The organism is Streptomyces sp. NPDC020379, assembly GCF_044387105.1.
In the GTDB taxonomy this organism is placed as follows: Bacteria; Actinomycetota; Actinomycetes; order Streptomycetales; family Streptomycetaceae; genus Streptomyces.
In genome coordinates, this window is the sequence record NZ_JBIRVR010000005.1 from 230,420 (window position 1) to 288,090 (window position 57,671).

Consider the following 57,671-nt stretch of genomic DNA (forward strand, 5'->3'; position numbering starts at 1 on the left):
GCTCACGGCACCCGCGCGCTCCAGCGGACCGTCACCCAGGGCCAGTGGACCCACCCCGACGGGCTCTTCTACGGCGGCACCGCCCCCACCTGGTCGCACCGGGTGCTGCGCGACGTCGTCACCTCCTGCACGGCCGGTGCCGAGGCCGTCGCCTACGTCGACCTGCACACCGGGCTCGGCGCCCGGGCCCGGATCGAACCGATCTTCCGCGGCGGCCGTGACGCGGGCGCCCTGGACCGCGCCCGCGCCTGGTACGGCCCCGCGCTCACCGTCTCCGAGGACGGCACCTCCAGCTCCACCCCCATCACCGGCAACACCGCAGGGCTGGTCGCCGACGTCCTCGGCGACGGCCCGGTGCTCACCGCGATCACCCTGGAGATGGGGACGACCGCGGGCCTCGAGGTGCTCACCGCGCTGCGGGCCGACAACTGGCTGTGGCTGCACCCCGAACACCGGCCCGCCCTCTCGACGAGCATCGGGCGGCGGATGAGCGCGGCGTTCTACCCGGACGACCCCGGTTGGCGCGACGCTGTACTGAGAGCCGGGACCGGTGTCCTCCACGCGGCGCTCGCCGGGCTTGCCCCCGAGGCGCGGCCACGGCCCGCATGACCCCTTTCGCCGGAGTATCGCTGGAATTTTGCTGGAGTTTCGCCGCGATCCGCCGCGATCCGCCGCAGCCGGCGCGCACAGAACGGACTGCACACGACATGTCGATCGGCTCGATGCCCCGGCCGCAGGCCGCCGGGCTGGACACGCTGCTGCGCGACCGGGCGCGGCGGACCCCCGAAGCACTCGCCTTCCGTTTCGTCCTCGACTCCCGCGACCCGGACGCCCCCGGCAACACCCTCGCGGTGACCCGCGCGGCGCTCGACACCCGCGCCCGCGCCCTCGCCGCCGCCCTGCGCTCCCGGGCGCGGCCCGGCGACCGCGTCCTGCTGCTCCACCCGCACGGGCCCGAGTACGTCGCGGCGTTCCTCGCCTGCCTGTACGCGGGCGTCGTGGCCGTGCCCGCGAACCCGCCGGACACCCCCGCGGGCGCCGCCCGCGTGGCCGCGATCGTCCGCGACGCGCGGCCCGCGCTCTTCGCCACCGACGCCGCGCACCTGGCCGGCCACCAAAGCGCCCCCGGCCTGCGCGGCCTTCCCGGCCTCGCCACCGACACCATCGACGACAGCGTAGACGACGGCGCCGCGACCGTCCCCATCCGTCCGGCGGCGGCCGGTGACATCGCGTTCCTCCAGTACACCTCCGGCTCCACCGGCGACCCGCGCGGCGTCGTCGTCACCCACGCCGGACTGCTCGCCAACATGGCCGCGATGGCCGACCGCTTCCGCCTCACCCCCGACGACCGCCTCGTGTCCTGGCTGCCGCCCTACCACGACATGGGCCTGATCCTCGGCATCCTGCTGCCCCTCTGCTCGGGCACCGACGCCGTCCTCTCCTCGCCGTTCGAGTTCATGGTCGACCCGCTGAGCTGGCTGGAGAACCTCACCCGCTTCGGCGGCACCTTCAGCGCCGCGCCCAACTTCGCGTACGACCTGTGCGTCCGCAAGGCCACCCCCGAACGCGCCGCCGCCCTGGACCTGTCCGCCTGGCGGCTCGCCGTCAACGGCGCCGAGCCGGTGCGCCGCGCGACCATCGAGCGCTTCGCCGAACGCTTCGCCCCCTCCGGCTTCTCCGCCGAGCGGATCGCCCCGGGATACGGGCTCGCCGAGGCCACCCTCATGGTCTCGGGCCCCGACCCCGGCACCCGGGCCCGCGTCACCCCCCTGCCCGCGCACGCCGGTTCCCACGTCGTCGGGGTCGGCCGCGCCGTCGCCGGGACCGAGGTGCGCGTCGTCGACCCCGCCACCCTGCGCACCCGCGCGGACGGCACCGAGGGCGAGATCTGGGTGCGCGGCCCCGGGGTGGCGGCCGGATACTGGCAGCGCCCGGACGCCACCGCCGCCACCTTCGCCGCCCGCCCGGCCGACGCGCCGGACACCGGTCCGTACCTCCGCACCGGTGACCTCGGCCTGCTGCGCGACGGCGAGCTCTACGTCACCGGGCGCATCAAGGACGTCATCATCGTCCACGGCCGCAACCACTACCCCCAGGACATAGAGGAAGCCGTCTGGTCCGCCGACCCCCGGCTGCGGCCCGGCTGCGTCGCCGCCTTCGACGCCGCCTTCGACACGGAGGGCGCGGCGGGCAGCCGGCTGGTCGCCGTCGCCGAGTACGACGGCACGCCCGACGGCGCCACCGCCGTCGGAGCCGCCGCGGGCCGGGCCGTCGTGCGCGCGTGCGGCCTGCGCCTGGCCGAACTCGTCCTGATCCGGCGCCGCACCGTGCCCAAGACCAGCGCGGGCAAGATCCGCCGGAGCACGGCCAGGGACGCCTATCTGCACGGCGGGCTCGACGAGATCGCCCGCGTCCCGGCCCCGTTCGGGGCGGTCCGCCGATGACCGCCACCACGGGGGAGCACCCCGCCGGGCAGCCGCGCACCGGCCTGGAGAAGACCCTCGGCGACGTCTGGACGCGCGTCCTGGGGACCCCGGTCGGCATGGACGACAATTTCTTCGACCTCGGCGGCGACTCCCTGCTCGCCGCCGAACTCGTCGCCAGCGTCGAGAGCGACCTGCGGGTGCGGCTGCCCCGGCGCGGCGCCGCCGAGTTCGCGACCGTGCGCCGCATGGCCCACTGGATCACCACCAGCACCCCCGAGGACGCCGCCGAACGCACCCTGGTCCGCTTCGCGCCGCCCGGCAGCCGGCAGCCCGCGCTGTTCTGCGTGCACGGCATGGGCGGCCACGTCCTGGTGCTGGGGCAGCTCGCCCGCCGCCTCGAACACCGCGTCCGTCTGTACGGCTTCGAGTCCGTCGGCCGCAGCGACGCGGCCCGCGCCGATCGCACCGTCCCCGCCATGGCCGCCCGCTACATCCGCCACATGCGCCGCGTCCAGCCGCACGGCCCGTACCTCCTCGGCGGCTACTCCATGGGCGGGGCCGTGGCACTGGAGATGGCGGCCGTCCTCACCGCCGAGGGCGAACGGGTCGGCCATGTGCTGCTCCTGGACTGCGACCTGCGCCCGCCCGACATGCCGGCGATCCGCGCCCGGGCCGTGGAGTTCGTCTCCCGCGCCCTGGGCCAGGACCCGCCGGTCACCGCGCCCTACGAGGAGGTGGACGCCGCGGCCGCCGAGATCTGCCGCCGCGCCGGCGGCGAGCGCTCCGGCCTCACCCCGCGGCAGGTGCGCCGCTTCGCCGCCGTCTATCCGGAGAACGCCCGCGCCATGTCCGGCTACGAACCCCCGCCGTACGCCGGTGACATGACGCTCGTCCACACCCGCGAGGGAACCCACGGCCCGGGCGGCACCGGCCCGGAGGTGTACGGGTGGGGCCCCTACGCGGCCGGCGGCCGGTTCCGCGCCGTCGAGGTGCCGGGCGACCACTGGACGCTCTTCTCCACCCACGTGTCCGAACTGGCGGCGGTGTGCGAGGCCGCCCTCGACACGGCAGCAGGTCCGACAGAGCCAGGCCCGAAAGAACAGGGAGATCGTGATGACCACAGTTGAGCACTCCGGCCGGCCCGCAGGCGCGCCCGACCCCGGCCTGCGCGAACGCGAGCTGCTGGACACCGCTCAGCGGTACAGCTTCCGCGGCCGCATCGACACGAGCGCCTTCTCCGGGCCCGTCTTCGCCTCCGCGCGCGGCTCCGTCGTCACCGACCTCCACGGCAACGACTACCTCGACTTCAACTCCGGCCAGATGTGCGCCGCGCTGGGTCACAACCACCCGCGCATCCTCGCCGCCGTCCAGGAGGCGTGCGAGACGATGCTGCACGCCCACAGCAGTCACTTCAACGTCAAGGAGATCGAACTCGCGGCGAAACTCGGCCAGTTGCTGCCCGACCCGCTCACCCGCAGCCTCTTCGGCGAGTCCGGCGCCGACGCCAACGAACTGGCCCTGCTGCTCGCCCGGATCTACACCGGCGGCCGCGAGGTCTTCAGCCCGCACGTGAGCTACCACGGGCTGTCCGCGAGCGCCCGGTCGGTCACCTTCGCGGGCTGGCGGCGCGGCCACGGCCCGCTCTCCGGCGACTCGTACGCCCTTCTCGCCCCGTACTGCTACCGCTGTCCGCTCGCCAAGTCCTTCCCCTCCTGTGGCTTCGCCTGCCTGGACGCGAGCTTCGAGCTCGTCGACGCCCAGGCCACCGACCAGCCGGCCGCCGTCATCACCGAACCCCTCTTCAGCGCGGGCGGCGTCATCGACCCGCCGAAGGGCTGGCTGGCGCGGCTGCGGGAGCTGTGCCACGAACGCGGCATGCTGCTGGTCGTCGACGACGAGCAGACGGGCCTGGGCAAGCTCGGCACGATGTTCGGCTTCACCGACGAGGAGATCGTCCCCGACATCGTCACCCTCGCCAAACACCTCGGCGGCGGCGTCGGCATCAGCTCGGTCACCACGACCGACGCGATCGAGGACAAGGTCGTCGAAACCGGACTGACCGTCACCCGCTCGCACAGCAACGACCCGCTGCTGTGCGCGGCCGGGTCCGCGAGCATCGACATCGTCGTCGAGGAGGACGTCCCCGCCAAGGCCCGCGCGCTGGGCGCCCGGCTGCGCGAGCACCTGACCGCGCTCATGGAGCGGTACGAGATCATCGGCGACCTGCGCGGGCGCGGCATGCTCGTCGGCGTCGAACTCGTCGAGGACCGCGACACCAAGGAACCCGCCTTCGAGGCGGGCAACGAGATCGGCCGCCGGTGCTTCGAGGCCGGACTCATCTTCAGCGTGCGCCGCGGCGGCAGCGTCCTGCGCTTCGTGCCTCCGGCCAGCACCACGCTCGCCCAGGTCGACCAGGCCATGGAGACCCTCGCCAAGGTGCTGGAGGAGGTGAGCGCGGCCTCATGACGCAGCCGCCGCCGACCCGCCGCCTCGGCACCCTGGAGGTCTCCGCGCTGGGCCTCGGGTGCATGGGCATGACCGACTTCTACGGCGCCGCCGACCCCGATGACGCCGTCCGCACCATCCGCGAGGCCGTCGGCCTCGGCGTGACCCTCCTCGACACGGCCGACGTCTACGGCCCGCACACCGGTGAGGAACTCCTCGGCAAGGCCGTCGCCGGGCTCCGCGAACAGGTCACCGTCGCCACCAAGTTCGGGCTGCGGCGCGGCCCCGGCAACACCTGGCTCGGCATCGACGGCAGCCCGGAGTACGCCAGGAAGTGCTGCGACGCCTCGCTGCGCAGACTCGGCGTCGACCGCATCGATCTCTACTACCTGCACCGCGTCGACCCCGCCGTGCCGATCGAGGAGACCGTCGGGGTGCTCGGCGAACTCGTCGCCGCCGGGAAGATCGGCCACATCGGCCTGTCCGAGGCGTCCGCCGCGACGGTCCGCCGGGCCCACGCCACCTGTCCGGTGACCGCCGTCCAGACCGAATACTCCCTGTGGTCCCGCGACCCGGAGAACGGCCTCCTGGCCACCTTGCGCGAACTCGGCATCGGCTTCGTCGCGTACAGCCCACTCGGACGCGGCTTCCTCACGGGGACGCTGACCTCACCTGATGTGTTCGCCGAAGGCGATTACCGGCGCACGAGCCCTCGTTTCCAGGGGGAGAACTTCACTTCCAACCTGCGTGTGGTCGCGCCTTTGCGCGATATCGCCCGTCGGCATGGGTTCACCGTGGCCCAGCTGGCGCTGGCGTGGGTGCTGTCGAGAGGCGACGACATCGTGCCGATTCCTGGGACGAGGAGGTCGCGTCACCTTCGGGAGAATGTGGGGGCGGTGGGGCTTTCCTTGACGGAGGAGGAATGGGGGGTGGTGGGGGAAGTGGTGACTCCGTCGAAGGCGGCGGGGTTCAGGTATCCGGTGCAGCGGATGTCTGAGCTTGATGGGTGACGGGGTGTGTGGTTGCGGTTCGGGTGGCCTCAAGCGCCGGCCGGGCTTGGGTGGTGGTGGGTGCCGGGGGTGGGTCTTCCGGGCTGGGGAACTGGAACGCGGTGCGGGCACCGTTTCTCGTATTGAGTGCCGTGACGACGCACCCCGCGTTCCAGAACCCCACCCTCCAGCCCCACCCCCTCCCACCGGAGGGCGAGTGCGGGACGGTGGGGTGCGCCATTCTTTTCAGCCCGGCCGGGGTGCTCGTTGGTGTCAGGGCGCGCCCGTCTTTTTCTTTCAGCCCGTTGGGGGCACCTCTGGGGGAGGTAGCCGGGGGAATTTGAGGACAACGCGGCGAAGCCGTGTTGCGGGGTCTGGGGCGCAGCCCCAGTTCCGGGGTGCGCAACGCTGTGGGGGGTCTGGGGGGCTTGCCCCCCAGTTTCGGGAAGGGGCGGGTAGGGGAAGAAGCCCGCCGCAGGCGCCCACCCACCCGCAGCCGGGGGCCCGGGGCGCGAGCCCCCACGCGGCGGAGCCGCACACCGAGACGCAGCCGGGAAGGGGCGGGGCTGGGGAAAAAGACCACTGGTCACAACAGGAGGCACCGTGCAAACCACCCGCACCCACGAGACCGTCATCACCTGGCAAGCCCCGCCCATCCGCTACGGCCTCCACGCCACACAGGAAATCGGCCACGAGATCCAGCAATTAGGAGCCCGCTCCGCCCTCATCGTCACCGACCCCAACCTCACCCGCCTGGAACTGCCGCAGCGAGTCCGCGCACTCATGGAGCAGGAAGGCGTGGAAACGGCAATCTTCGACGAAGCCGAGATCGAACCCACCGACAGAGGGTGCGAAGAAGCCGCAGCCTCCCTCGGGAAGAGGGATTACGACTGCTATATCGGCCTCGGCGGCGGCAGTTCCATGGACACCGCGAAGATGATCAACCTGCTGCGGAGCTGTCCGGGCAGCGGGCTCCGGCGCTATCTCAACCGGCCGATCGGCGACGGCGCGCCCGTGCCCCGGCCCCTCAAGCCGTTGATCACCGTGCCGACCACGGCCGGCAGCGGCAGCGAGTGCACCTGCATGGTCGCGCTCGGTGTCGTCTCCGAACGCGTCAAGACCGGCATATCCGATCCGCGGCTGCGCCCCACCGCCGCCGTCGTCGACCCGTGGAACACGGTCACGATGCCGCCCGCCGTGACCGCGGCCTCCGGCTACGACGTCCTGACGCACGCCTGCGAGTCGTACACCGCGCGCCCCTACGACCGGCGGCCCCCGTACGCCTCGCCGGGTGTCCGCCCCGTCTACGTCGGCGCGAACCCGGTCAGCGACGTCTGGGCGGAGCAGGCCCTCACACTGGTCGGGCGCTATCTGCGCAGGGCTGTGCTCAATCCGTACGACATCGAGGCGCGGTCCGGGATGAGCCGGGCCGCGCTGTTCGCGGGCATGGGCTTCGGCAACGCCGGTACGCACATCCCGCACGCCTGCGCCTACCCGGTGGCGGGCCTGGTCACGGACTACCGCCCCCGCGACTACCGGGTCGACCACCCGCTGGTGCCGCACGGGGAGTCCGTCATCGTCACGGCTCCGGAGGCGTTCGCCTTCACCTACGCGACATCCCCGGAACGGCACCTGCGCGCCGCCGAGCTCCTCGGCGCGAGTCTGGACGGGACCACCGTGCGCAACGGCGTCGACCTGCTGCCGCAGACCCTCCTCGACATCGTCGCCGACACCGGAGGGCCCCGCGGGCTCTCCGACTTCGGCTACACCGCCCGCGACATCCCCGCCCTCACCGAGGGTGCGGCCCGCCAGGAGCGGCTGCTGGCCTGCTGCCCGCGCGACGTCGACCGCTCGCACCTCTCCGGCATCCTCGCCAGATCGCTCGACCACGGAACGGCGGCAGTGATATGACGCAGCGTCAATTACCGTTGGCCGAGGCGTTCATCGAGGGACAGCGGATCCCGGCCCGGGACACCTTCGCCGACCTCGACCCGTCCACTGGCCGGCCCTGCGCCCGGGTGAGCCGCTGCGGACCCGCCGAGATCGACCGGGCGGTGACAGCCGCGCGTACCGCCTTCGAGAAGACCTGGCGCCGCACCACGGCCGCCACCCGCGCCGCGGCCTGCCGGGCCGTCGCCGGCACCCTGCGCGCCCACCGCCGCGAGCTCGCCGAACTGGAGTGCCTGGACACCGGCAAGCCGATCAGCCAGGCGTACACCGACGCGGACGTCGCGGCGCGCTACTTCGATTTCTACGCCGGGAGCGTCGAGGCGCTCCACGGGCGCACGCTGCTCGACCACCCCGATCTGCTCGCCTACACCCTCCAGGAACCGCACGGCGTGTGCGGGCACATCATCCCCTGGAACTACCCGATGCAGATCACCGCCCGCACCCTCGCCCCGGCGCTGGCGGCGGGCAACACCTGTGTCCTCAAGCCTGCCGAGGACGCTCCCCTGACGCCGTTGCGCATCGCCGAACTCGCCACCGAGGCGGGCCTCCCGGCGGGCGTGCTCAACGCCGTCCCCGGCACGGGCCCGGAGGCGGGGGCCGCCCTGGCCGCGCACCCCGGCCTCGACCACCTGGCCTTCACCGGTTCCCGCCGGACCGGACGGTCCGTCATGACGGCGGCCGCCCGCGGCATCGTCCCGGTCACCCTCGAACTCGGCGGCAAATCACCGCACCTCGTCTTCCCCGACCACGACCCGGCCGCGACCGTGCCGCGGATCGTCACCTCCGTCATCGAACACGCCGGTCAGAACTGCTCCGCGGGCACCCGCGTCCTGGTCCACGAGGGCGTCCACGCACAGGTGAGCACGGCCCTCGCCGAGGCGTTCACGGGGCTGCGCATCGGGCCGGGCGCCGAGGACCCCGACCTGGGGCCCCTGATCTCCGCCCGCCAGCGCGGCACCGTGCTCGACCACATCGACGCCGGCCGCAAGGCCGCCAGGCTCGTCGTCGGCGGGGGAGTGCCGGACGTCGCGGCGGGGGGCTTCTTCGTCGAACCGACGCTCTTCGACGACGTCCCGCCCGACGCGGCCATCGCGCAGGAGGAGATCTTCGGCCCGGTCCTGTGCGTCACGCCGTTCGGCGACGCGGCCGAGGCCGTCGCTTTGGCCGACGCGACGACGTATGGCCTGAGCGCCGGCGTCTGGACCCGCGACATCGGCCTGGCCCACGCGGTGGCCCGGGCGCTGCGGGTCAGCCAGGTCTTCGTCAACACGTACAGCGCGGCCGGCGGGGTCGAACTCCCCTTCGGTGGCTACCGGCAGTCGGGCTTCGGGCGGGAGAAGGGGTTTGCGGCGCTGCTGGAATATACGAGAGTGAAGGCGGTGGCGATCCAGGTGGACCCGCTTTGAGGTGATCGGCGCGTGGGGGAAACGGGGGTGCGTGCCCCAGGCTTCCGCTGCGGGTTACGTCGCCGCCTGCGGCGGGAGCGGGCCTGCGGCCGCGTCCTCAAACTCCTCCAGACTCCGTCCGGGGGCGCCCCCACGGGCCGGTTTATTCCCCAGCCCCGCCCCTTCCCGACTGCGTCTGATATGCGGCTCCGCCGCGTGGGGGCTGCGCCCCAGACCCCGCAACACGCTTCGCGCGCTGTCCTCAAGCTCCCCCAGCTAACGCTGGGAGGTGCCCCCAACGGGCTGAAGGCGTACCCCGAAGCGGACACGTCCCGCACGTGCCCTCCGGTGGGAGGGGGTGGGGCTGGAAGGTGGGGTTCTGGAACGCCGTGCGTCATCACGGCACCCAATGCGCATGACCCGCACCGCACCGCGTTCCAGGTCCCCAGCCCGGAAGACCCACCCCCGGCACCCACCACAAACCCAGCCCGGCCGGCGCTTGAGGCCACGCCCGAAGGGCGCCCCGCCGCAGGCGGCAACGAACCCGCACCCAGCAGCGGCGCACACAACCCGCACCCGGCAGCGGCCCCGCACCCGCAGAACAACAGCTACCCCCGATCACGCCCCCGCCCCACCACACAAGGCACACGCCCCCCACCCCGCGCAGCTGAAACGCACGCCAAGCGATACCGCGCATGCGACACCGTCGCCTCCTGCCCCAGCAGCGCCGCGCACCGCGCGATCCGCCGCCAGGTCCGCTCGGCGTCGTCGAGCAGACCGTGCTGCTGTTGCCAGGCGAACTGGCGGTCCGCCAGCCGGGCCGCGGCGCCCGGCCGGGCGGGGCACTCGCGGTCGATGACGTGCCGCAGGTTCGCGTACTCGGCCGCGAACCACGCCGAGGCGTCCACCGTGATCCGGGTGGCCACCCGCGCGGGTATCACGGCGGCGACGGCGCCGGCCCGGCCGGGCCGCTCCACCCGGGCATCCTCCGCGGGCCGCGGGCCGGGCAGGCGGGGCGGGCGCCCAAGCCCGCGATCGGCGGCGCGGGCCAGCAACAGCCAGGCGTCCAGCAGACGTTCCCGTACGGCATCGGCCCCCTCAAGAGACCCACCCCCCTCCTCGCCCGCCCCCGCGTACAGCCGCAACAGCTCCGGCAGCCGGTACCGCGGCTCGCCCGTCGCGTCGACGCCGACCGGGGTGAGCAGGCAGTGGTCGACCAGGGTGCCGACCACGGTGTCGGCGTACGGCCCGCCGAGCAGGACCCCGACGACCCAGGACGCGAAGTCGTCGAGCTCGCCGTGGGCGAGGAGCCGCATCGCGCGCCGGGCGCGCGGGTCCAGCGCGGCGCAGCTCGGGGCGAGCCGGGCCCGTACGCCCACGTCGTCCGCCTCCAGCACGTCGAGGCGGCCGTGCCGGTCGCCGATGATCTCCGCGAAGGTGCTCAGCGGCCAGTTGGGCCGCGCGGCCAGCCGCATCCCGGCGATCCGCAGGGCGAGCGGGAGCTCCGCGCAGGCGGCCGCCACCCGTGCCGCCGCGTCGGGTTCGGAGGTGACCCGCCGTCGGCCGATCATGCGCTCCAGCATCAGCAGGGAGTCTGCGGGGGAGAGCGGTGCGAGGTCGATCAGGGTCGCGCCCGGCGGCGCGGCGAGCCGCCTCCGGCTCGTCAGCAGGAGCGCGGAGCCCGCCATGCCGGGCAGCAGCGCCTGCGTGGGGCCGGCCGCGTCGTCGGCGACGATCAGGACGCGGCGGCCCGACAGGCGCGTACGGAGCAGCGCCGCCCGCTCGTCGGTGGAGTCGGGCACGGCCCCGCAGGCGACGCCGAGTGAGCGCAGCAGCTCGCCGAGCGCGTCGTGGACGCCTTTCGGGCTGTCGGAGGTGGCCCCGAGCCGCACATGGAGCTGGCCGTCGGGGAAGCGGTGGCGCAGCTGGTGGGCGGCGTGCACGGCCAGGGCCGTCTTGCCCACGCCGGGCTGGCCGCACACCAGGACGACGGGTGGCGCGGTGGCCGTCCCGGCCGCTTCGAGGAGCATGACCAGCCGGGCCGTCTCGGCCTCACGGCCCGTGAAGTCGGGGATGTCCGGCGGCAGTTGATGGGGGGCCGGGGCCGGCTCGCTCACCCGGGGGCGCTCCGGCTCGGCCGGTTCGGGGCCGTGATGGCTCAGGGTGTCGTCCTCGTCGAGGATCCGCTGATGGAGCCGGCGCAGCTCGGGCCCGGGGTCGACCCCGCACTCGTCGGCGAGCAGCGTACGGACCTGGGTATAGGTCATCAGGGCGTCCGCCTGGCGGCCGCTGCGGTAGAGCGCGAGCATCAGCTGGGCCCAGGCGTGTTCGTCCAAGGGGTCGGCCACGGCCATGGCCCGCAGCCGGGGCACGATCTCGTGGTGCCGTCCGAGGGCCAGCTCCGCCCACACCAGCGAGCGTTCGGCGAGCCGCCGGCGGTCCATCAGGTGAATGGCCTCGGCCTCCATCGCGGCCGTGGGGGGCAGGTCGCCGAGTACGGGCTCCTGCCACAGGGACAGGGCCTGCTGGAGGAGGAGCGACGCGGTGTGCGGATCGTCCTCGAGCAGTTGCTCGCCGACGTCGACGAGGCGGCGGAAGTCGTGCAGATCGAGCTCGCCCGGCTCCACGTGGAGCGCGTAGCCGCTGGGGTGGGTCCGCAGCCTGCCCGGGTCGTCGAAGAGGGTCCGTGCCTTCCACAGATACGTACGCAGCATGCCGCAGGCCGATGCGGGGGGACCGGGCCCCCAGATCAGGTCGGTCAGCCGGTGCTTGGGCACGGGGCGGTTGGCGTGCAGCAGCAGGATGCTGAGCAGGGCACGCTGCTGGGGCTGTGTGATATCGAGAACCTGATCGTCGGCGGTGCGGATCTCCAGATATCCCAAGATTCGAAATTTCACGGTTCCCCCGGGATGCAGATGTTGACGCGGGACGGCAGCGGGCCACCGATGGATCTGCCGCCTCCGGGCGACGCTTCGGTCGCGCGGATTGTAGTCAGTTCGAGGGCACTCCGGATGAGGCGGGGAACCGGCTATTTGGCGATCAAGCAGGGACTCGCACGGGAGCAGGCTCGGGGGTCACCGCGCATCGGGGAGCGCTGACGTGAGGGTAGCAACTCCCTGACCGGCGCGACAGGTGTACCGGTCCGCGCCCGGCGGACGCCCCGTAGACGTCGCGTAGACGGTGCACTCCTAGAGTCGACTGGGTCCAGTGGTCATGGACCATCGGTGTCAACGGGGGGATCGGCCATGCGCGTTCCGGGCCGTAAGGGGCAGTCGCCCGGAGCGTACGGCGGAAATGTGAATTCCGAATTCCATACGCTGGCCGATCGTCTTGCCGAATATCCCCGGCGTGAATTGTGGTGCTACCGGGGGCGGGAAATCGTCCGCCACTCCTACGCCCGGGTCCACGACGATGTCCTCGCCGCCTGCGCCGCGCTGGAGCGCGCGGGTGTCGTCGCCGGAACGCACGTCGGCATCCTCGGTGCGAACAGCTACGAGTGGATCGTCGCCGACCTCGCGCTGATCCGGCTGCGGGCCGTCTCCGTCGCCCTGCCCGTCGAGACCCACCGCGACACCCCGCCGGAGGAACTCCGCGCCGCGTACGGCCTCGGGCTGCTGCTGATGTCGCGGAGCGAATACACCCGGCGCGCTCCCGGCCCGCCCTGGACCGCCGCGCTGGACGACCTGGGCACGGCCGTCGTCGCACCCGGCCGCGCCCCTCAGGTGCCCGGCCCGGACGTCTTCACGCTGGTGTTCTCCTCCGGGTCCAGCGGCCGGCCCAAGTGCGTCATGATGAGCGCGCCCGGCACCGTCGCGACCCTGGAGGAGTACGCCGTCCAGCTGCGCCTGGGCGCCGGCGACGCGATCTTCGTGGTCCTGCCGCTCACCGCCTTCCCGCAGCGGCTCATGGTCTACCTCGCCGTCTGGCACGGCTTCGACATCCGGCTCGCCGACGTGCCACGGCTGCACCCGGCGCTCAAGGCGATGGCACCCACCGTCGTCGTCGGCCCCCCGGCCTTCTTCGAGACCGTGGAGAACCGCCACCTGGCCCTGCCGCCCGCCGACCGCCGCCGGGCCGACCGGCTGCGGCGGCTGACCGGGCTGATCCCCCTGCGCGCCGTCCGGCAGCGTGTGCGCCGACGGCTCTTCGCCGACGCGCACGCCCAGTTGGGCGGCCGGGCGCGGCTGCTGCTCACCGGCTCGGCACCCGCGCGGGTGGCCACCTTGCGGCTCATGGAACAACTCGGCTTCGCCCTGCACGAGTTCTACGGAATGACCGAGGTGGGCGTCATCTCCTGGAACCTGCCGGGCCGCACCCGGCACGGCTCCGTGGGCCGCCCGCTGCTCCCCGGCACCGTCAGGACCGCCGAGGACGGGGAGATACTCGTCCGCTTCGACCCGCCCCGCAGTGTGGGCTATTACGGCGAGCACGGCGATGACGACGTCTACCGCCCCGACGGCTGGACCGGCACGGGCGACCTCGGCCACTTCGACGGGCCGTACCTGCACCTCACCGGGCGCAAGAAGGCCGTCATCATCACGCGGTCCGGCTACAAGCTCCAGCCCGAACCGGCCGAGCGCGCCCTCGCCGGGCTGCCGGGGGTCGCGCACGCCGTACTGCTGGGCGGCGAGCACGCGCATGTGGTGACCGCGGTCGTCTCCCTGTCGGGTCCGGCCGACGACAGTGTGCGCACCCGGCTCGACCGCGCCGTCGAGGACCTCAACCGCGGTCTGCCCGAACCGGCCCGGATCACCCGTCTGTTCTGCACGGAAGAGGCGTTCACCGCCGTCAACGGGCTGCTGACCCGCACCCTCAAGCCGGACCGGGCCGCGATCGCCGAGCGCTTCAGCAACGGCCTGTTCGCCCCGGCTCACCTCCCCGCGACGACACCCGCACCCAGCACCGGAGAGGCGCCATGACCCGGCGGACACCCCAGGACGACCCCGGAGCACGGGCCGTCGCCCTGATCAGCGAGACCCTGCCGCCCTGGGCGGACCGCACCGCCCTCGTGCCCTCGGCCCGCCTGCGCGAAGACCTGGGCCTCGACTCGCTGGCCAGGGTCGCGCTCGCGGCCCGGATCAGCGAGGACATCGACGAGGCGGGGGACGGCCACGCCGCCCTGGAGTTCACCGCCCTCCTCACCGTCGGCGACGTCCAGGACCTCTACCGCAGGCTGAGCGCGGCACCGCCCGCGGACACCCTCGGTCGGCTCGTCCACCTGCTCGCCCGCGTCGGCCCGGAGCCGCTCGACACCTCGCGCCTCGACCCGTCCGCGCCCCTGCGCGACCTCGGGCTCCCCTCCATGGTCCTGGTGGACTTCTTCGTCCGCATCGAGACCGAGTTCGCGTTCACCTGGGACGAGGACACCTCTCCCCAGACCTTCGCCACCCTCACGGCGCTCGCCCGCCACATCGACGACCGCACCGCACCACCGGCCACCGGCCGGCCCGCCGCCCACAGGGAGCCCGCTCCATGACGCCGTCCGGCGCACCGCCCGCCCTCGTCACCGGCGTCACCGGCCTCGTCGGCGGCGCGATCGTCCTCGAACTGCTGCGCCGCACCGACGCCGACATCCTGTGCCTGGCCCGCGACAGCCGGCACGAACCCGCCGCCCGCCGGGTCCCCCGGCTGCTCGCCCGCATGGCCGCCGACTACGGCATGGACGACGTCGCCGGGCGGATCGCCACCCGCTGCCGGGTGCTGTCCGGCGACGTGACCGCCCCCGGCTGCGGCATACCCGACGCCCTGCTGCCCCCGGCGGTGGGCGAGGTGTGGCACGCCGCCGCCTCCCTGAAGTTCCGGGACCGCGACCGCGCGGAGATCGACCTGCACAACGTGACGGGCACCCGCAACGTCGCCGAGCTGGCCGTACGCCTCGGCGCCCACACCTTCGACCTGGTGAGCACCGCCTATGTGGTGGGCGACCGCACCGGGCTGCTGACCGAGGAGCCCGTCCCCGCCGGCTGCCGCGCCAACAACGCGTACGAGAGCTCCAAGATGGCCGCCGAGGCCCTGGTGTCCGAGGTGCCGGTCGAGACCGTGCGGATCCTGCGCCCCGGCATCGTCATCGGCCACAGCGGGACCCTCGCCGCGCCCACCACCTTCGGCCTCTACAGCTTCGTCGACGAACTGACCGCGTTCCGCGCCCTGATCGAGCCCCGGCTCGGCAACTACCTCGACCACTACCCCGTGGCGATCCTCGGCGACCCGGCCACCCGCGGCAACCTCGTGCCCGTCGACGCCGTGGCCGCGGCGGCGGTGCGCCTGGGCGCCGTGCGGGCGCCCGGCGGGGTCTACCACCTGACCAACAGCGAACCCACCCGCCTCGGCGAGGCTCTGACCGCCCTGACCGGCGCCCTCGGTATCCGCGCGCCGCGCTGGGTCGGCGACCGGGCCGAACTGAACTCCATCGACGAGGCGTTCAACAAGGGCCTCGACTTCCAGGGCGCCTACATGCTTCAGGACAAGGTCTTCGACGCGTCCAGGGCCCGGCGGTACTGCGCGGATCTCCTCACCGTCCCGCTCGGCCCCGCCCGCATCGGCGAATTCATCACCCGCTATCTCAAGGACGGCGCCGCCGAACAGGTCCGCGCCCTGCGGAAGGCGGCCGCCCGTGTTTGACTTCGCCGACCCCGCGACCCTCGACCTGCGCTACCGCGGCCAGGGCCGCTGCCCCACCGCCACCGGCGCCGAGCTCTACTACGAGAGCGTCGGCAGCGGGCCGCCCGTCGTCTGCCTCAACAACTTCTTCATCGTCGCCCCCGCCTGGCGGAACTTCACCTCACGCCTCGTCCGCGACCACACCGTCGTCACCTACGACCTGCGCAACCAGGGCGTCTCCAGCCCCGGCCCCGGCGAGCACCACTTCGACGACCACGTGGGGGACCTGCGCGACCTCCTCGACCACCTCGGCCACGACACCGTCCACCTCATCGGCACCTCCGCCTCCACCCTGATCTGCCGCGACTTCGCTCTCCGGCACCCCGAACGCGTGCGCGGCATGGTCCTCACCGGCCCCGCCTTCTCCCCGTACGGCCCGCTGCGCATGCGGCTCATGGCCAAGGACTGGCTCCAGCGGCTGGACACCACGCACGCCGCGGGGGTCTTCGACTACCTCTATCCGCTGGTCTTCACCGACAAGGCCATCGAACGCGGCGGCCGCGCCACCTACCTCGCGCTGCGCGAACACTTCCTCGCACTCAACTCCGAGGCACAGGTCCGCGCGTGCGTGAGCGAACTCCGCCAGGCGTCCGGCGACCCCGCCCTGCTCGCGCGGCTCACCCGGCCGGTGCTGCTGCTGATCGGGGACGGCGACCACCTGTGGTCCCGCACCACCCTGAAGGACGCCACGGACCTGATCCCCGACGCCACCGGCCACGTCATCGAGGGTGCGGGCCATATGCCCTTCATCGAGGCGACCGAGGAGTTCGAGACCGTCGTGGGCCGCTTCGTGGCGAAGAGATGAGCGGCGCCGCCGCCGTGGAGGCGGGCTGGCAGGCGGCCCTCGACGGCTTCGTGCCCGTGCCCGCCGCCCACGCCCGGCCCGAGCTGGACGCGGCCACGGCCCGCCACCTGCTGCGTTGCCCGCCCCGGGTGTGGGAGCGGCTCACCGCCGGGGGCCTGCCCGCGAGGCCGGCGCCCGACGGCGAACGCTACGACAGCCGCGACCTGTTCAACCTCGCCGTCCACTCCGGCTCACGCGCCTCCGTACCCGAGCTCGCCCTCTCGCTGGCCCTGCGCTTCACCCGGCAGGACCCCCGGCAGTGGTCACGCACGCGCGAGTGGGAACTGCGGATCACCCTGACCTGCCTACGTCATCAGGGGGAGGGGCACTGGCGGGCCTGGCCACCGGTCCCGTACGACACCCCCGCCGACGGTGCCGGGCCCCGGCGCTGGTCCGGCTCCGCGCCCGTCCACACCCTGAGCCACCGGGTGCGGACCCGTGGCGTACACGCCCGTCTGGTGGGCCCGCGGCTGCGCGCCGAGACCGCCGGCGAACTCGCCCGGCCGCTGCGCTACGTCCGCATGCCCGCCGCCGTCCGCGCCGACGCCGCGTGGATGGCGGAACGGGGGCTGGTCGACTGCGTCAGTGGTACGCTCGCGCTCGCGCGCCGGCTCACCGCCGCGGGATACGAGGTCCGTGGCCGCACCGGCTGGCTCGTGGGGCCGGAGGTCAGCGACCACACCTGGCTCGACGTCCGGGACGACGACGGCCGGTGGAAGAGCGTCGACGTCGCCCATCACCACCTCGCCCGCACGCTGTTCGGACCGGATGCCGTCGCTCCCGAGACCTTCGCGGGCTCGCGCCCCGACCGCCTCGTGGCCAGCGCCGCCCCGCCCGGGGAGCAACTGTTCGCCCACCGGTGCGGCACCGCACCGGCCGACCTGGACTGTCGGATCTCAGCTGTGAGCCGGTAGGCCCCCGGGGCCGAGGAGGCGTGGAGAGACATGACGGAGGCGGAGAGGCTGTGGCGGCCGCGCGTGCCGGAGGCTCCCGGGGACGCGGTGACGCTGCGGTCCATGGCACCGGTGCTCGTCATCCTCTGCACCGGGCTGTTCATGGTCTGGCTCGACACGACGATCGTCAACGTCGCGCTGCCCGACATCCAGGACTCCCTCGGCACGACCTTCACCGGCCTCCAATGGGTCGTCAACGCCTACACCCTGACGTTCGCCTGCCTCATGCTCGTGGCCGGTGACATCGGTGACGTGTTCGGCCACAAACGGGTGTTCCTCATGGGCATCCTGGGCTTCACCGTCGCGTCGGCGCTCTGCGCCGTGGCGCCGGACATCGGCTTCCTCCTCGCCGCCCGCGGGCTCCAGGGCGCCTGCGGTGCGGTGATCATGCCGATCTCGCTGTCCCTGATCACGGCGCAGGGCGGTACCCCGCGGGTGCGGGCCGCCGCCGTGGGCATCTGGTCCGGCGTCGGCAGTCTCGGGCTCGCGGGCGGCCCGCTGGCCGGCGGCCTCCTCGTCACCCACTTCGGCTGGGCCAGCGTGTTCTGGGTCAACGTGCCGATCGGACTCCTCGCCGCGCTCGCCGCCCTGCGGTTCATCCCCGGCGGCCGTGACCGCGCCGGCCGCCGCATCGATACCTTCGGCATGGTGCTCTTCTCCGCGGGCGTCGGCTCCCTGACCCTCGGCCTCATCCAGGCCGACGACTGGGGCTGGACCTCCGCGGCCGTCCTCGGCGTGCTGGCTCTCGCGGCGGTCCTCCTCGCCGGCTTCGCGGGCTGGGAACTGCGCACCCGCGCCCCGGTCCTGCCGCCCGCCCTCTTCCGCGACCGGGCCTTCACCCTGCCCAACCTCGCGGGCATGGTCACCTTCTTCGGCATGTTCGGCGTCCTGCTCTTCCTCTCGGTCCACTTCCAGTCCTTCGAGGGGCTCTCCGCCTACGACACCGGGCTGCGCTTCCTCCCGCTGACCGCGGCGACGGCCGTGGCCGCGCCCGTCGCCGGGTGGGTGACCGGCCGCTTCGGCGCCCGGCTGCCGCTCGCCGCGGGCTGCGCCGTCTCCGCGCTGGGCCTGCTCGCCCTGACCCGGGTGCCGATGGACGACGGATTCCTGGAGTACACCGGCCCGTTCGTCCTCATCGGCTTCGGCACGACCCTGGCCGTCACCCCCGGCACCATCGCGGTGCTCGCCGCCGTCATGGACAACCGGGCGGGCATGGGCGCCGGGGCCGTCCAGACCTCCCGGCAGATCGGCGGGGTCCTGGGCGTCGCCGTCCTGGGCACCGTCGTCATCCAGCACTTCCGCGACAAGCTGCCCGGCGCGCTGGCCCGCCTCCCGCTCCCGGACGGCGAACGCGCCCGCGTCGTCGAGCGGCTCTCCTCGGGCGGCCGCCCCGACGTCTCCGGGCTGCCGCCCGCGGCACGCACGGCGATCCTGGAACCGGCGGGCCGGGCCCTCGCGGACAGCATCCAGACGGCCATCGGCGTCGCCGCCGTCTGCAACCTCGTCGCGGCCGTGCTGGTGCTGGCCGCCATGCCCCGCCGGGCACACACCCAGGTGAAACCGATGAAACCGATGAAAGGGGGCACCGTGTGATCGGACATCTGGGCCTGGGCGTCCCCGACCTGCGGGCCGCCGTCGCGTACTACGACCGGATCCTGCCCCTGCTGGACTTCGAGACCTATTTCGGCGACGCGGCACAGCACGCCTACCGGCCCGCGGGCGGCAAGCGCGGCACCTACCTCTTCCTCTACGAGAGCGCGGAGCCCGGCGCGTACTCCCGCCACCGCACCGGCCTCCAGCACCTCGCCTTCATGGTCCGCACCCGCACCCGGGTCCGGGAGGTCGCCGCGGCGGCGGCCGACGCGGGAAGTGAACTCGTCCACGCGCCACGGGAGTTCCCCGAATACCCGCCGCCCTACTACGCCACGTTCTGGACCGACCCCCACGGCTTCCTCCTCGAAGCCGTCTGCCACCACGACCGGGACTGAGCGTGGGCGACCAGGCCGACCACGACTACGACTACGACTACGTGATCGTCGGTGCCGGGTCCGCCGGCTGCGTCCTGGCCGCCCGGCTCAGCGCCGACCCCGGTACGAGCGTCCTGCTCCTGGAGGCCGGACGCGACGACGCCGTCCGCGCGATATCCGTGCCCGCCGCCTTCTCCACGCTCTTCCGCACCGAGGTCGACTGGGACCACCGCACGCGCGCCCAGCGCGCACTCGACGGCCGGGAGCTGTACTGGCCCGCGGGCAAGGTCCTCGGCGGCGGCTCCTCCATCAACGCCATGGTGTACATCCGGGGAAACGCCGCCGACTACGACGGCTGGCGCGAGCGGGGCCTGGACGGCTGGGGCTACGGCGACGTCCTCCCGTACTTCCGGCGCTCGGAGCACAACACCCGCGGCGCCGACGCCTACCACGGCACCGGCGGCCCGCTCACCGTCTCCGACCTCCGCGACCGGCACCCGCTCAGCGAGGCGTTCCACACGGCGGCCCAGGCGGCGGGACTGACCGCGAACCCCGACTTCAACGGCGCCCGGCAGGACGGCGCCGGCTTCTACCAGGCCACCGTCCGGCGCGGCCGCCGCGCCGGCACCGCGAGCGCCTTCCTCCGCCCCGCCGCCCGCCGCCGCAATCTGACGGTGCGCACCCGGGCGACCGTACGGCGCGTCCTCGTCGAGCACGGCCGGGCGGTCGGGGTGAGCGCCGGACTCGGCGGCAGGGAAGCGGAGTTCCGTGCCCGCCGCGAGGTGATCCTGGCGGCCGGCGCGATCGGCTCGCCCCGGCTGCTCCTGCTCTCCGGCATCGGCCCCGCCGCCGAACTCACCGCGCTGGGCATCGCCGTGGTGGCCGACAGCCCGCAGGTCGGGCGGAACCTCCAGGACCACCTGACCATCGGCGCGGGCTGGGAGGTGCGCGGCATCCGCACCATGGAATCGGCCCTGCGCCCGGCGAACGTGCTGCGCTATGCGGCCGGGCGCCGTGGGCCGCTGGCGTCGCACGTGGTCGAGGCGGGCGCGTTCGTCGCCGCCGGGAATGCCCCACCGCACCTGCAACTGCACGCCGTCCCCGTGCTCTTCGACCATCACGGCCTGACGCCGCCGCCGTGCCCCGGGTTCACGATCGGGGTGTCCTTGCTGACGCCCACGAGCCGGGGGAGGATCACGCTCCGCTCCGCCGACCCGGCGGCGGCCCCCGTGATCGATCCTTGCTACGGCACCGGGCCCACCGACCTCGCGCGCCTCGTCGACGGCCTGGAACTGGTCGTCGAGATCGGCGGCACCCGGCCGCTGTCCGGCCACTTCGCCGCCCTCTACGCCCTCCCCGCCACGGACCGCGCGGCGCTGGAGCGGTGGACGCGCGCCCGCGCGGAGACCCTCTACCACCCGGTCGGCACCTGCGCGATGGGCACGGTGGTCGACGCGGAGCTCCGGGTGACCGGGGTGGACGGGCTGCGGGTGTGCGACGCCTCGGTCATGCCCGTGATCCCCCGGGGCAACACCAACGCCCCGACGATCATGATCGCGGAACGGGCCGCGGACCTGATCCGCGGCTGAGGCCGCGCCTGGCCCCCGGCCGACGGAAGCGTTCCGAGCCGGGCGTGCGTCCGGCCGAATGCGGACGGCTTGATCCCTTCTTCCTCCGGTGTGTCTGTTTATTGCAGTGTTCTGAGGTGGCCGAGTGCCACTCCAGTCACAAACCTGCACACCCGGAGAGCCTTTATGACAAGCAAGGTCCGAATAGCGGCGGCGATATGCGGCACGGTGCTGGCCGGCACCGCGCTGACCGGCACGGCACACGCCCAGGGCTCCGCACCGGCCGCGGCCGGTGCGGACGCCGTGACCGCCGACGGCACCTGTGCCAAGCCCTTCGGAGACAACTGGGCGCTCGGCGCGGCGGACCTGCCGGGCAAGGCGCCGCTCGGCCCCCTGCTGAAGAAGTGGATCCGCACCGGCAAGGGCAGCCCGGCCCCCGACGTCTTCCTCAAGCAGTGGCGGACGGCCGACGGCAAGGACTGGAAGTGGCCCGGCAACGACGGCTTCGACGGCCCCAAGAAGATCGTCAAGCTGAAGGCGGGCGCCCACGTGGACCGCTTCGGCCAGCCGTCGGGCACCTTCCTCGCCCCCACCGACGTCTCGTACGCGGCACGCGCCGTCCCGCCGTCCAACCTGCGGACCTACCCGGGCGGCGCGGTGTGCAACTACCACGTCTACAAGGTCGACAAGCCGTTCGGCGTCTACGAGGGCGCCATCGCCCCCTGGTTCGGCCAGCCCGGCAAGGGCCTCCAGATCAAGCTCGACCAGGCGGCCGACCCCACGCTCCCCAAGGACGTGAACGTCACGTGGCTGCTGGACCACAAATACCTGGAGGAGCTGCCCACGACGCGCACGCCCGCCGCGGCCCCGCGGCCCTCCCTCGCGCGGCAGCACGGCGCGAGGCAGGGCGACGTACGGGCGGCGCTGCGCGCGGCAGGCGTGCCCGACGACTCCTACCGGCTCGGTGACGCGCGTGACTCCGCCGTACCGGCCTCGGAGTTCTACTCGCTGCGGCACGGGGCCGACGGGTGGGAGGTCGCGCTGACCGAGCGCGGCGAGAAGCGGATCGTGGCGACGTACGCGGAGGAGTCGAGGGCGTCCGACCGTTTCTACCGGGAGCTGGTGGCGAACGCCGGCTAGCGGGCGCCGGCGCTACGGGGCGGTCCGGGGGCCTTCAGCCCAGTGGTGCCTCTCCTCGGCCCGGGGCAGCAGCCCCGCGGCCACCAGTTCGTCCAGGACCATGGCCGTGGCGGCGCTGACCCGGTCGCGGTCCTCCGGGCCCAGCCACGCCACCTCGGCGATCTCGCCGCCCGGCGCCGGGGTGCCCGTCCCCTCGGCCGTGAAGCAGACCATCCGCACGACCGTGCCGGCCGCCTTGCCGTCGGCCGCGGCCTCGACGGTGACCGCGTGCGCGATCGTCGCGGGGTCGAGGGTGACGCCGAGCTCCTCCGTGATCTCCCGGACCAGGGCCTCCTCCCGGCTCTCACCTGCCTCCGGCTTGCCGCCGGGGAGGTAGAAGGCGGGCCTGTCGTGCGTACGGGCGGTGAGCACCCGGCCGTTCGCCGGCCGGATCCACGCGACCTTCTCGATCAGCTTGCCCGCCGGGGCCGGTCCGGCGGGGCGCTGTTCGACGTCCATGCTGCTCCTCGGGGTGACGGGCGCGGGCTCCTCGACGGCCGGCGCCGACCGCACGCCGATGATGTCATCCCCGGCCGGGCGGGCCCGAGGGGGCGTGGCGGAGGCAGGCGAGCACGGCACTGACCCGGCGGTGGAGCTGGGGGACCTCGGCGAGGCCGAGCTCGGCGAAGGTGGAGTTGACGTGCTTCTCGATGGTGGACTCCGACAGCGTCAGGGCCTCGGCGATCGCCCGGTCCGTCTTGCCCTCGGCCATGTGCCGCAGGACGTCGAGTTCGCGGCGGGTGAGCGCGGCCAGCGGCGCGTCCGGGGCGCGGATGTGACTGCCCATCAGCACCTCGACGATGCGCGGGCCGACGACCGGGCGCCCGGCGGCCACCTCCCCAGCGCGCGCAGGAGCTCGTCCACCTCCCCGATGCGCTCCTTGAGCAGATGGGCGAGGCCGTCCGTGCCCCGGCGGAAGAGGTCGAAGGCGTAGTGCTCGTTGGCGTGCTTGAGCACATTGGTGAGGGCCTCGGGCACGAGAGGGACTGCGGACTCCTCGACGTCCAGCGCGAACCGCGCGCCCTCTGCCTCGTCGTCGCTGTGCACGGTGACGGGCATCGGCATCCGGCGCGCGGGACGTCACGGCCGCCACCAGCCCCTGGTCGGTGAGGACGGGCGGGTGGATGCCGTGGGCGAATTCGCGGAGTCCGTCGATGACGCGGCAGGCGTCGTCCTGTATCGCGACGAGCGCCGCGCCGATGTCGGCCCCCGGCGCAGGCGGTTGCGGGCGAGCGCCGGCCGGGCGACGAGCACGGCCGGCCCGAGCGGAGTCTGGACTCCACGCGGCCCGCCACTCCGGCGAGCGGGCCTTCGCCCTGGACGGCCTCCTCCGGCTCTCGACCGGCCTCGCGACCGGCGTCCTGCTCGCCCTCCACGCCGCGCCGGGCGACGGCCCCGGCCCCCGGGCGCCGCCGCTGCTGGGCGCGGACCCATGAGGAGGAGCGGCGCGGCCGTGCGGGCACCGACGCGGCCGTCTTCCTGTTCTTCGGCGCGCTGCCGGCCCTGCTCGCCGTCGCTCTTCCGAGGGACAGCGCCTTCGCGGCCGGAGCGCGCGACGCGAAGGCGGGCGGGGACGGTGCCGAGGCGGTGTCCGGCTCGGTCAGGTGAGCGAACGGCCGCGCGCGACCCGCCGGTGAGGGGGCCCAACGGCCGTGTGAGGGTACGGAATTCGGTCACTCCTATATGCCGTCACCATATGCCATTGGGCGCGTAGTCAGGTCCGTACCGGTGCCCACTGGCGCTGCTGCGCTCCTGAGTGCCGGGCGTGTCGCCGGTGGCTCATCAGGCCCTGCCGTACGCTCACGGTACGCCTTCCCCAAGGCGTCCGGATCACGGCGCTGTTGTCACCCCATCGCAGCTGAGCCGCATCAGGGGGCGCGTGGCGCACCGACAAGTCCATTTGTCTATGCAGCACGGACCGAGTGCGCCTCGTGCCCCAATGCCTCTATCGAATGTATGGTTTTCGTTTTTACGCTCGCGTCTAGAGGGCACCTTCTTGCCAGGCCCCGAAAGGAGGGGAGACGGGGCCTGGACGCACGGCCCGCCACGGGGGACGAGGGAGAGGGCAGTGATCCAGCCTGGCAGCGATCGTCCAGGGGGACACGGCGCGGTCACGGCGCCGCGAGGGAACGCGTGCGGGCGTTCCCTGTCTTCTCCGCGCCGACACGCCGGAGAGTCGGCTTCCGCTCCGCCGAGGAGAACCAACCGCAGACCAGGACGGGCTTCGCCCGGTCCGAGCACCCCGTACCGCAACGTCGAGTTCGGCTCGGAATGGCCCGAAGGAGGCCGGCCCCAGATGCCACAGGACATCGCCCTGGACATACCGTTCCCCACCAAGACGAATCCACGGGTGGACGCCGTGGCCGATCGCAATGAGCGATGGCTGATATCGGCGGGACTGCTCAGCAGCCAGCAGAACATCGAGCGCTACCGGTCGTGGAACATCGCCCTGCTCGCGGCGGGCTTCCTGCCCGACGCCTCCGAGCGGGAACTGACCTTCGGCCTCGCGGTGCAGAGCTTCTTCTTCTTTTTCGACGACCTCTTCGACGGCGCCCTGGGCCACAACCCCGCCGCCACGTACGAGATCTGCCACGAGATGGCGGCCCTCGCGCGGCAGGGCTCCGGCTTCGGCAAGCCCGTGGTCGCGCCGACGTTCCCCCTGGCCCGCCTGTGGTCGAGCCTGTGGGCCCGGGCCCAGCAGGGGATGTCGGCCGCCTGGCGGGCACGCACCGTCCGGCACTGGGAGGAGTACTTCCTGACCTACGTCTCGGAGGCCGTCAACCGCAAGAGCGGCACCGCGCTCGGCATGGACTCGTACATGAAGCTGCGCCGCGACGGGATCGGCAGCCAGGTCGTCCTCGACATCTCCGAGCGCTGCGGGCACTTCGAGGCACCGCCGGAGATCCACCAGAGCATGTGCATGCTGGAGGTCCGCGACATCACCGCCGAGGTCGTCACCCTCACCAACGACCTCCACTCGCTGGAGAAGGACCAGGCGAACGGCGACCCGAACAACGCGGTCCTGCTGCTGAGCCGGGAGCACTCCTGCTCACAAGATGAGGCCATCGCCCGGCTCCAGCAGATGGTGCGCAGGCGGACCCTTCGCTTCCGGCAGCTGGTCGACGAGGTCGACCGGCTGTGCGACGCCTTCGGTTTCTCCGGGGAGGAGCGCGAGAGCACCCACCGCTTCCTGGACGCCAACCGGGCCTGCATGCGCGGGAATTATCACTGGAGCAACATCAGCGCCCGCTACAGCGACGTCGGTGTCCTGCACGTCATCCGTTCTCCCCGGATCGAGGACGTGATAGCCCAGACCGTCGACTGAACGGCGCACCGTCCCGCCCGGGCCTACGTCCCCGGACCTGTGGAGATCCACCGGCCCGGGGACGTCCGTCAGCGGCGGAGCACCTTGCGGGCCAGCAGATTGCCCAGCAACTGGGCGATCTGCACCAGCACGATCAGCACCGCCACCGTCACCACCATCACCGAGGTGTCGAAGCGCAGATAGCCGTACGTCATGGCGAGGTTGCCCACCCCGCCGCCGCCCACGGTCCCGGCCACCGCCGAGAAGTCGATCAGCGCGACCAGCATGAAGGTGAAGCCGAGGATCAGCGGACCGAGGGCCTCCGGGATCAGTACGGTGAGGATGATCCGCCAGGGGCTCGCGCCCATCGACCGCGCGGCCTCGATCACCCCGGGCTCCACGGACAGCAGATTGCTCTCCACGATCCGGGCCACTCCGAAGGTGGCCACGAGCACCATCGGGAAGATCGCCGCCTCGGTGCCGATCATCGTGCCCACCACACCGCGGGTCACCGGTGACAGCGCCACGATGGCGATGATGAAGGGCACCGGGCGGATCACGTTGATCAGCGCGTTGAGCACCGCGAAGACCGGCCGGTTCTGCAGGATGCCGCCCTTGCGGGTGGCGTACAGGACGAGGCCGACGGCCAGGCCGAGCAGCGCGGACAGGACCAGGGTGACCAGCACCATGTAGACCGTCTCGCCGGTGGCGTCGACGACCTTGACCCAGAACCTGCTCCAGTCGACGTTCACGCGGCGGCCGCCTTTCCGGCCGCGGCCAGTTCGGTGAGGAAGGCGTCGACCGCGTCGTCAGGACCGCGCAGTTCGAGCGTCACGCTGCCCAGCGGGCGGTTCTGCACCTCGCCGACCCCGGCGTGGGCGATGGAGAAGTCCAGTTCGTGTCTGCGCAGCAGCCGCGACCACTCGTGCGTGCCCGCACCGTCGCCGGAGACCGGCAGGGTGACGAGCCGGCCGCCGTGCCGGGCGCGCAGCCGCTCCAGGGCCGCCCCGTCCGGGACGTCGTGCAGCGCCGACCGGACGAAGGAGACGGTGGTCGGGTGCTTCGGCCGGGAGAAGACGTCGTAGACGCTACCGCTCTCCACGACCTTGCCGTCCTCCATCACCGCCACCTCGTCGCAGATGCCGCGCACCACGTCCATCTCATGGGTGATCAGCACGATGGTGATCCCCAGTTCGCTGTTGACCCGCTGGAGCAGGGCCAGGACCTCGCCCGTGGTCTGCGGGTCGAGCGCGGACGTCGCCTCGTCGCAGAGCAGCACCTTCGGGGAGGTGGCGAGGGCGCGGGCGATGCCGACCCGCTGCCGCTGGCCGCCGGAGAGCTGCTCGGGATAGCGGCGCGCGTGCTCCGCGAGCCCCACGAACCGCAGGGCCTCCTCGGCGCGGGCGCGGACCTCGGCGCGCGGCAGCCCCGACAGCCTCAGCGGATAGGCGACATTGCCGAGGACCGTGCGCGAGCGGAACAGGTTGAACTGCTGGAAGACCATCCCGATGGACTGCCGGACGGCCCGCCGGCGCCGCTCGCCGAGCGCGCCGAGATCCTGGCCGTCGACCAGCACGGTGCCGGAAGTGGGCACCTCCAGATAGTTGACCAGGCGCAGCAGGGTGCTCTTGCCCGCGCCGCTGTGGCCGACGATGCCGAAGACGCTGCCCTCACGGATGGTCAGGGACACCTCGTCGACGGCCCGGAATTGCGACCCGCGCTTGCCGTCGCGGGCGGGGTAGACCTTGCTGACACCTCGGAGTTCGATCACCGTGTCAGCCCCGGCCCTGCTTCTGGAGCCGGTCGAGTTCCCGCTGGAGCTCGGCCGCCGGGATGTCGAGTACGTACTTCGCGCCGTTCGCCGACTTCGCGACGGCCTCCTGCACCTTAGGGGACCGGTAGATCTTGACGATCTTCCGCACGGCCTCGCTGTCCTTGTCCTTCGCCCGGGCGGCGATGACGTTGACGTACGGGCGGGCCGTGGCGCTCTTCGGGTCGTCGCGGAAGATCGCCTCCGACGGCTTGTGGCCGGCGAGCACCGCGACGCCGTCGTTGATGATCGAGGCGTCGGTGTCCTTGAGGGTGCGCGGGGTCTGCTGCGCGTCGACCGGAGTGATCTTCAGATGCCTGGGGTTGGCCTCGATGTCCTCGGGAGTGGCGTAGATCCCGGCCTTGTCCTTGACCTCGATCAGCTTCGCCTGCTCCAGCACGAGCAGCGCCCGGCCCTGGTTCGACGGGTCGTTGGGAATGGCGACGCGGGCCCCGTCGGGGAGCTCGTCCACCTTCTTGTGCTTGAGGGAGTAGAGGCCCATCGGCGCCACGGAGGTGGAGGTGACGGGCACGATGTCGGTGCCGTTCCGCGCGTTGAACTGGCTCAGGAACGCCAGGTGCTGGAAGGCGTTGAGCTCGATGTCGCCATCGGCGAGCGCCCGGTTGGGCAGTTGGTAGTCGTCGAAGGTGACGATCTTGACGTCGATGCCCTCCTTCTTGGCCTCCTCGGCCACGACGTCCCACTCGGAGTCGGCGCCGCTCACCCCGATCCGCACCCGGTTGCCGCCGTCGGCCGCGTCGGACAGGTCACAGGCCGACAGCAGGAGCGAGAGGGCGGCGGCCGCGGACGCCGCCGAGAAGTGACGGCGGGACAGGGTGAGTTTCATCGACAGGCTCATTCCAGGAAGTACAAGACCAACAAGTGCTGTGGATCGTATGGGCGGAATGAGTGTTTGCCTGGGAGAGTAAGGAGGGCTTCACGTTCCTGTAATAGGAGTGAAGGAATCCACCTGAGTCCCCTGAGTCCCTGGAGTCCCTGGGAAGAAGTCGACGAGCAGCATGTCGCGGACGCCGGAGTCCGTGCCCCGCGCGGGCCGTACGGGGGAGACCCCGTGCAGCACCCGGCGGTCGTCGAGCACGATCGTCTCCAGGGGCGTGGTGAGCTGTGCCCGGTGCAAGGGCCGCTCCTGGAGGTCGTAGAGGCAGGACTCCGCGCCCCGCACGTCCTGGCGGCGGATCAGCACCTGCGCGACATACGCGTGACCGTCCCGGTGCACGCCCTCGGGCGCGGGGTGGCCCTCGGCCCGGACGGTGGCGGTGACGCGGATCTGGTGGACACCACAGGTGTCGATGCCGGTCCGGGGGCCGGGCAGCCGCTCATGGAGGGCGTGGACGACCGTGCGCAGCACCTCGCCCGAGGCCACCGATTCCTTCAGCGGGGCGAAGAGCCGGTCGACGCCGCCGTGCACCCGGTTCACCGACCGGTCCTGGAAGAACGCGGCGTGCGGCAGCGGCGTCAGCCGGTCGCCGGCTATACGGAAGGTGCCGTACCGGCGGAAGCGGTAGGGCTTGTCGGTACCGAGGTGGGCGTCGGCCGGCAGGTCGTCCCAGGAGGCGGCGAAGCGCGCGACGGAGTCCGCGGGAAGCCCGTCCAGCGCGGCGGCCAGTACCTCCGGGCCCAGGTGCGTGAAGGGCGGCCGTTCCGGCTCGGCGGGCTGTCCGGAGGAGGCGGCGGGCCGGCCCGGCACGCGCGAAGGGGCTGACGTCATGGTGTCCTTGCCTTTGGTGCGGTGTGTTCCGTCGGCGAGGCGGGCCGCTGCGCGGTGGCCTCATCACGACATTAAGCCGACACCGCGGGCCCGTTGGCCGGAACGCGTTCATCGGCGGGACGGAAGGGGGCAAACGGGCTGCGGGGGAAGGGGCGCCCGCGGAACCGCCCAGCGCCCGCGCTCATTCGGCGCCTCACTCTCCGCGCGGACAGCTTCCCGCGTGGACCGCATTCGAGCGGACGGCTTCCCGTGTGGACCGCCTTCCGCGCGGGCCGCCTTCAAAGCGGACCCTTCACGGAAGTCGCACGACCTGGGCTCCCCAGGTGAGGCCGGCCCCGAATCCGAGGAACAGCGCGAGATCTCCCGTGCCCACGGCCCCCGATTCGCGCAGCCGGGCCACGGCGAGGGGAATGGAGGCGGCCGAGGTATTGCCGGCGTGCACCACGTCGCGGGCCACGGCGACACGCGCGGGAAGTCCCAGCCGCTGCACCACGGTCTCGATCATCCGCAGATTCGCCTGGTGCGGGACGAAGGCGTCGAGTTCGTCCGGGCGCACACCCGCCGCGTCCCATGCCCGCCGGGCCACATCGGGCATTTCCTCGATGGCCCAGCGGAATACCTCGGGCCCCGCCATGCGCATGGTGGGCCAGGCGATTCCCGGATCGTCGCGGTATCGGAGCCAGTCGGCCGAGTGCGCGATGAGTTCGCGGCGACTTCCGTCCGAGCCCCAGACGACCGGGCCTATCCCGCCCCCTTCCCGTGGTCCGACCACCATCGCCCCGGCGCCGTCGGCGAACAGAAGGGCCGTGGAGGGGTCTTCGGGCGCGACGATGTCCGTCATCTTGTCGGAGCCGATCACCGCCACATGGCGGGCCGAGCCGTCGCGCACCAGTGAGGCGGCCAGGGCCAGCGCGTAACAGAAACCCGAGCAGGCGGCGTTGAGGTCGAACGCGGCGGCCCGGGTGCCCAGCCGGTCGGCGATCTCCGCCGCGCTCCCGGGGGTCTGCCGCGGGCCCGACATGGACGCCAGGACCACCGCGTCCAGCCCGCCGGGCGCGACCCCCGCGTCGGCCGCCGCCTTCCGCGCCGCCTCCACCGCCATGTCCGCCACGGTCTCGTCCGCGGCGGCGTACCGACGCTCCACGATGCCCGTACGCCGTTCGATCCATTCGGGCGTACGGCCGGTGCGCTCCGCGACCTCGTCATTGCCCACGACGCGGTGCGGCCGATAGGCGCCGATCCCCAGAATTCCTACGTCCTGTGCGGCAGCTCGCTGTATCAGCATGGCAATACCCACCTTCGGTCCGTCCTGGTGCCGGCCCGCGTCCGGCCCTCACCACGGGTCCGCCGCGGTGCTCCCGCCAGGGAACGCGGTCACTGGAATACCGGCGGAAGAACCGTCACGGCCCGGGGGCGCCGACCGTTGCCAGGGTCCGTGGCCACAGTTCGGTTCCCGCTCCGGAAAAAGGCGGGGAAACAGGCCCCGCCTGGGGCGATATCGGAGCACGCGGCTTCCGTGGGGCGTCGGGCGCACCGCGGCGACGGTCACCGTGCCGCTCATACGGCCCCCGGACCGGATCGAGCTCACTCGCCGTGGAGACTATCTCCGGGTGAGTTGGATTCCGCAACCCGCCAGGGGAAGACCGTCGAGTGTTGAACGTCACGCGGATTCCATGATTCGCCTGTCAGTGACGCGGGTCACAAAAATTATTGCTTGCTTGCCGACATAGGCCCCTTCTACGGTCACTCGTGTGATCCAACTCATCGCCATGACTGGCCTGTTGTCGACGATCGAGTTCCGCCGTCGCGCGCAGTGCCTCGTGCCCGCACCGACCGGGGAAAGGGCGGGCTCATGACGAACTCCGCACCATCGCTGTCACCTCTGGATCTGCTCGGCCGGACCACGGCCGGGCCTGTCGACGCCGGAACGCACCTGAACGGCTTCGGCGGATTCCACGGCGGGCTCACCGTCGCGCTCATGGCGGCCGCGATGCGGGGTGAAGCGCCCGGCCTGCCTCTGCGCAGCGTCACCGCGCGCTTTCACCGGCCGATCGGTGCCGAGTTCCGGGTGGAGACCTCGCTGACCAGGGCCGGGCGCAGCCTCACCGCGGTCGGCGCCAGGGCCGTGACGGCAAAGGGAACGCACGTCGACGCCTCGGCGGTCTTCGGCTCGCTCAAGCCCGCGGAATGGCGGGAATTCGCCCCCGAGATGCCGGAGGCGCCGCCCGCCCACGAATGCGAAATCTTCGCGATCCCACCGGAGTTCGTGCCCATCTCCGCCTATCTGGAGATCCGCCCGGTCGGCCCCAACCGGCCGTACGCGGGCGGCACGGAACCCGAATTGACCGCATGGATAAGGCTCGTGGGCGACGAGCGGCCGCCGGACGCCCTGCGGTTCATTCTGCTGATGGACGCGCTGGCGCCGTCCTATGCCGCCGTACTGTCGACCCTGGCCCTGGTGCCGACCCTCGAACTCACGGTGCGCCCCGGCGAGAACCTCGACCGCACGGGCTCGCCCTGGATCCTCCTGCGTGCCCGGACCCGCGCCGCCACCGCCGGCGGCTGGGTGGACGAGGAGATCGACGCCTGGGGTCCGGACGGCGCCCACCTGGGTTCGGCACAGCAGCTCCGCATCATCCGCGCCGACTGACAGCTCCACCGCGCACGGCGGCGGGAGCACGGGAATCCAGGGTCATCGGCGCGATGACGGGCCCGGTCACGAGACCCACGCGGTCGAAACAGAAGAAGCATCGAAAAAGAAGAAGCACGGGGGCGCTGTGGATCACATATCGGGGTGGGCGGGTCCGCCGCGGCCCGCGACCTTGCCCGAGTTGCTCGGACACCGCGCGAGCCTGCCCCGGCAGCTCGCCTTCCGCTTCCTGCCCGACGGCACGGACGACGCGGCCGTGGAATGGACGTACCACGACCTCGCCCAGCACGCCGCCACCGTCGCCGCCGACCTGCTGCGGCGTGAACTCACCGGCCGCCGCGTCGTCCTCGCCCTCGACCCGGGCCTGCACTACATCGCCGCCCTCTTCGGGATCTTCCGGGCCGGCGCCACCGCCGTGCCCTCCTTCCCGCCGACCGGGAAGCGGGCCCTGGCGCGCTTCGTCTCCATCGTCGAGGACTGCGCCCCGGACGTGATCGTCGCGGACACCCGGCTGGCGGACCGGGTCGCGCAGTTCGAGGCCGAACTGCCCGCCTCCGTGGCCCGCCCGCACTGGATGTTCGTCGACGACGACTACCTCCGGCGGGCCGCGGGCTCCCGGACCCCGGACGGTGGCGCGCACGCGCCGGTGCCGGCCGACGGACCGGCACTGCTCCAGTACACCTCCGGCTCGACCGGCGACCCCAAGGGGATCGTGCTCACGCACGAGAACCTCGTCAGCAACTGCCGGGCGCTAGAGGCGAACATGGGCTACGAGCCCGACCGCGTCGGCTGCACCTGGCTGCCGCCCTACCACGACATGGGCCTGATGGGCACGATCATGCTCGCGGTGCACGGCGGCTGGCCCCTGGTGCTGATGCCCCCGGCGTACTTCGTGCAGCGGCCCTACCGCTGGCTCAAGGCCGTCACCGACCACAAGGTGACCATTTCGGTCGGCCCGAACTTCGCGTTCGACATCTGTACGTCGAGCATCACCGACGAGGAACTGGCGACGCTCGACCTCGGCAGCCTGCGCCAGGTCTTCTGCGGATCCGAACCCGTCTCCCGCGCCACCCTGGACGCCTTCCGCGACCGCTTCGGACCGCGCGGCTACGACGAGACGTCGCTGATCCCGTGCTACGGACTCGCCGAGGCCACCCTCTATGTGTCGGGCAAGCGCACCGGCAGCGCCGTGAAGACCGTATGGCTGGACAGGGCCGAACTGGAGAACGGCCGCGTCCGGCAGCTTCCCGCCGAGGAGGCCGAGGCCGCGGAGGACGGCCGGGCCGCCCGGATCGTCAGCTGCGGTGAGGTCGCCGAGGGCCATGAGGTGATCATCGTCGACCCCGGCGAGCGGCGCCCGGCGGAGGCCGGCCGGGTCGGCGAGGTCTGGGTGCGCGGCCCGAACGTCGCCACGGGCTATCTGGGCAAACCGGAGCTCACCGCCGAGACCTTCGCCGCGCGCCTCGCGGATCCGGAAGCCGGACACACCTATCTGCGCACCGGCGACCTGGGATTCCTGCACGAGGGGGAGCTCTGCATCACCGGGCGCCTCAAGGACCTCGTCGTCATCGCGGGCCGCAACCTCTATCCGCAGGACATCGAGCATTCCGTGCGCGGCTCCCACGAGAAGCTGCGCGGCGCGGCCGTGTTCTCCGTGCCGGGGGAGAGCGGCGAGGAGCTCGTGGTGGTCACGGAATTCCGGGGCACGGCACGGCAGTTGGCCGGGGAGCGCGGCGAGGTGCGGGACGCGGTGGTCGCCGCGGTGACAGCCGGACACGGCGTGGCACCGGCCGACGTGCACTTCGCTCCCGTCGGCGCGATCCCGATGACGACCAGCGGCAAGGTCCGCCGGGACGCCACCCGTAAGGCATACGTCCAAGGAACGCTGAAGAAGCTGACCCCGGCCGCGGACGAGCCGCCGCTGTCCGTACGGTGACGGGAGTCCCCATGCCCTCTGTGCCCGACACCTCCGTCGCGCCCCCGCCCGGCGCCCTCGCGGCGGCCGGCCCCGACACCGACGCCTCCGCCCGCCGGCTCGCCTATGTCACCGTGGGTGTGCCCACCCTCGGATTCCTGGGCGCGGTGGTGTTCGCCGTGGCCTACGGATTCACCGCCGTCGACCTCGGCCTGCTCGTCGGGATGTATCTGCTGACCTCCCTGGGTGTGGAGGGCGGCTTCCACCGCTTCTTCTCGCACCTGTCCTTCGCGGCCAGGCCCGGTGTCACCGCCTTCTGGGGCATCGCCGGATCCATGGCGGCCCAGGGTCCGATCGTCTTCTGGGTGGCCACGCACCGCCAGCACCACGCGTACACCGACCGCGACGGCGACCCGCACTCGCCCCGGCCGGTCCGGGACGGGCGGCGCTTCCCCCGGGTGCGCGGGCTCTGGCACGGCCACGTCGGCTGGCTGTTCACCGTCCGCCGGCAGAACTGGAGCAAGCGCGTCCCCGACCTGCTGCGCAACCGGCTGGTCATGAGGATCGACCGGTACTACTTCGGCTGGGTCCTGCTCGGTCTGGCGCTGCCCGCCCTGCTGGGCTGGGCGCTCACCGGGGGCAGCGGCCGGGGCGCCGTGGGCGGGCTGCTCTGGGGCGGGCTCGCCCGGATCTTCCTCCTCGACCACGTGACGTGGAGCGTCAACTCGATCGGCCACACCCTGGGGAGCAGGCCGCACCGCACGCGGGACAACAGCCGCAACGTCGCCTCGCTCGCGCCGTTCTCGGTGGGTGGCTCCTGGCACAACAACCACCACGCGCAGCCCGGTCTGGCGCACAACCGGCACGCGTTCTGGCAGATCGACATCGCGGGGGGCTTCATCCGGCTGCTGGATCTGCTGGGTCTGGTGTCCGACGTCCGCTACCCCAAGCGCGCGCGACCGGAGTAGGCGGCGCGCCGCCGCCGGTGCGCGGCACCGGCCGTACCGCCGCGCGGACCTGCGGACAGCGGCCCGGCAGTCGAAGCAATCCGGCAGTCGAAGAAAGGAGCACCACGTGTCCACCACCACCGTCGACCCTCTCGCGGCGGCCATCGTCAAGCTGGATCCCGCCAGCCGCCGCATCAAACGGTTCTCCGCACTGACCACGATGACCCTGCCGCTGCTCGGCACCGCGGCGGCGGCGTATTTCCTGTGGACGGGAAACTTCACGACCACGGACCTGGTCCTGTTCGGTGTGATGTATTTCGTGCACATGGGCGGGATCACCATCGGATTCCACCGCTATCTCTCGCACAAGGCGTTCAAGACGTCGCCCTTCTTCCAGGGCGTCATGATGATCACCGGATCGATGGGCGCCCAGGGCCCGTTGATGTTCTGGGTCACCACCCACCGCAGGCATCACCGGTTCAGCGACCGCGAGGGCGACCCGCACTCGCCCAATCTGCACGGCCGCAGCCTGCGGGCCAGGCTGCGCGGCCTGTGGTACGCGCACATGCCGTGGATGCTGAGCGACGAGACCTCCAAGTGGACGGTCTTCGCCCCGGACGTCCTGCGCGACCGCCGGCTGATGTGGTACCACCGCACCTACCCCACCTGGGTGGTCGTCGGTGTGCTGATCCCGGCCGTGGCCGGCCTCGCCGTCGAGCGGACGCCGATGGCCGCCGTGACGGGCCTGGTGTTCGGCGGACTGGCGCGGATCTTCGTCGCCAACCAGGCGGCCTGGTGCGTCGGTTCGGTCTGCCACGCCATCGGCAGCCGGCCGTTCAGCAACGCCGACCGCAGTGCCAACAACTGGCCCGTCGCCGCGTTCACCTTCGGCGAGGGGCTCCAGAACAACCACCACGCGTTCCCGGGCTCGTACCGCCACGGGGTGACCTGGTGGGAGCCGGACCTCAGCGGCTGGCTGCTCTTCGGCCTGGGCAAGGCGGGCGTCGTCTGGGACCTCAGGGAGCCCGACGCGGCCACCATCGCGCGCAAGCGGGCCGTGAAGACCGCCGCGTGACCCCGCCCGCCCTTTTCCCCAGTGACCTCATCCACCACGACACCCACGGGAGCGTGAGCACCAGATGTTCGGACGCAAGAAGGAAGCGACGATAGCCGGACCGCTGACGGAGGAGTCCCTCCGGCAGTGGCTGATCGACCACCTGGCCAAGCGGGTCGAGGTGCCGCCCGCCGAGATCGACACCGGCAAGTCGTTCGAGGCGTACGGGCTCGACTCCCGGGTCGCCGTCCAGGTGTCGGGCGCGCTGGAGAAGGTCGTCGAGCGGCGGCTGTCCCCGGGGCTGCTCTACGAGCACCAGACCATCGACGACCTGAGCGGCTATCTGGCCCGGGAGCTCAGGCTGTCCGACCGGACCGGCTGAGGGGAAGCGGGACCATGGCCGCGTACAACTTCCCTTCGGACCCCGGCGAACCCTTCAAGGACTTCCTGCGCAAGTCGGAGCGGCTGGAGGGCGAGCGGCTCGCGTCGGCGATCCCGAGGGACTACTTCGAACCCCGCGTCGCCCGCGGCCTGCTCGGCTTCGCCGTCAGCTGGGCGCTGTACGCCGGGGCGATCGTGGGTGTCGCCTACGCGCCGCACTGGCTGCTGTACATCCCGCTGTGGGTGGTGGCGGGTCTCGGCGGCTGGGGGCTGCACTGCATCGCCCACGACTGCGGACACGGCTCATTCTCCCGGTCGCGCAGGTTCAACTTCGCCGTCGGCCATGTGTCCCTGCTGCCCTTGGTCTACCCCTTCCACGCCTGGCGCCACGTGCACAACCTGCACCACAGCCACACCAACAACCTGGAGCTGGACACGGACTGGCGGCCGGTCCCGGCGGCGCTGTACGACCGGATGCCGCTCCACGAGAAGGTGATCTACCACGGGACGCGGACCTGGGCGTTCTGGGGCGGCACCATCAACTACTGGCGGGAGTCGGGCTTCCGGCCCTCCTTCTTCCCCAAGCGGGAGGCACGCCGCGACGTCCGCCGGTCGATCGTCTTCGTCCTGGCCGTGTGTGTCCTGTACTTCACCCCGCTCGTCTATTTCACGGGCGTGGAGGGATTCTTCCTCTACTTCGTGGCGCCCTGGCTGGCCACCCACGCGTGGTTCAGCGCGACGACGCTGATGCACCACAGCGCCGCCGACGTGCCCTACCTGACCAGCGAGCACTGGACGCGCAACGCCAGCAGGCTGCTGGTGACGACGGACTACGTGTACCCGAGGTGGCTGCTCTTCCTCACCCACAACATCTCCATCCACACGGCGCACCACGTGGCCCCCGTCGTCCCGTACTACAACCTCCGCAAGGCCCAGGCGGCGCTGAAGGAGGCGTACCCCGGCATGGTCCGCGAGGAGAAGGTGCGGGTCGGGCAGCTGGCGCGCATCATCCGGCGGCTGCACTTCTACGACACCGAGTCGGGCTTCTACGCCGACTTCTCGCGCACCCGGATCGCGCCGGCGGACGCCCCGCCCGCGGTGAAGGCGCCGTCATGACACCGCTCGCGCTGAGGAGGATCGCCCACGCGGCGGTCGGCGCCGTGCTGCCGGGCACCGGCGGGCGCTGGGCGACCGATGTCTTCAGCCGGACCCGCCCGCTGGGCGCCCGGCCCGCCAACGTCCTGCCGCTGGGCGCCCGGAGGTTCGCCGTGACGGGGAACCCCGAGGTGCGCGGGGGCTATCTGTGGGGCGACGACAGCGGGCCGACCGCGCTGCTCGTGCACGGCTGGGGTTCCGACAGCAGCAGCATGTACTCCCTGATCGCGCCGCTGCGGCAACTCGGCTACCGCGTGGCCGCGTTCGACGCCCCCGCGCACGGCGTGCACGAGGGCACCCGGGCGACGATGACGCAGTTCACCACCGCCGTGGGCGCCGTCCTGGACTCCCTCGGCGGCGCGCGCGTGGTGATCGCGCACTCCCTGGGCTCGATCGCCGCCGTCGGTGCCGTCGCCGCGCGGCCACGGCAGGGCGTCGACTGCCTCGCCCTCGTCGCACCGACCTGCACGCTCACGGCGGTGCTGGAGCGCTGGGCCGCGGACGAACTCCGGCTCTCGCCCGCGATCGTCGACCGGATCCGTACCGAACTGCACCGTCGCAACGGCGTGCCCGTCGGGCACTGGGACGTCGTCGGCCTCGGCCGTGCGCTGGACTGCCCGGTCCTCGCCCTGCACGACCCCGACGACCCGGTCGTCCCCTTCCGCGAGGCCGAGGCGATCGCCGCCGGCCTGCCCGGCGTACGGCTCGAACGCGCCCCCGGCCGCGGCCACATGGGCATCCTGATGTCACCCGAAGTGAAGAGCGCCGTCTCCGCGTTCGTCGCGGAGCACGGCACGAGGACTGGAGAGACCATCCCGTGAGCGAGCGAACGGAATCCGGCGGCAGGGCGTGGATGTGCCTGGTCTGCGGCTGGGTCTACTACGAAGCCCTCGGCCTGCCCGAGGAGGGCATCGCCCCCGGGACCCGCTGGGAGGACATCCCGGCGGACTGGAAGTGCCCCGACTGCGGCACGACGAAGGACGACTTCGTGATGGCCCCGCTGTAGCACCCCGGCCACAGGCCGCCGGACCCGCGGCACGACCGAGCCGCCCGGCGCGCAGAACCCCCGTCCCGCGCGACGAAGGAGACCCCATGACCACCGCCACGGACCCGCGCACCGCCATGATGACGCTCCTCTCCCCCCAGGGGAAGCGCGATCCCTATCCGCTCTACGAGGCCCTGCGCGCCTGTGGCCCGATCCTGCCGCTGGGGCCGGGGCAGCTCGTCGTCACCGGGCACGCCGAATGCGCCAGAGCCCTCCGCGAGCCCGCCCTGCTCTCCACGGACGCCGCCGTGCAGGACGCGCTGCTGCCCGGCTGGCGCGACCACTCCTCCTGGCGCTGGCTCACCAAGAACATGCTCTTCAGCAACAACCCCGACCACGACCGCTACCGCCGCTTCTTCGGCACCGCCTTCACCCCCCGCCGCATCGCCGATCTGCGGCCCGCCCTGGAGAGCCTGATCGGCGGACTCGTGGAGCGGCTCGCGGACCTCGGCGCGGGCGGAGCACCGTTCGACTTCATGGCGGAGTTCGCGTTCCGGGTGCCCATGGCCGTGATGGGCGAACTGCTCGGCATACCCGCGGCGGAGCAGCCGGGCTTCCGCGGCCCCATCGGCGCGATCACCACCGCCCTGGAGCCCATCCAGGACCTCGCCCAGCTCGCCCCCGGCGACGCCGCGATGGATCAGCTCGCCGGCTACTTCACCGACCTGGCCGCCCGGCGCCGCGCCCGGCCCGGCACCGACCTGGTGAGCGAGATGGTCCTGCTGCGGGACGGGACCGGCGAGCTCAGCGAGGAGGAACTGGTCGCCAACTTCATGTTGTTGCTGGTCGCCGGCACCGAAGCGCCCATGGACCTCATCGGCAACGCGCTGCGCCTCGCCCTCGAGCACCCCGAGCACGCCGCCAGGCTGCGCGAGGACCCCTCCCTCGCCCCCGGCTTCGTCGAGGAGACCCTGCGCTTCGACCCCGCGGCGCAGGCCCTGAACCGCATGGCCGCCCGGGACTTCGACTTCTTCGGGGTGCCGGTGGCCGCCGGCACGAAGGTGACGCTGCTGATCGCCGCGGGCAACCGCGATCCGCGCCAGTACGCGGACCCCGGCGTCTTCGACCCCGGCCGGCAGGGCAACCACGCGCTCACCCTCAGCGGGGGAGCGCACTACTGCCTCGGCGCGGGCCTGGCCCGGATGCAGGCGGAGCTCGCGCTGCCCGCCGTGCTGCGCCGCTTCCCCGGCCTGACTCCCGCAGGTGAACCCACCTTCCGTGACCAGCTCGTTCAGCGCGGCTTCGGTCAACTCCCCGTGAAGTGCGGGTGAGCGGCACACCTCACATTCCGTCAGTGCTGGGTGACGCTGTATGCTCCAGTGAGTTGGAAATGCCAACTCACGAACGAGGAGAGCGATGACTCAGACTGCCGCCGCTGAGGCGGGCAGTGCGACGAAGCCCCGCTTCGGTCCAGTGTTCGCCGTCGTTGTAGCCGGGGTTGCGATGTCCAACCTCGACATGTTCATCGTGAACGTCGCCCTGCCCGACATCGGCGATCAGTTCTCCGGCTCCTCGCTGGCGTCGCTGTCCTGGATCCTCAACGCCTACGCGGTCGTCTTCGCCGCGCTGCTCGTCCCGGCGGGCAGCCTCGCGGACCGCACCAGCCCCCGCCAGGCGTACCTCCTCGGCATCACCGTCTTCACCGTCGCCTCCGCCGCCTGCGCGGTGGCGCCCGGGGTCTGGGTCCTCGTCGCGGCCCGGGTCGTGCAGGCCGTCGGCGCGGCCATGCTGATCCCCTCCTCCCTCGGCATCCTGCTCGCGGCGGCCCCGCCCGAGAAGCGGGTCGCCGCGGTCCGCGGCTGGACGGCCATCAGCGGTGTGGCCGCGGCGCTGGGCCCCGTCGCGGGCGGCCTGCTCACCCAGCTCGACTGGCGCTGGGTCTTCCTGGTCAACCTGCCCATCGGCGTCTTCGCGCTGGCTGTCGGCGTGCGGGTGCTGCCCCGTACGCCCGCCCGCCCCACCACCGCGCGGCTCGACCTCGTGGGCGCGGCCCTCCTCACCCTCGGCATCGCCGTCCTCGCCCTCGGCCTGGTCAAGAGCGAGGACTGGGGCTGGACCTCCGGCCGCACGATCGGCTCCCTGGTGGCGGGCGTCGTCCTGCTGGCGCTCTTCCTCTTCGGCTCCTCCCGCCACCCCTCGCCGATCCTGCCGCTGCGCCTGCTGCGGGTGCCCGCCGTCGGGCCCTCCACCTTCGCCAACCTCCTCTTCGCGGTGGCCTTCGGCGCGATGCTGCTCTCGGCCGTGCTCTGGTGCCAGCAGGTGTGGCACTGGTCCCCGCTGCGGACCGGCCTCGCCATCGCCCCCGGCCCGCTGATGGTCCCCGGCTTCGCGATGGGCATCGGCCCGGTGATCCGGCGGCTCGGCTCGGCCGCGGTCTCCGCGATCGGCTGCGTCCTCTTCGCGGCCGGCATCGCGTGGTGGATCTACCGCCTCGACACCGGCCACGACTACGCCGCCGGACTGCTCCCCGGCATGCTGCTCACCGGCATCGGGGTCGGCCTGGTCGTGCCCACGCTGGTCGGCGCCGCGGTCACCGCGCTGCCGCCGCAGAGCTTCTCCACCGGCTCGGCCGTGGTGACGATGGCCCGTCAGGTCGGCTCGGTGCTGGGCGTCGCCCTGCTCGTCGCCTTCCTCGCCGCCCCGCACGGCGGCGACCCCGTCACCTCCTTCGACCACGGCTGGGAGTTCATCCTCGTGTCGGCCGCGGCCGCGGCGGTGGTGTGCCTGTTCATCCCCCGAGCGAGGCCGAAGGAAGCGGCCTGACGGTGTACGTAACGGTGGAGCCCGGAGGCACGAAAGCCCCCGAACCCTCCGGGCTCACGCGCTCCCCTGGCGCGGCCGCGGCCTGACGGCCGTCGGCACGACGTGCACCAGGCCGGGCGGCCCGTGCGCGCGGTGACCTCACCGCGCCGGGCCGCCTGGCTCTTCCGCGTCACCCCCCCTCGCGGGAAAGGGGGGTTTTCCCTACCCCGGCCGGGGGCTCACGTCCCTGGCCCGCCCCCGCCGCCCCTGATTGGCTGTGGAGCGCGGGGAGGGAACGGCCCTCCACCGGCGGGAGACCCAGGGGGACGAGGACGATGCGCGCGTACGGGCGGAAGGGCCGCTGGTCGAGGGCCGGACGGGCGGGGGCCGCGGTGGGCGTGGCCGCGGCCGTCGCGGCGGGGATCGCGATCGCGCCGCAGGCGGGCGCCTCCGGCCCGGCCGCCGGGCACTACGGCACGCGCGCCCTGGAGGCGGACGTGCGCGCGGTGCGGGCCGCGAGCGGGAAGGTGAGCGTCCTCGCCGAGGTCGCCACCGGCGACGGCACCCTCCGCGCCAGGTCGGCGACGGGGGAGCAGGTGCCGTGGGACGCGCGGTTCCGCACGGCGAGCACGACGAAGACGTTCACCGCCACCGTGGTGCTCCAGCTGGCCGCCGAGGGGAAGCTGTCCCTGGACGACACGGTCGAGAAATGGCTGCCCGGCGTGGTGTCGGGGAACGGCAACGACGGGTCGAGGATCACTGTCCGCGACCTGCTCCGGCAGACCAGCGGCCTCTTCGACTACGTGGACAACCCGGAGCTCTCCGGCGCGCTCGCCCAGGACTTCGAGAAGCACCGCTACGACGCGACGCCGGCCGAGCAGTGGGTCGCCGTGGCGATGCGTCACCGGCCGCTGTTCGCGCCCGACCGCGAGCACCCCCGCTGGGCGTACTCCAACACCAACTACCTCCTCGCCGGCCTGATCGCCGAGAAGGCGGGCGGCATGGGCTGGCGCGAGCAGGTCGAGCACCGCGTCATCGCCCCGCTCGGCCTGCGGGGGACCGGCGTCGCGGGCGCCAATCCCTTCATGCCCGGACCGCACGCCCGGGTGTACTTCGATCTCCCCGGCGGCACCCGGCTGGACGTCACCGAGAACAGCCTCCAGCACACCGCGGACTCGGCGGTCATCAGCACCGCGGGCGACCTCAACACCTTCTTCCGCGCCCTCGTCACCGGCAAGCTCCTGCCCGAGGCCCAACTGGCCGAGATGCGGCGGACCGTGGCCCGCACCGATGACCCCGACGACCGGGCGGAGTGGCCGCAGGGCGAGTACGGGCTGGGGCTGCGCTGGGTCCCGCTGTCCTGCGGCAGCGGCTACTGGACTCACGAGGGCGACGGATTCGGCTCGTACACCCGCACCGGCGTGACCCCGGACGGGAAGCGGTCCGTCGCCGTGTCGATCACCAGCGCGGGCGACCGCCCCGACCCGGCGCGGCTCAACCCCGCCGCCCGCGAGCTCGTCGACGACGCCCTGTGCGCACGGCCGAGCACGGACAACCCTGCAAAGTAGGGCAAACAGCATTAAGTGGGGCGCGAGTTCGCTGCGATGTGGCGAGCTCGCGCCCTTTTTGCCCGTTTCTTTCCTTCGTGTTGACAGGTGATCCCGTGATCCATAATGCTCATTCCACTAGCTGACTAGTTAATTAGCAACGTGGGCGGTGGGTGGGATGAGATCAGCCGACGGCGCGAGCCGTTGGGCGGTGGAGGCGCGGGGACTGGGCAAGCGCTACCGGAAGAACTGGGCACTGCGCGACTGCTCCTTCCGGCTGCCCGCCGGATCGGTCTGCGGGCTCGTGGGCTCCAACGGCGCGGGCAAGAGCACCCTGCTGGGCATCGCGGCGCGGCTCGTCCGGCCGACGACCGGCAGCCTGCGGATCCTCGGCCGGCCCGTGACGGACCCCGGGACGCTCGCGAGCTGCGCCTTCCTGGCCCAGGACAAGCCGCTCTTCCCGCAGTTCACCGTGGAGGACACGCTGCGCCTGGGCGCGGAGCTCAACCCCCGCTGGGACCGGGCCGTCGCCGAGCGCATCGTGGGCTCCGGCAGGATCCCGCTCGGCGCGCGCGTCGGCACGCTCTCCGGCGGCCACCGCGCCCGGGTGGCGCTCGCCCTGGCCTTCGGCAAGCGGCCCGGGCTGCTGCTGCTCGACGAGCCGCTGGCCGCGCTCGACCCGCTCTCCCAGCACGAGATCGCGGGCCTGCTGATGGCCGAGGCCGCCGAGCAGGGCACGACCGTCGTGATGTCCTCCCACCAGCTGTCCGACGTGGCCACCATGTGCGACCACCTGCTGGCCGTCGCCGACGGCCGCGTACGGCTGGCGGGCGAGGTCGACGAGCTGGTGGGGGCCCACCGGCTGGTCACCGGAGCGCACCTCGTGGAGGGCGTGCCGCAGGAGATCGCGCGGCACACCGTCGTCGAGTCGCGCACCACAGGGCGCCAGTTCACCGCGCTGATCCAGGCGCGGGGCCCGGTCGAGGGCGAGTGGAAGGTCAGCGCGCCCAGCCTGGAGGAGGTGCTGCTGGGCTACCTCCGGTCGCCCGGCACGCCCGCCCTGGTGACCGCGGACGCCGGAATCGAGAACGAGGACCGCGCCGCGCGCGGGGAAGAGGGGACGGCATGAGCGGCGCCGTACGGACACCGAAGGAGTCGGAGGCCGGCAAGCAGCCGCCGCGCCTGCTGCGCGGCATGGCGTGGCTGGCCTGGCGCCAGCACCGCACGGCGCTGGTGGCCTGCCTGGTCCTCGCGGCATCGGCCTGCGTCTACATGCTGTGGGAGCGTGCCGCGGTCGTGGACTACCTGGCCGGGGGTCCGGCGGGTGTCGCGGACGGCGAGTTCAAGATGGCCTTCCCGGGCACGGCCTACGCGTCGGCTTTCGAGAACGGCTCCGGGGTGATGGCGATGCTGCCCGTGATCGCGGGAGCCTTCCTCGGCGCCCCGCTGATCGCCGGTGACCTGGAGCGCGGCACCCTGAAGCTGGTGACGACCCAGTCGATGACCCGCCGCCGCTGGCTGGGCACCAAGGCCGGGATGGCGGTGCTCGTCACGCTGGTGTGCTCGGCCGGGCTCTCGGCCGCGTTCACCTCCTGGTGGAGCGTGGTGCACGACGTCACCTCCGGGGACTGGATCGAGAACGGCGACTTCGACAAGACCGGCCCCATGCCGGTGGCCTGGGCGCTGCTCTACCTCGCCGTCGGTGTCGCGCTCGGTGTGGTCGTCCGCCGGGTGCTGCCCGCGATGGTGCTGACGTTCGGCTTCGGCTTCGCGATGAGCATCGTGTGGGACCGGATCCGGCTGCTGCCCTTCACTCCCCGGGTGATCACCAACCCGGTGGAGCAGGGCCAGCCCACCGTGCCCGCGGGCGGCGCCCGCTTCGACAACTGGACCGTCGACGCCCAGGGCGGACTCCACGGCTTCGGAGCCTGCTTCAACGAGCGCACGCCGGCCGAGTGCAGGGCGAACAAGAGCATCGTCGCCCAGCGCCTGGAATACTTCGCCCACGACCAGATGAGCGTCATGCAGTGGACGTGGGCCGGGATCCTGCTGGCGGCGGCCCTCGCGATCGCGGGCCTCACCGTGTGGTGGATCCGCCGGCGGCCGCTGTGATCCGCGAAGCCGTCCGGTCCACGCGCAGCCGGACGGAATGAGGGGCGGGCTCACATGGTCGAGTTCAGGATCGACCGGCACAGCGGCATGGCCGCCTATCTCCAGATCGTCCAGCAGGTCCAGGAAGCGCTGCGGATGGGCATCCTCGCCGAGGGCGACCAACTGCCCACCGCGGCGCGGGTCGCGCGGGACACCAAGCTCAACCCGAACACGACGCTGAAGGCGTACCGGGAGCTCGAACACCTGGGCCTCGTCGAACCCCGTCCCGGCGTGGGCACCTTCGTCAGCGCCGTCCCGGCCCAGCGCAGCCCCCTCGCCGACTCCCCGCTCCTCGGCGAACTGTCGGACTGGATGCGCCGGGCCCGCGGGGCGGGCCTGGACTGGGGGGACGTCTCGGCCCTGATCACAGCGGCACGCGTGGAGCACTTCCCCGCGGGGTGAGTGGTCCTGGGGCCGGCCTGTGCGCTCGGCCGCGGGCCGTCCCGTCCGCACCGCCGCCGCGCGGCGGTGTCCTCGATCGCCGGACGGGCTGGATGTGGCTGATGGGGGTGCGCGATCCAGCCCGTCCGGCGCCAGCGGGCGCGCCCGGAAGGCGCTCGTGCCGCAGGCGACCACGATCCGCACCGACAACGAGCTCCCCGCGACGCGGCGGACTCATGACACCCGACCGAGAAACGGCATGACGACACCATGAAACCGGTCCCGATACCCGGCTCCCGCGCAGGGGATCCCGCGGCGGAGCCCGTCGGCGGCGCGGCGTTGCCCGCGGCGCCGTCCGCGCGTCTGGCGAAACGTATCTTCCCGTGGGTGTGGCCGCCGCTCGCGGTCTACGCCGTCACCACCGCGCTGCATCTCGCGCTGCTCTCCGCGATGGCGGGCCCCGACGGCCCCGGGCTGCGGGACCGGCTCCTCTCCTGGGACGGCAAGCTGTACGTCGACATAGCCGCCAACGGCTATCCCGACGGCTACACCTATGCCGCGGACGGCAGCCTCACCGGCAACAACCTCGCGTTCTTCCCGCTGTATCCGCTGCTGATCCGCGTGGTGCACACCTGCACGGGCCTGAGCTACGAGTTGGCGGGCATCGTCACCGCCCATCTCGCGCTGATCGCCGCGCTGATCGTCGCGCAGTGCCTCCTCACCCGGCTGTACGGGCGGCGGACCGCCGTCATCGGGACCGTCCTGCTGGCCGGGGCGCAGCCGATGGCCGTCGCCTTCCTGATGTCCTACAGCGAGTCGCTGTTCCTGGCGCTGGCCGCCGGGACGCTGCTGGCCGCGCACCGCCGCGCCTGGCTCACCGTGGGCACGCTCGCGCTGCTGGCCGGGCTGACCCGGCCCGCAGCGGCAGCGGTGGTGGCGGCGCTGACCGTGGCCGTCGCCCTGGAACTGCTCCGCGAACGCCGCCTGCGGGCGCGCCCGTTGGCGGGCCTCGCGCTGGCGTGCGCCGGCACGCCCCTGTATCTGTGGTGGGTGGGCGCGCGCGTCGGTGACCCGGCCGCGTGGTTCACCATCCAGGAGGCCGGCTGGGGCACGCACTGGGACAACGGGACGGCGTTCCTCGACTTCCTCGGCGACTCGCTCGGCCGCGGCGAGGGCTGGGTGCCGGTGAGTACGGCCGTGCTGCTGCTCGGGATGGTCTGCGCGACGGTGGTGGCCTGGCGGCGCGACGCGTGGCCGCCGCTGCTCGTCCACGGTACGGGCATCCTGGTGCTCACGCTCTGTCAGAGCAACTACTCCCACTCGAAGCTGCGTCTGCTGGTGCCGGGCCTGCTCTTCCTGGTGCCCGCGGCCAAGGCGCTGGCCCGGGCGCGCCCGCGTACGGCGGTGATCGTCCTGGCGGCGGCGACATTCTTCGGCTGCTGGTACGGCGCGTACATGCTCACGATCTGGCGCTACGCGATCTGAGCGGCGGGGGGTGGGCCACCGCGCGGACGCAGGTGAGTAATCGCACCACTGCGGAGAGTTAAAATTTTTGACGTGTTGCCGCACAACCAGCTCCGCCTTCCGGTTCATTGGACGCACCGCACGACGGATCGAGGGATCTGTGACTGGAGAGACGGACCGGCTCCCGCCGCTCCGCACGTGCAGCCGCCGACTGGCGATCACCTTCGCCGCCTTCCGTGAGATGCACGCGAGGCGCTGGTGCGCCTACGCCCATGTGCACACCGGGGACGGTGCGGCGGCGGAGGAGATCGTGACGGCGGTCCTCGGGCAGCTGGGCCGGCAGTGGCCGCATGTGCTGCGCCGGCCGTCCGCCGACGCGTACGCCTGGTCGTCGCTCAAGGGGCACCTGGCCGCCTGGCTCGCGGTGCGCGGCCGTGACTCGGCGCTGGTGACGGCCGCGTTCGGCTGCGTGACCCGGCTGCCCCGCGAGTGCCGTCAGCGGTTCGAGCTGCTGGAGAACCGGATGGCGCTGTACGCGGCGATCACCCGGCTGCCGGAGCGGCAGTGCGACGCCCTTGTCCTCAGCCATGTGATCGGCTACAGCGTGGGCCAGGTCGCGAGCCTGCTCGGCACCGACGAGTCGCTGGTGCGCTCCCACATCGGCCACGCGAAGCGCAAGCTCGGGTCCGGCCCGCCCGTCGGGCACCCCGTCAGCGGGAGCTGACGCCTCGGTCACGGCGTGCGCCGGCGCCCCTTTATCAGATGCCCGCACCCTCCCTCCGTCAGCGCGCGAAGCCCCCATCACCCGATCGTGAGGCCGATTTCACCACGCGAGGAGACCGGTGCAACGATGCGCTCGCCCGAACCGACTATCTGAGTAACTGGAGCCTGCATGCAGCGATGTGGGGGAGTACCGGCCGGCCGCTGGGGAGCGGCGTTGATCGCCTCGGCCACGGCCGTCGTCCTCGCGCTCCCGGCGCCCATGGCGGAGGCCGCCGGCGCGAGCGGCCCGCCGAAGGTCGCCGCCAAGGGCGCGTACCTGCTCGACAGCGGTGCCGACAAGCAGCTGTGGGCCAAGGAGGCCGACACCAGGCGGCAGATGGCCAGCACCACCAAGATCATGACGGCGGTCGTGGTGCTCGACAGCCACGGGGTGGACCTTGACCGGCAGATCCCGGTCAAGCAGTCCTACCGGGACTACGTCACACGCACCGGAGCGAGCACGGCCGACCTCCGCACCGGCGACAAGCTGACGGTCAGGCAGCTGCTCTACGCGCTGATGCTGCCCTCCGGCTGTGACGCCGCCTACGCGCTCGCCGACTCCTTCGGCAGCGGCGACGACGAGGGCGCGCGCACCCGTTCGTTCATCGCGATGATGAACAAGAAGGCGGCCGAGCTCGGGCTGACCCGCACCACCTATGACTCCTTCGACGGCATCTCCTCCCGGGGCGGCAACCTCACCACCCCGCGCGACCTGGCGAAGCTCTCCCGGCACGCGCTGCGGAACCGCATCTTCCGCCAGGTCACGGGGTCCCTGAACACCCAACAGAAGGCGACCAACGTCAACCGCCTCTACACCTGGTACAACACCAACAAGCTGCTCGGCTCCTACAAGGACGTCGTCGGCATCAAGACCGGCACCACCTCCGCTGCCGGGCCCTGCCTGGTCTTCGCCGCGCAGCGCCGTGGCCGCGCCGTCGTCGGCGTCATCCTCGACGACGCCACCGGCCGCTACCCCGACGCCGCCAGGATGCTCGACTACGCCTACGGCAAGCACACCGAGCTGAAGCTCCGCAAGCTTCCGCCGATGGCCCGCGAGGACTGAGCGGCCCCGTACCCCGCCTCACCGGAACCCGGATCTCCGACCAGAGGTCCGGGTTCCGTGCGTGCGCGGCCCCCGTAGGTGAGTGCCCGTCACTTCCCAGGAACCGGCACTGTTTTGTACCTGAACGAGTGAACCGTCCGCGGGGAAGTGCCGGATGCCGAACTCCCCGGCGCGCAGGGGAAGATAGAGTCCTTCCTGTCCGGAAACGGACATCGGACCCCCGCGTTCGCCGACGGTTGTACCGGACCGCACCGCCGTCCGCCGGGGCCCGCCACCCCACTCCGACTCCTCGGCACGTCGCCGCCCACCCCTGCGGCATCCGCATGCCCATGGGCCCTGCCCAAGAACGGGAGCGCACCCCCACCACTTCGTCCACCGAACCCTGGAGGCGCCATGTCCGCCCGAACCGAGCCCCGGAACGACCCGCGAGCCCGCGGCCCACGGACCGCCGCCCCGGAGCGCCGGCCCGCCGCGGCGAGCGACCGGCCGGAGGCACGATGACCGTCCTCAAGGGGCGGCCACCACGGACGATCCCCGTCTCGGTGAGCGAACTGCTCCTGTTCGGCGGCGCCTTGCGGTGCGACGCGCCGTTCACGGACCACGAGAAGCCCCTCCTGAGGCTCACCTTCCGGTCGATCGCGCGGCAGTTCCCGGCCACGGTCGGCACGGTGGCGAAGGCCGCCTGGCGCGAGGACCCCGCCGCGCTGCTCACCCTGCTGGGCGCCGAGCTGGGGCAGGGCGCCGCCCGCGCCTTCGGGCTGGTGGCCACCAATCAGGTGCTCGTCGCCCTCTTCGCCGCCGGGCCCACTCCCGAGCGGATCCACCGGGCGCTGCCCGCCCTGCTCGCCGTCACCGCGGTCAGCGCGGCCTCCGCCCTGCTCGCCTCGGTCTCCGTGGCCGCCGCCGGGCAGTTGGAGCCCAAGGTGGAGCGGGTGTGCACCGCCCGCTTCTACCGCACCGCGGTCCGGGTGGAGCTCGCGACGCTGGAGAACAAGGACTTCCACCGCAAGCTCGACGCCGGCCGCTTCGGCACCGACTCGGTGCGGATGATGCTCGGCTCCTCGGTGCTCGTCGTCAACGCCCTGATCGGGCTGGTCTCGGCCGCCGGTGTGCTGGCGCTGCTGCACCCGTCGCTGGTGTTCATGCTGCTGCTGATCGCGGCGCCCAAGGGCTGGGGCGCGGTCGTCTCCGCCCGCCGCCAGTACGCCTCGCGGCACGCCTGGATCGAGCACCGGCGCGCGATCTCCGTCATCACCTCCACGCTGACCAGCCAGGACTCCGCCGCCGAGATCCGCGTCCACGGCGCGGGCCGGATGCTCGTCGACGCCTACGACGACATGGCGGCCACCATGGAGAAGGAGCAGCAGCGCCTGGCCCGCGCCCAGGCGGTCACCCAGGGCGCGTCCTCGGCGCTGTCCGGGCTGGCGGCCGTCGCCGCGTACGGCGTGCTGTGGCTGCTGCTGGCGTCCGGGGGAGTGCCGCTGGCGATCGCGGGCACTGCCGTGATCGCCGTACGCGCCTGCGGCGCCGGGCTCACCTCCCTGGTGATCCAGGTCAACCGCCTCTACGAGGAGGCGATGTATCTGGCCGACCTGGAGGACGCCTGCCGCACCGCCGAGCGGCACGCCATCCCCTCCGGCGGGGCGCCCCTGGCGGCGGGGGTGCGCGAGATCCGGCTGGAGAAGGTGTCGTTCGTCTATCCCGACACCACGGTGCCCGCGCTCTACGAGATCAGCCTGGCCATTCCGCCCGGCAAGGTCGTGGCCCTGGTCGGTGCGAACGGCTCCGGCAAGACCACCCTGTCCAAGCTGGTCGCCGGGCTCTATCTGCCGACGTCGGGATGTCTGTCCTGGAACGGCGTCGACGTCCGGGAGGCCGACCGGGACCAGCTCTTCGACCAGGTCGCCGTCCTCTCCCAGGACTTCCCCCGCTGGCCCATGACCGCCCGGGCCAACATCCACATCGGCAGGCCGGGGCGGCGGCTCGACCAGGACCTCATCGAGCGTGCGGCCGCCGACGCCGATGCCACCGATGTCGTCAAGTCCCTGCCGCACCAGTGGGACAGCCTGATCGTCAAGGGCTTCGAGCGCGGCATCCAGATCTCCGGCGGCCAGTGGCAGCGGCTGGGCAGCGCCCGGGCCCGCTACCGCCGCGCCCCCCTGCTCATCGTGGACGAACCCACCTCCGCGCTGGACCCCAAGGCCGAGGCGGAGGCGTTCCGTTCGCTGCGGACGCTGACCGACGAGGGCACGACCGTCCTGCTGATCACCCACCGGCTGGCCGCGACCGCGACCGCCGACCTCATCTATGTGCTGGACCGTGGACACCTCGTGGGCGAAGGCACCCATGAGGAGCTGATGGCCGTCGAGGGCGGGCTCTACCGCTCGATGTACGAGCTCCAGGCCGCCCAGTACGGCATCGAGCCCGCTCCGCGATCCGCCCCCGACCCCGTCAGGCGCAATGGTTCCCCGCATGCACAGCCCGCCCAGGCATGACGGTCGCACCGACGCACCGTCCCCGTCCCGGCCTTCGCCCTCCGCTCCGTCCCTGCCGCGTCCCAGGCCCCCGTCGCAGCCGTCGCCCCCGGCGGTCCGGCCTCCGTCCTCGTCCGGACCGCCGCCCCCGTCCGACCGTCCGGCGCCGCCCGCCTCTTCGCCCCCACCGGCCAGGCCGCCCCTCGGTCCCCTGGCGAGCACCTTGCGCGATGTCTTCGGGTGCCTCGGTGTGATCACGGCGGCGGTGCTGATTTCCTTCCTCTGTGTTCACTTGAGCCACGCGTTCCCCGAACTCTCGGCCAAGTGAACGGAGTCGGGCGTCGGTCATTACCGGCCAACAGGCCGCATGGCCGACGCCGACTCTGGCGGAGCCGTGTGCCGCCTCCTACCATTCGAACGCTCCCGTCCCCACGGGTCATCCGAGGGCATGACTTGTCATGATCATGCCCTGAATTCGTTCAGTTCTCACTCATTCCGTTTCCGGAATCCGTCCCCGGCGTCCGGCCGGAATGCGCCCGCTCAGTCCAGGACAACGATTGGAGAGCCATGCCCGCCGGTCTTTTCGCAGGGGCCACGATCGCGGCGCTGTTCAGCGCCCCGTTCTCCACGTACGGGCCCTCGGTCATCGTCAACCCGCCGCCGGACAAGATCGTGATCGAGATAGCGACCGTGAACGGCTCGGGCTGCCCGCAGGGAACCGCCGCGGTGGCCGTGTCGCCCGACAACACCGCCTTCACGGTGACCTACAGCGACTACCTCGCCCAGGTGGGCCTGGGGTCCAAGCCGACCGACGCGAGAAAGAACTGTCAGCTCAACCTGATCGTCCACGTCCCCCAGGGCTTCACCTACGCCATCGCCAGCGCGGACTACCGCGGCTACGCCCAGCTGGAGGACGGCGCGGTCGGCGCCGAAAAGGCGTCGTACTACTTCCAGGGGCAGTCCCAGACCGTCCCCAGCGTCCATAACTTCAAGGGCGCCTACGCCGACAACTGGCAGGCGACCGACCAGGTCGACATCGCGTCCCTGGTCTGGGCGCCGTGCGGCGAGCAGCGCAACTTCAACATCAACACGGAGCTGCGTGTCAACGCCGGGACCTCGGACCCGACCAAGACCACCAGCTACATGACCATGGACTCGACCGACGGCAACCTCAACACCGTCTACCACCTGGCCTGGAAGGAGTGCCCGAAGTAGGCACGGCCCCTGCGTGGGGTGGCGGGCCGGCGGGCCCGTCACCCCGGCGTCGATGGGGACTTTATGTCGCCCACAACGTCTGTCACCTGCGGCAATAGCACTCCGCACGGCCTTGGTCACATAATGGGTATAGACCTCTGGCGAAAAGCGCGCGAATGTGGGGGGAACCACAGCGAAGACCAGCGGTCCGGAAACAGCCCCCCAGGACCGTACCGGCGCCAAAGACACGTCCCCGCCCGGCGCCCTTCGCCCTACCTCGACCGCCCTTGAGTCAGATGCCTGCAATCAGCCGCGACACCGTGAGTCATCCGCACCCGGCCGACGCCGTCACCAGCGTCCCCGCCGCGTGGGCCGTGGCACCACGGCACAGCCTCCGGCCCTCCTGGGCAGCCGGGCTTCCCCTGTGCATGCACAGCCCGCCCGCGCCGCGGCAGCCGTACCACCCCGCGCCGCACCCCTCCCGCGCGATCTCGCTGCCCCCGACCGTGCGCTCCGTGGCCGCCGCCCGCCGCTTCTCGGAAGGGCTGCTGGCCGAGTGGGGCCTGCACGAGCTCGTCGGGGACACCGCCCTCCTGCTCTCCGAGCTGGTCACCAACGCCGTGGTCCACGTGACCGACGCCGTCGGCGACATCGAGCTCGTGCTCACCCGGGCGCGGGGACACCTGATCGCCCAGGTCTCCGACACCGGCGGACACCTGCCGCGCTGCGGCGAGGCGGGCGCGGACAGCGAGAACGGGCGCGGGATGTGGCTCGTCGAGCAGATCGCCACGAAGTGGGGCCACCGGCCCTCGGCCAAGGGCAGGGGCAAGACCGTCTGGTTCACGCTGGCCCTGCCCGCTCCCGCCCGGTAGGCCGCCTCCGGCCCGGCTTCGCCTCGCGCGACCCCCGTAGGCCCACGCCCCCTTTCCTCCGCTTCCTCCGCGGGCGCCACCGTGGAGCGGACGGCGCGGCCCCGCATCCCGGCTCATGCGCGAACGCGCACAGGCTGCGCACCGGGCGGGTTCGGAGAGACCATGGAAGTCGCCGCGGCGACATGGCGGAGGAGCGGGGCCGGGGTGACGTGCCGGTCCGGCCCGACCGGTGCGAGGCCGCCGCACCACCCGCTGGGGCGGAAGGAGGACCTCGATGGGGACGACCGACGCGTACCGGTCGGAACCCGGCACTGCCGCGGGCGCGCCCTACGAGCCGGGCGGCCTGCTGGACGTGCTCAACGTGGCCGCCGTCGTCCTCGACCGCAAGGGACGGATCGTCCTGTGGAGCCCGCAGGCGGAGGCCCTCTTCGGCTGGAGCGCCTCGGAGGCCCTCGGGCGGTACGCCGCCCAGCTGCTGGTCATCGACGATCACCTGGAGCCGGTGCTCGAACTGTTCGCCAAGGTGATGGGCGGCGAGTCCTGGGCCGGCGTCTTCCCCGCCCGGCACAAGGACGGCACCGCCCGGCTGGTGGAGTTCCGCAACATGCGGCTGGAGGACCGCGGCGGGGACTTCTACGCCCTGGGAATGGCCACCGACCAGGAAGTCCTCCGCCACGTCGAGCGGGACCTCGCCCTCTCGCTCCGGCTGGTCGCCCAGTCGCCGATCGGCCTCGCCGTCCTCGACACCGACCTGCGCTTCGTCATGGTCAACCCCGCGCTGGAACGCATCCACGGCCTGTCCGCCGAGGAACACCTCGGCCGCCACGTCGGCGAGGCCCTGCCGCTCGCGGACGTGGCCGAGATCGAGTCCGCCATGCGCGAGGTGCTGGCCACGGGCACCCCGCTGCTGGACCGGTTCGCCGTGGGCCGCGCCGGTGGCGGTGTCTCCGACGACCAGGCCCAGCTGGTCTCGTACTACCGCCTGGAGGACCCCGCCGGGCGCACCCTCGGCCTCGCCACCTCCGTCGTCGACGTCACCGACCGGCACCGGGCCAACAACGAGGCGCGGCGCCGCACGACGCTGATCGCCGACGCGTCCGTGCTCATCGGCACCACCCTCGACCTGGACCGCACCGCCCAGGAGCTCGCCCAGGCCGTGGTGCCGGGCCTGGGCGACGTCGCCGCGGTCGACGTCCTCGACACGGTGCTCGCCGGTGAGCGCGCCGTCCCGCCGGACGGGGACGCCGCCGTCTTCCGCGCGCTCGCCGTGGCCTCCACCGAATCCGCCGGGTCCACCGACGCCGTCCGTGCCGCCGACCCGCCGGGGCAGATCGCGAAGTACGCGGCCGACCGGCTGGTCACCCGGTGTGTGACCACCGGGCGGCCCGTGTGTGTCGCCCGGGTCCACGAGCGCGACCTGCCCCGCATCGCCCGTGACGGGGCGGCCGCCGAGCTGCTGGCCCGCGCCGGACTGCACTCCTACCTCGCGGTTCCCCTGATCGCCCGGGGCGAGGTGCTCGGCGTGCTGGACCTCAAGCGCATCGGCAACCCCCGGCCCTTCGGCGAGGACGACATCGCGCTCGCCGGGGAGCTGGCCGCGCGGGCCGCCGTCAGCATCGACAACGCGCGCTGGTACCAGCGCGAGCGCAGCACGGTCCTCACCCTCCAGCGCAATCTGCTCCCGCAGCGGCCCGCGCACCTGGTCGGCCTGGAGATCGCCTATCGCTACCAGCCCGCGGGCACCGCGAGCAACGTCGGCGGCGACTGGTTCGACGTCATCCCGCAGGCCGGGGAGAAGAGCGCCCTGGTCGTCGGGGACGTCATGGGCAGCGGCATCAACGCGGCCGCCGCCATGGGCCAGTTGCGCACCGCCGCCCGTACGCTCTCCCAATTGGGGATCGCCCCCGACCGGGTGCTGCACCACCTCGACCACACCGCCACCGGTCTGGACCAGATGATCGCCACCTGTGTCTACGCCGTCTACGACCCCCACGAAGCCCGCTGCCACGTCGCCACCGCGGGCCACCTGCCGCCCGTCCTCGTACGCCCCGGCCACCGCCCCGAGTTGCTCGACCTGCCCGCCGGGGCGCCGCTGGGCGTCGGCGGTGTCCCCTTCGAGAGCGTCAGCCTGCCACTGGCCCCCGGCGATCAGCTCGTCCTCTACACCGACGGCCTGGTCGAGACCCGCGACGAGGACATCGACGTCCGCCTGGACGTCCTGCTCTCCGTACTCACCGACGCCCCCCAGGACCTGGAGGAGACCTGCGACCTGCTGCTGAGCTCGCTGCGCGAGGGCAACGACCAGGACGACGTGGCGCTGCTCATCGCCCGGGTCAGGGCCGGGCCCGCCCAGGACGCCCGGTGACGGGCGGCTCCCCGCGGGCGCGGCCCTGTCGGCGGGTCAGCGGAGCTGGATGCGGTACGCCGCGCCGCCGTCCGTCAGCGTGATGCGGGCCTCGCCCTTCGCGCCCGCGTAGCTGCCCGTGCCGCCCGTCACGGCCGCGGTCGTCGGGTAGGGGCCGCGGCCGAAGCGGTTCGTGAGGGAGGTGAGGACGAGCGTGCCCCGGTCGGTGCGCAGGACGCGCTCGCACTGGGTCACGATGCCTTCGTAGCGCGCCAGGACCACATCGCAGCGGTCGCTCGCGTCGCCGACGCGCTTGCCCGCGGTCTCCTTGCCGTCCCTGTCGGTGGCCGTGGTGTGCAGGTCGAAGTAGCTGACCCAGTGGTCGCCGGTCCGGGGGTTCTGCGGCTCGGTGCCGGTCTTCTGCACCGTGGTCAGGCGGAGGTCCTTGTCCCCGTCGGCCGCGGCGGGTTGCAGGGACAGCACGCTGATCGTCACGGCGCCGGCGGCGGCCATCGCGGCGGCGGCGATGCTCAGCGTGCGGCGGGGACGGTCACGGAACATGTCGGTCCTCCAGATCGAGTCGGAGCGGCCCGGACCCGGCGTTCCTCATCCGTACCGTCCGGCACCGCGTTCACCTCGACGCCGACGGTATCGCGGAGCGACCGCGTGGCGACACGAAGTCACCCACGAGATACAGCCAATTGTTCGATAGTTGAACTCGGTTGACGATATGCGGACCGAACTCGCTATCCCGGGAGCTCCGACAGCGTGGGGTACGACGGCTGCGCACCGTCCTTCGTCACCGCCGCCGCCCCCACCCGCACGGCGAACCGCGCCGCTTCCAGCAGCGATGCGCCGGTGGCCAGGCGACCCGCCAGCGCTCCGGTGAAGGCGTCCCCGGCGCCGGTGGTGTCGACCACCTCGGCGGACACCCCCGGCACGGGAACCGGCTCGTCGTCCGCGGCGTCCAGCACCAGCGCGCCCCGCCCGCCCAGGGTCACCACGACCGAACGCGCGCCCGACTTCCGCAGTGCGGTGATCCACTCGCGGGCTTCCGCGCGGTGGAGCCCCGAGATCCGCCGGGCCTCGTGCTCGTTGACGACCAACGGGTCCGCGGCCTCCAGGAGTTCGGGATCCAGCTCGCCCGCCGGCACGGGCGAGGGGTTGAGCACGACGCGGGTGGACGTCTCCCGGGCGACGCGGACCGCCTCCCGCACGGTCTCCTCCGGGATCTCCAGTTGCAGCGAGACCACCGCGGAGCCGGCGATCACCTCCCGGGACGCCCGCACGTCCGCCGGGGAGAGGCGGGCGTTCGCGCCGGGGGAGACGACGATGCTGTTGTCGCCGTCCGCGCCGACGACGATCATCGCGGTGCCGGTCCGGGCGCCCTCCTCCACCACGACGTGCCGCACCTCGGCGCCGGACGCGCGCTGACCGGCCAGCACCAGCTCGCCATAGGCGTCGTCACCGACCTTCGCCAGCAGGGCCGTACGGGTCCCGAGCCGGGCGGCCGCGGCGGCCTGATTGGCGCCCTTGCCGCCGGGCGACTCCACCAGATCGGACCCCGGCACCGTCTCGCCCGCGTCCGGCCGCCGGCCGACCCGCACCGTCAGATCGGCGTTGGCCGAGCCCACCACCAGCACGTCGTACATCTTCTTCTTCCCGTTCATGCCCCTCACCCTCTCAGCCCGCGAAGCCCGCGGCGTTCTCCCGGGTCACCAGCACCACGGGAACCTTCACCTCGCGCGGCAGCGGCTTGTGCCGCGCGGCCCGGACCGCCCAGTCCACCGCCTGCCTGCCGAGCAGCCTGGGCTGCTGGGCGACGGTCGCGGTCAGGGCACCGTCCCGCACGGCGGCTATGCCGTCCGGCGTGCCGTCGAAGGCGACGACCTTCACGCCCTTGCCGGAGCGGGCGCCCAGCGCCTTGGAGGCGCCGAGCGCCATCTCGTCGTTGGCGGCGAAGACACCGGAGAGATCACCGTGCGCCTGGAGCATGTTCGCCATGACGTCCATGCCCTTGGTGCGGTCGAAGTCGGCGGGCTGCCGGGCGACGACCTCGACGCCCGGGTAGGCCCGGATGCCCTCCTCGAAGCCCTTGCCGCGCTCCCGGGCGGCCGACGTGCCCGGCAGGCCCTCCAGGAACGCCACCTTCCCCTTGCCGCCGACCGCTTCGGCGAGCGTCCGCGCCGCCAGCCGCCCGCCCGCGACGTTGTCGGAGGCGATCGTCGAGCCGACCCTGCCGCCGTTGACCCCGCGGTCGATGGAGATCACCGGCACGTCCGCGCGGTTGGCGACCCCCACCGCGGGCACCGCGGCGTCCG

At 72.6% G+C, this 57,671-nt stretch carries 50 protein-coding genes and 1 pseudogene (2 of these 51 running past the window's edge); 39 read left to right on the top strand and 12 right to left on the bottom strand.

Annotation, left to right across the window (positions count from 1 at the left end; genetic code table 11):
* The 7 genes from ACH427_RS09140 to ACH427_RS09170 all read left to right on the top strand — a co-directional run.
* Positions 1-609: the 3' portion of a M14 family metallopeptidase gene (locus ACH427_RS09140; protein WP_398868782.1), read on the top strand. It extends 501 nt beyond the left edge of the window; the window shows 609 of its 1,110 coding nt (coding positions 502-1,110); its start codon lies off the left edge, out of view; the stop codon is at positions 607-609.
* Between the two features lie 98 nt (positions 610-707).
* A complete protein-coding gene (locus ACH427_RS09145) occupies positions 708-2,444 on the top strand; it encodes a fatty acyl-AMP ligase (RefSeq protein WP_398868783.1) in 1,737 nt (578 codons plus the stop codon).
* Positions 2,441-3,553, top strand: a complete 1,113-nt coding sequence (locus ACH427_RS09150; protein WP_398868784.1) for an alpha/beta fold hydrolase — start codon at positions 2,441-2,443, stop codon at positions 3,551-3,553. Before ACH427_RS09145 ends, ACH427_RS09150 begins: the two co-directional genes overlap by 4 nt.
* Positions 3,540-4,892, top strand: coding sequence for an aspartate aminotransferase family protein (locus tag ACH427_RS09155; protein WP_398868785.1), 1,353 nt, complete (start codon positions 3,540-3,542; stop codon positions 4,890-4,892). The genes ACH427_RS09150 and ACH427_RS09155 overlap by 14 nt, the downstream gene beginning before the upstream one ends.
* Positions 4,889-5,881 carry an aldo/keto reductase gene (locus tag ACH427_RS09160; protein WP_398868786.1) on the top strand — a complete coding sequence of 331 codons (993 nt, stop codon included), beginning with the start codon at positions 4,889-4,891 and terminating at the stop codon, positions 5,879-5,881. The genes ACH427_RS09155 and ACH427_RS09160 overlap by 4 nt, the downstream gene beginning before the upstream one ends.
* 582 nt (positions 5,882-6,463) lie before the next feature.
* Complete coding sequence (locus ACH427_RS09165) at positions 6,464-7,771, top strand: hydroxyacid-oxoacid transhydrogenase (RefSeq protein WP_398868787.1); 1,308 nt, start codon at positions 6,464-6,466, stop codon at positions 7,769-7,771.
* The gene (locus ACH427_RS09170) at positions 7,768-9,216 is read left to right on the top strand and encodes an aldehyde dehydrogenase family protein (protein WP_398868788.1); all 1,449 of its coding nucleotides are present in this window, start codon (positions 7,768-7,770) and stop codon (positions 9,214-9,216) included. Before ACH427_RS09165 ends, ACH427_RS09170 begins: the two co-directional genes overlap by 4 nt.
* Positions 9,217-9,803: 587 nt before the next feature.
* On the opposite strand, the gene ACH427_RS09175 is transcribed toward ACH427_RS09170, so the two are convergent.
* Positions 9,804-12,092 (bottom strand): BTAD domain-containing putative transcriptional regulator, encoded by a 2,289-nt coding sequence (locus tag ACH427_RS09175; RefSeq protein WP_398868789.1) that lies wholly within the window; start codon positions 12,090-12,092, stop codon positions 9,804-9,806.
* 399 nt (positions 12,093-12,491) lie between these two features.
* On the opposite strand from ACH427_RS09175, the gene ACH427_RS09180 reads away from it, so the two are divergent.
* The 9 genes from ACH427_RS09180 (at position 12,492) to ACH427_RS09220 (ending at position 22,327) form a co-directional block, all read left to right on the top strand.
* Positions 12,492-14,114, top strand: coding sequence for an AMP-binding protein (locus ACH427_RS09180; protein WP_398868790.1), 1,623 nt, complete (start codon positions 12,492-12,494; stop codon positions 14,112-14,114).
* Positions 14,111-14,671 carry an acyl carrier protein gene (locus ACH427_RS09185; RefSeq protein WP_398868791.1) on the top strand — a complete coding sequence of 187 codons (561 nt, stop codon included), beginning with the start codon at positions 14,111-14,113 and terminating at the stop codon, positions 14,669-14,671. The genes ACH427_RS09180 and ACH427_RS09185 overlap by 4 nt, the downstream gene beginning before the upstream one ends.
* The gene (locus ACH427_RS09190) at positions 14,668-15,816 is read left to right on the top strand and encodes an SDR family oxidoreductase (protein ID WP_398868792.1); all 1,149 of its coding nucleotides are present in this window, start codon (positions 14,668-14,670) and stop codon (positions 15,814-15,816) included. Before ACH427_RS09185 ends, ACH427_RS09190 begins: the two co-directional genes overlap by 4 nt.
* Entirely contained in the window at positions 15,809-16,660 is an 852-nt protein-coding gene (locus ACH427_RS09195; RefSeq protein WP_398868793.1) for an alpha/beta fold hydrolase, read from the top strand. Before ACH427_RS09190 ends, ACH427_RS09195 begins: the two co-directional genes overlap by 8 nt.
* A complete protein-coding gene (locus ACH427_RS09200) occupies positions 16,657-17,613 on the top strand; it encodes a hypothetical protein (RefSeq protein ID WP_398868794.1) in 957 nt (318 codons plus the stop codon). Before ACH427_RS09195 ends, ACH427_RS09200 begins: the two co-directional genes overlap by 4 nt.
* A gap of 30 nt (positions 17,614-17,643) precedes the next feature.
* Positions 17,644-19,245: an MFS transporter gene (locus ACH427_RS09205; RefSeq protein ID WP_398868795.1), complete on the top strand. Its 1,602-nt coding sequence runs from the start codon at positions 17,644-17,646 to the stop codon at positions 19,243-19,245.
* Positions 19,242-19,640 (top strand): VOC family protein, encoded by a 399-nt coding sequence (locus tag ACH427_RS09210; RefSeq protein WP_398868796.1) that lies wholly within the window; start codon positions 19,242-19,244, stop codon positions 19,638-19,640. Before ACH427_RS09205 ends, ACH427_RS09210 begins: the two co-directional genes overlap by 4 nt.
* A gap of 2 nt (positions 19,641-19,642) precedes the next feature.
* Positions 19,643-21,208: a GMC family oxidoreductase gene (locus ACH427_RS09215; RefSeq protein WP_398868797.1), complete on the top strand. Its 1,566-nt coding sequence runs from the start codon at positions 19,643-19,645 to the stop codon at positions 21,206-21,208.
* 165 nt (positions 21,209-21,373) lie between these two features.
* Positions 21,374-22,327 carry a TNT domain-containing protein gene (locus ACH427_RS09220; protein ID WP_398868798.1) on the top strand — a complete coding sequence of 318 codons (954 nt, stop codon included), beginning with the start codon at positions 21,374-21,376 and terminating at the stop codon, positions 22,325-22,327.
* Between the two features lie 12 nt (positions 22,328-22,339).
* On the opposite strand, the gene ACH427_RS09225 is transcribed toward ACH427_RS09220, so the two are convergent.
* The 3 genes from ACH427_RS09225 to ACH427_RS09235 all read right to left on the bottom strand — a co-directional run bounded on the left by ACH427_RS09225 (position 22,340) and on the right by ACH427_RS09235 (position 23,431).
* Entirely contained in the window at positions 22,340-22,825 is a 486-nt protein-coding gene (locus ACH427_RS09225) for an NUDIX domain-containing protein (protein WP_398868799.1), read from the bottom strand.
* A 64-nt stretch (positions 22,826-22,889) separates the two neighbouring features.
* On the bottom strand, positions 22,890-23,201 hold the full coding sequence (locus ACH427_RS09230) for a response regulator transcription factor (protein ID WP_398868800.1): 312 nt from the start codon (positions 23,199-23,201) through the stop codon (positions 22,890-22,892).
* The gene (locus ACH427_RS09235; protein ID WP_398868801.1) at positions 23,153-23,431 is read right to left on the bottom strand and encodes a hypothetical protein; all 279 of its coding nucleotides are present in this window, start codon (positions 23,429-23,431) and stop codon (positions 23,153-23,155) included. Before ACH427_RS09235 ends, ACH427_RS09230 begins: the two co-directional genes overlap by 49 nt.
* An 89-nt stretch (positions 23,432-23,520) precedes the next feature.
* On the opposite strand from ACH427_RS09235, the gene ACH427_RS09240 reads away from it, so the two are divergent.
* Both ACH427_RS09240 and ACH427_RS09245 read left to right on the top strand, forming a co-directional pair.
* Positions 23,521-23,802 (top strand): hypothetical protein, encoded by a 282-nt coding sequence (locus tag ACH427_RS09240; protein WP_398868802.1) that lies wholly within the window; start codon positions 23,521-23,523, stop codon positions 23,800-23,802.
* An 860-nt stretch (positions 23,803-24,662) separates the two neighbouring features.
* A complete protein-coding gene (locus ACH427_RS09245; protein WP_398868803.1) occupies positions 24,663-25,691 on the top strand; it encodes a hypothetical protein in 1,029 nt (342 codons plus the stop codon).
* A gap of 68 nt (positions 25,692-25,759) precedes the next feature.
* On the opposite strand, the gene ACH427_RS09250 is transcribed toward ACH427_RS09245, so the two are convergent.
* The 5 genes from ACH427_RS09250 to ACH427_RS09270 all read right to left on the bottom strand — a co-directional run bounded on the left by ACH427_RS09250 (position 25,760) and on the right by ACH427_RS09270 (position 30,494).
* Positions 25,760-26,422 carry a methionine ABC transporter permease gene (locus tag ACH427_RS09250; RefSeq protein ID WP_398868804.1) on the bottom strand — a complete coding sequence of 221 codons (663 nt, stop codon included), beginning with the start codon at positions 26,420-26,422 and terminating at the stop codon, positions 25,760-25,762.
* Positions 26,419-27,441, bottom strand: coding sequence for a methionine ABC transporter ATP-binding protein (locus tag ACH427_RS09255; RefSeq protein WP_398868805.1), 1,023 nt, complete (start codon positions 27,439-27,441; stop codon positions 26,419-26,421). The genes ACH427_RS09250 and ACH427_RS09255 overlap by 4 nt, the downstream gene beginning before the upstream one ends.
* Before the next feature lie 4 nt (positions 27,442-27,445).
* The gene (locus tag ACH427_RS09260) at positions 27,446-28,327 is read right to left on the bottom strand and encodes a MetQ/NlpA family ABC transporter substrate-binding protein (protein WP_398868806.1); all 882 of its coding nucleotides are present in this window, start codon (positions 28,325-28,327) and stop codon (positions 27,446-27,448) included.
* A gap of 90 nt (positions 28,328-28,417) precedes the next feature.
* A complete protein-coding gene (locus ACH427_RS09265; RefSeq protein ID WP_398868807.1) occupies positions 28,418-29,209 on the bottom strand; it encodes a 2OG-Fe dioxygenase family protein in 792 nt (263 codons plus the stop codon).
* Positions 29,210-29,501: 292 nt separating this feature from the next.
* Positions 29,502-30,494, bottom strand: a complete 993-nt coding sequence (locus ACH427_RS09270; RefSeq protein WP_398868808.1) for a beta-ketoacyl-ACP synthase III — start codon at positions 30,492-30,494, stop codon at positions 29,502-29,504.
* Between the two features lie 567 nt (positions 30,495-31,061).
* Here ACH427_RS09270 and ACH427_RS09275 point away from each other — a divergent pair.
* From ACH427_RS09275 to ACH427_RS09375, 21 genes are all read left to right on the top strand, one after another.
* Entirely contained in the window at positions 31,062-31,859 is a 798-nt protein-coding gene (locus ACH427_RS09275) for a thioesterase family protein (RefSeq protein WP_398868809.1), read from the top strand.
* Between the two features lie 181 nt (positions 31,860-32,040).
* The gene (locus ACH427_RS09280) at positions 32,041-33,795 is read left to right on the top strand and encodes a fatty acyl-AMP ligase (RefSeq protein WP_398868810.1); all 1,755 of its coding nucleotides are present in this window, start codon (positions 32,041-32,043) and stop codon (positions 33,793-33,795) included.
* An 11-nt stretch (positions 33,796-33,806) separates the two neighbouring features.
* Positions 33,807-34,742, top strand: a complete 936-nt coding sequence (locus tag ACH427_RS09285; protein WP_398868811.1) for an acyl-CoA desaturase — start codon at positions 33,807-33,809, stop codon at positions 34,740-34,742.
* A gap of 106 nt (positions 34,743-34,848) precedes the next feature.
* Entirely contained in the window at positions 34,849-35,796 is a 948-nt protein-coding gene (locus ACH427_RS09290) for an acyl-CoA desaturase (protein ID WP_398868812.1), read from the top strand.
* A 64-nt stretch (positions 35,797-35,860) separates the two neighbouring features.
* The gene (locus ACH427_RS09295; protein ID WP_398868813.1) at positions 35,861-36,157 is read left to right on the top strand and encodes an acyl carrier protein; all 297 of its coding nucleotides are present in this window, start codon (positions 35,861-35,863) and stop codon (positions 36,155-36,157) included.
* 14 nt (positions 36,158-36,171) lie between these two features.
* A complete protein-coding gene (locus tag ACH427_RS09300; protein WP_398868814.1) occupies positions 36,172-37,272 on the top strand; it encodes a fatty acid desaturase in 1,101 nt (366 codons plus the stop codon).
* On the top strand, positions 37,269-38,132 hold the full coding sequence (locus ACH427_RS09305; protein WP_398868815.1) for an alpha/beta fold hydrolase: 864 nt from the start codon (positions 37,269-37,271) through the stop codon (positions 38,130-38,132). The genes ACH427_RS09300 and ACH427_RS09305 overlap by 4 nt, the downstream gene beginning before the upstream one ends.
* Before the next feature lie 32 nt (positions 38,133-38,164).
* A complete protein-coding gene (locus ACH427_RS09310) occupies positions 38,165-38,317 on the top strand; it encodes a rubredoxin (RefSeq protein ID WP_366004735.1) in 153 nt (50 codons plus the stop codon).
* Between the two features lie 86 nt (positions 38,318-38,403).
* The gene (locus tag ACH427_RS09315; RefSeq protein WP_398868816.1) at positions 38,404-39,627 is read left to right on the top strand and encodes a cytochrome P450; all 1,224 of its coding nucleotides are present in this window, start codon (positions 38,404-38,406) and stop codon (positions 39,625-39,627) included.
* Positions 39,628-39,712: 85 nt separating this feature from the next.
* Positions 39,713-41,119 carry an MFS transporter gene (locus ACH427_RS09320; RefSeq protein ID WP_398868817.1) on the top strand — a complete coding sequence of 469 codons (1,407 nt, stop codon included), beginning with the start codon at positions 39,713-39,715 and terminating at the stop codon, positions 41,117-41,119.
* Between the two features lie 314 nt (positions 41,120-41,433).
* On the top strand, positions 41,434-42,666 hold the full coding sequence (locus ACH427_RS09325; protein WP_398868818.1) for a serine hydrolase domain-containing protein: 1,233 nt from the start codon (positions 41,434-41,436) through the stop codon (positions 42,664-42,666).
* 157 nt (positions 42,667-42,823) lie between these two features.
* Positions 42,824-43,774: an ABC transporter ATP-binding protein gene (locus ACH427_RS09330; protein WP_398868819.1), complete on the top strand. Its 951-nt coding sequence runs from the start codon at positions 42,824-42,826 to the stop codon at positions 43,772-43,774.
* A complete protein-coding gene (locus ACH427_RS09335) occupies positions 43,771-44,757 on the top strand; it encodes an ABC transporter permease subunit (protein WP_398868820.1) in 987 nt (328 codons plus the stop codon). The genes ACH427_RS09330 and ACH427_RS09335 overlap by 4 nt, the downstream gene beginning before the upstream one ends.
* A 54-nt stretch (positions 44,758-44,811) precedes the next feature.
* Entirely contained in the window at positions 44,812-45,198 is a 387-nt protein-coding gene (locus ACH427_RS09340; protein ID WP_398868821.1) for a GntR family transcriptional regulator, read from the top strand.
* A 366-nt stretch (positions 45,199-45,564) separates the two neighbouring features.
* Complete coding sequence (locus ACH427_RS09345; protein WP_398868823.1) at positions 45,565-46,662, top strand: hypothetical protein; 1,098 nt, start codon at positions 45,565-45,567, stop codon at positions 46,660-46,662.
* A gap of 139 nt (positions 46,663-46,801) precedes the next feature.
* On the top strand, positions 46,802-47,365 hold the full coding sequence (locus tag ACH427_RS09350) for an RNA polymerase sigma factor (RefSeq protein WP_398868824.1): 564 nt from the start codon (positions 46,802-46,804) through the stop codon (positions 47,363-47,365).
* A 168-nt stretch (positions 47,366-47,533) separates the two neighbouring features.
* Positions 47,534-48,466 carry a D-alanyl-D-alanine carboxypeptidase family protein gene (locus ACH427_RS09355; RefSeq protein ID WP_398868825.1) on the top strand — a complete coding sequence of 311 codons (933 nt, stop codon included), beginning with the start codon at positions 47,534-47,536 and terminating at the stop codon, positions 48,464-48,466.
* 497 nt (positions 48,467-48,963) lie between these two features.
* Entirely contained in the window at positions 48,964-50,961 is a 1,998-nt protein-coding gene (locus tag ACH427_RS09360; protein ID WP_398868826.1) for an ABC transporter ATP-binding protein, read from the top strand.
* 546 nt (positions 50,962-51,507) lie between these two features.
* Positions 51,508-52,155, top strand: coding sequence for a DUF4360 domain-containing protein (locus ACH427_RS09365; protein ID WP_398868827.1), 648 nt, complete (start codon positions 51,508-51,510; stop codon positions 52,153-52,155).
* Between the two features lie 275 nt (positions 52,156-52,430).
* On the top strand, positions 52,431-53,006 hold the full coding sequence (locus tag ACH427_RS09370) for an ATP-binding protein (RefSeq protein ID WP_398868828.1): 576 nt from the start codon (positions 52,431-52,433) through the stop codon (positions 53,004-53,006).
* Positions 53,007-53,280: 274 nt separating this feature from the next.
* Complete coding sequence (locus ACH427_RS09375; RefSeq protein ID WP_398868829.1) at positions 53,281-55,371, top strand: SpoIIE family protein phosphatase; 2,091 nt, start codon at positions 53,281-53,283, stop codon at positions 55,369-55,371.
* Between the two features lie 36 nt (positions 55,372-55,407).
* Here ACH427_RS09375 and ACH427_RS09380 read toward each other — a convergent pair whose 3' ends face one another.
* The 3 genes and pseudogenes from ACH427_RS09380 to ACH427_RS09390 all read right to left on the bottom strand — a co-directional run.
* The gene (locus ACH427_RS09380) at positions 55,408-55,911 is read right to left on the bottom strand and encodes a hypothetical protein (RefSeq protein ID WP_398868830.1); all 504 of its coding nucleotides are present in this window, start codon (positions 55,909-55,911) and stop codon (positions 55,408-55,410) included.
* Between the two features lie 185 nt (positions 55,912-56,096).
* Positions 56,097-57,002 carry a ribokinase gene (locus ACH427_RS09385; RefSeq protein WP_398868905.1) on the bottom strand — a complete coding sequence of 302 codons (906 nt, stop codon included), beginning with the start codon at positions 57,000-57,002 and terminating at the stop codon, positions 56,097-56,099.
* Positions 57,003-57,033: 31 nt separating this feature from the next.
* A pseudogene (locus ACH427_RS09390) lies at positions 57,034-57,671 on the bottom strand (substrate-binding domain-containing protein) (it continues 1,257 nt past the right edge of the window).

Bases quoted from the DNA above. Each gene is read 5' to 3' on its own strand.
- ACH427_RS09145 (WP_398868783.1), top strand. From the start codon at position 708: ATGTCGATCGGCTCGATGCCCCGGCCGCAGGCCGCCGGGCTGGACACG.
- ACH427_RS09150 (WP_398868784.1), top strand. From the start codon at position 2,441: ATGACCGCCACCACGGGGGAGCACCCCGCCGGGCAGCCGCGCACCGGC.
- ACH427_RS09155 (WP_398868785.1), top strand. From the start codon at position 3,540: ATGACCACAGTTGAGCACTCCGGCCGGCCCGCAGGCGCGCCCGACCCC.
- ACH427_RS09160 (WP_398868786.1), top strand. From the start codon at position 4,889: ATGACGCAGCCGCCGCCGACCCGCCGCCTCGGCACCCTGGAGGTCTCC.
- ACH427_RS09170 (WP_398868788.1), top strand. From the start codon at position 7,768: ATGACGCAGCGTCAATTACCGTTGGCCGAGGCGTTCATCGAGGGACAG.
- ACH427_RS09185 (WP_398868791.1), top strand. From the start codon at position 14,111: ATGACCCGGCGGACACCCCAGGACGACCCCGGAGCACGGGCCGTCGCC.
- ACH427_RS09190 (WP_398868792.1), top strand. From the start codon at position 14,668: ATGACGCCGTCCGGCGCACCGCCCGCCCTCGTCACCGGCGTCACCGGC.
- ACH427_RS09200 (WP_398868794.1), top strand. From the start codon at position 16,657: ATGAGCGGCGCCGCCGCCGTGGAGGCGGGCTGGCAGGCGGCCCTCGAC.
- ACH427_RS09205 (WP_398868795.1), top strand. From the start codon at position 17,644: ATGACGGAGGCGGAGAGGCTGTGGCGGCCGCGCGTGCCGGAGGCTCCC.
- ACH427_RS09220 (WP_398868798.1), top strand. From the start codon at position 21,374: ATGACAAGCAAGGTCCGAATAGCGGCGGCGATATGCGGCACGGTGCTG.
- ACH427_RS09225 (WP_398868799.1), bottom strand. From the start codon at position 22,825: ATGGACGTCGAACAGCGCCCCGCCGGACCGGCCCCGGCGGGCAAGCTG.
- ACH427_RS09235 (WP_398868801.1), bottom strand. From the start codon at position 23,431: ATGCCGATGCCCGTCACCGTGCACAGCGACGACGAGGCAGAGGGCGCG.
- ACH427_RS09240 (WP_398868802.1), top strand. From the start codon at position 23,521: ATGACGCGGCAGGCGTCGTCCTGTATCGCGACGAGCGCCGCGCCGATG.
- ACH427_RS09245 (WP_398868803.1), top strand. From the start codon at position 24,663: ATGCCACAGGACATCGCCCTGGACATACCGTTCCCCACCAAGACGAAT.
- ACH427_RS09260 (WP_398868806.1), bottom strand. From the start codon at position 28,327: ATGAAACTCACCCTGTCCCGCCGTCACTTCTCGGCGGCGTCCGCGGCC.
- ACH427_RS09265 (WP_398868807.1), bottom strand. From the start codon at position 29,209: ATGACGTCAGCCCCTTCGCGCGTGCCGGGCCGGCCCGCCGCCTCCTCC.
- ACH427_RS09270 (WP_398868808.1), bottom strand. From the start codon at position 30,494: ATGCTGATACAGCGAGCTGCCGCACAGGACGTAGGAATTCTGGGGATC.
- ACH427_RS09275 (WP_398868809.1), top strand. From the start codon at position 31,062: ATGACGAACTCCGCACCATCGCTGTCACCTCTGGATCTGCTCGGCCGG.
- ACH427_RS09285 (WP_398868811.1), top strand. From the start codon at position 33,807: ATGCCCTCTGTGCCCGACACCTCCGTCGCGCCCCCGCCCGGCGCCCTC.
- ACH427_RS09295 (WP_398868813.1), top strand. From the start codon at position 35,861: ATGTTCGGACGCAAGAAGGAAGCGACGATAGCCGGACCGCTGACGGAG.
- ACH427_RS09300 (WP_398868814.1), top strand. From the start codon at position 36,172: ATGGCCGCGTACAACTTCCCTTCGGACCCCGGCGAACCCTTCAAGGAC.
- ACH427_RS09305 (WP_398868815.1), top strand. From the start codon at position 37,269: ATGACACCGCTCGCGCTGAGGAGGATCGCCCACGCGGCGGTCGGCGCC.
- ACH427_RS09310 (WP_366004735.1), top strand. From the start codon at position 38,165: ATGTGCCTGGTCTGCGGCTGGGTCTACTACGAAGCCCTCGGCCTGCCC.
- ACH427_RS09315 (WP_398868816.1), top strand. From the start codon at position 38,404: ATGACCACCGCCACGGACCCGCGCACCGCCATGATGACGCTCCTCTCC.
- ACH427_RS09320 (WP_398868817.1), top strand. From the start codon at position 39,713: ATGACTCAGACTGCCGCCGCTGAGGCGGGCAGTGCGACGAAGCCCCGC.
- ACH427_RS09325 (WP_398868818.1), top strand. From the start codon at position 41,434: ATGCGCGCGTACGGGCGGAAGGGCCGCTGGTCGAGGGCCGGACGGGCG.
- ACH427_RS09330 (WP_398868819.1), top strand. From the start codon at position 42,824: ATGAGATCAGCCGACGGCGCGAGCCGTTGGGCGGTGGAGGCGCGGGGA.
- ACH427_RS09335 (WP_398868820.1), top strand. From the start codon at position 43,771: ATGAGCGGCGCCGTACGGACACCGAAGGAGTCGGAGGCCGGCAAGCAG.
- ACH427_RS09340 (WP_398868821.1), top strand. From the start codon at position 44,812: ATGGTCGAGTTCAGGATCGACCGGCACAGCGGCATGGCCGCCTATCTC.
- ACH427_RS09355 (WP_398868825.1), top strand. From the start codon at position 47,534: ATGCAGCGATGTGGGGGAGTACCGGCCGGCCGCTGGGGAGCGGCGTTG.
- ACH427_RS09360 (WP_398868826.1), top strand. From the start codon at position 48,964: ATGACCGTCCTCAAGGGGCGGCCACCACGGACGATCCCCGTCTCGGTG.
- ACH427_RS09365 (WP_398868827.1), top strand. From the start codon at position 51,508: ATGCCCGCCGGTCTTTTCGCAGGGGCCACGATCGCGGCGCTGTTCAGC.
- ACH427_RS09370 (WP_398868828.1), top strand. From the start codon at position 52,431: ATGCCTGCAATCAGCCGCGACACCGTGAGTCATCCGCACCCGGCCGAC.
- ACH427_RS09375 (WP_398868829.1), top strand. From the start codon at position 53,281: ATGGGGACGACCGACGCGTACCGGTCGGAACCCGGCACTGCCGCGGGC.
- ACH427_RS09380 (WP_398868830.1), bottom strand. From the start codon at position 55,911: ATGTTCCGTGACCGTCCCCGCCGCACGCTGAGCATCGCCGCCGCCGCG.
- ACH427_RS09385 (WP_398868905.1), bottom strand. From the start codon at position 57,002: ATGTACGACGTGCTGGTGGTGGGCTCGGCCAACGCCGATCTGACGGTG.